Below are 46,024 nucleotides of genomic sequence, written 5' to 3'. Positions count from 1 at the left end.
ATTCGGATCACAAGCAACCAAAGAAACTGGGGATTTGGTCTGTGTTACCTGTATCTACGCAATGTGAAAGGGTTCACATGGAACCACAAAAGGATTTATCGTATCTACTGCGAATTATCACTTAACATGCGTATAAAGCCTAAAAAACGGTTAAAACGAGAAAAGCCGGAGCCACTCTCTGTCCCTGCAAGCAGCAACGTCAGCTGGTCTATGGATTTTATGCATGATCAACTGTCAGATGGACGTTCTGTCCGTTTGCTCAATGTGATCGATGATTTTAACCGTGAAGCACTGGCGATTGAGGTTGATTTTTCACTCCCGGCAATACGGGTTATCAGGACGCTGGAGCAAATTATTGAATGGAAGGGAAAACCGGTATCAATTCGTTGTGATAATGGTCCTGAATATACAGGCAATACACTGATAATATGGGCTAAGCAGCACAATATTCGACTCAATTTTATTCAGCCGGGAAAACCTCAGCAGAATGCTTATATTGAGCGTTATAACCGGACAGTGCGTTATGACTGGCTGGGTCAAAGTTTGTTTTCATCATTGAATGCGTTGCAGGAATATGCGACAAAATGGCAATGGATTTATAATCATGAACGACCGAATATGGCACTGAATGGTTTTACACCGATGCAGCATATTCAACGTGTTAACTGATTCTACTTATTACCTCCGTTAAAAATGGGGGGATTACCCTATTGCCAGTAATAAGTCTTCGCAAGGCAGAGCCATGAACAGACGCGTTGCTATAGTCATTGAGGCACCTTAGGCCAGAAGGGGAGGGGATATCACCGGTATAGGGTGTGGATCCCCTCTATAACCTCTTTATGCGATGACAGGCTCTCAGCGCAAAATTAGTCGGCCGGTACCCAGCGCAGAGCTGTTGAGGGAGTTTCAACGCCTGACGGCAGTGACATTAATTCGATGAGCAGGCCGAAGGGGAGCTGATCTTGCCCCGCCATCTCCGGACAGCTTTTGTATCTTACGATAACGATTCCCGCTACCGCCGGTATTCCCTCGGGGAGAGATATCCCAGCGCGCTATGTGGGGGGACATTGTAATGCGTGAACGCTGCAGCAAGGTTTAGTAATGAACTTCTCACATCCGGTTTTGGCATGACCTGTGCTATTCCCCGTCCTTTGGCCACAAGGGCGTTTGCGCTATCCATTTTCGCGACTGGCCGTACTCCACGGCTTCTTTCAGGATCTCAACCTCCATGATCTTCTTACCCAGAAGGCGCTGTAACTCCCGAATCTGCTTTAGTGCAGCGGCAAGCTCAGAGGCCAGAAACGACTTCCCCACCGGCCGCCACGGCGGTGAGACTGCCTTCCTGATTTTGTGATCCACTAAAGTGTATTTTCTGCGGTTTATCCGTATATTATTGGCATTATAGGGAAAGACGCCGTTCTAATGTCTTTTTGTTATATAGAAAGTTTATAGGTTTAATTAAGGAGTTTTTATGGTTTTTTTTAAACATAGTGTTTTGGCTACAGCTCTACTCGGTTTCGCTGGTTTCTGTGTTGCTGCTACTCCCAGTATGAACTGGAAGATAAAATCATCAGAACCAATAAATCAAATTACTTTTGGTATAACTATCAATGCAGCAGCTCCAGTCGATGAGTTTTATTATGCTAACCAGTTCGGTTTCACTGGGGGCGGTGGCATTGGCTATACAGGTATTCAGCCAACTAAAAACACCCAAGATGGCAAACGGCAGTTTATGGTGTTATTCAGTAGCTTCAGAAAAGATACCTCTACGAATCATAAAAATTGTAAGGGCGGGGCCGATGGTGCGAAAGCCGGTGCAACCTGTCGGCTTTATGTTCCTGGAAAATTGGGAGACACATTCTTATTTAAGGTTAAGAAAGAAGGGCGGTTCCTGACCGGAACAACATTGAATACGAATACCGGTCGTGAGGATGTCATCGGCCAATGGGAAGTGGGAGAATCAGCAGGCGATTTGGCTGGTTCACAGATATCATGGATTGAAAATTATAAAATGAATAATCCGAATTTTAAGCTTACCTGTGACAATAAAGTCTGGCCTTATTATGAAGTAAAATTCCTGCCACCAACCGGAAACGATGGAAAATTACAGGGAACTATTTCTACTTTATCGAGTGGTTCGTCTGCTTGTCCTGGTGCCATTACCTGGACGCATGATGAGACCGGAACACTGGTCAAAGGTGGTTTCAAATAACAGCGAGGTTTCATCACTAGTATATAATCTATACATTTTTTTATGGATATGAGGGGCTGAGTCGGCGTCCAGCAATTGAGGGTTTGCTGGACGTTTACTTTTAGGGCGATGTTTTAATCAAAACTGTGTTATTCAGTGTCTTTTAAATCTATCTATCTACATTTGCTTAGACTGATTTGTAACGTGATAACGGGACACTTATACCATGCTGATTGGTTACGCCCGGGTTTAAACAGATGATCAACATCTCGATCTTCAGCGTGACGCATTACGTCAGGCCGGATGCGAGCGTTTTTTTGAAGACACAGCCAGCGGCGTTAAGGCTGATCGAAGTGGGCTGGTTGCGTTAATCACTTTCTTGCGGGCTGGCGACACGATTATTGTCTGGCGCACTCGCCGAGTTCGAGCGTAATCATGATTCATGAGCGAATCCTGGCAGGTCTGGTCGCCGCGAAAGCCCGCGGACGTCAGGTAGGAAGAAAAAAAAATCTTGATCCGGAAAAATAAAAACTGGCACTGCAGCTGTACCATGAACCACGCCACACCGTAGCGCAGATAGGTCGGTTGATGTGTATCGGACAATCAACATTGTATAACTATCTGACGCAGCCCGAGCAACATGCCCTCCGGACAGCGTAGCCGCATTCCCGCCGACTCACTGCAGCAATTGCATCAGCGGCTTGCCGGGCTGCCGCGCAGGAGTCCGGAACGAGCCAGACAAATCATGGACTCTGCCGAATTGTACGGCGTTTCGCCCGCCACCCTCTATCGGGTCATCAGTCGCATTCATTACCCTCATGCCGTCCATCGCGTTGACAGGAAAAATCCGCGTCATGCCGGGAACTGAACTGGAAACATATTGCGAGCTCATCCCAGCCCTGAAGTTACGTACCACCAACAAAAAGGGACGACATTTATCCACCGCCCGGGCCATTGCGCTGATCGAAGACTATGGCGTCGAAACGCCCCGGGGGTTTATCCACGTACCACAAGGACCGCTTACCAGCTCAACGGTTGAGCGCCATCTGACGATGATGAAGTTGGATCACCTTCGTTTTTCAGAGAGCCAGCCGCCGTCAGGTTTCAGGCATCTCACCGCAATGATTGCTGGCAATTTGATTTGTCTCCCTCGGATTCAAACCACAGGAAGCCTTCGTATTCCAGGGGCGGCCGACAATGATTTATCTGGACAATGCCCGGTGGCTAAAAGCCAGTTGTTTCAGAACGAGATGCCGGCGCTGGGTATTGACTGGAAAACGCACTTGCTGGCAAGCAGTGACGGAACGCGCACGACGGCCCGTTCCAAAGGCAAGGTCGAACGCCCCTTTCGTACTGTAAAAGAGGCGCACGATACGCTGTACCATTTTACAAGCCGGAGACAGAATATTAGGCCAATCCCGATACAGAATGAAAGCGGGAGCGTGAATTACTGGCACTTTTCAAAAAGTGCAAACGTCCCGTGGTATTGTTTGTTGATGAAGCTCATGACCTGAACGGACACACCCTGACCGGACTCAAACGGTTGATGGAGTTGATCGAAGTAGGAGGTAGTAGGTTGTCTATCGTGATGGCATGGCATCCCAAGCTGCGAAATGATCTGCACCGGCCTACCATGGAAGAAATTAGTTACCGGACCGATGTTTTCTCTCTGGATGGCGTCACGGGGAGCCATCGTGAGTACATCCAGTGGCTGCTGGAAAGTTGCAGTGGAGGCACTGGGGCGGCAATTGGGATTTTCAGCGAGGAAGTGATGGATTTACTGGCCGAACAACTACGTATCCCACTGCAGATCCAACAACACCTGACGCTGGCGCTGGAAGCTGGATACGATACCGGTGAGTCGATCATTTCCGCTGAACTGGCCGGATCAGTCCTGTCACGCCATATGGATGATTTAGAGCCCACACTGGTGCGGCATGGTTATCGGGCGGGGGATTTGGCAGCACAATTTGACGCCCGTCCGGCAAAAATTAAAGCGCTGTTCAGCAATACACTGGAATCATCCCGTACCAACGAACTGAAGAAAAGGATTCTTGCTACCGGGTTGCCATTATGACACACCATCGAGGGGCGTTTTTGGTAGGGCTGAGGTTATAGCGAAACTCAGAGCAGAGTTTTCTCCAAAATGAACATAACACCGTAATTTTACGGTTAAATTAATTATTCTAATTTAATGTTAGCGCGGTTGTGCTGATTGTAGGTATAGTCGTTTATGAGTGCAAGCGCCTACATATACCAAACCAAATTTGATTACCTCTACCGGCTTCACTGCCAATACAGTCATTCGGACCTTAGACCAAGGTGCCACCTTTCTGCCGCATTCTCTCACTTGTTGCCGCGATATCTTCGGTATAGAACAAGGTACATCGGCTTAGGATTCTAGTACATAAAGGAGAGGTGTTGAGGGGGGACTTGGTGTGTGTTCGGGATAACTATCCGCTTATCACGGCAGATGATAGAGGGATTACTGCTGAATGAGGGGGCGTTATTCCCTTAAATATTGATGGGAATAACGATTCATTATGCGCTGATACGTGCGTTAAGGTCAACGGGCCAGTGAATCGCAGGAAGCCTACGAGGGACGGCGCCGGCAAATAAATCACCTTGGAAGGCTTTGACACCCGCTAAACGTAGCCATGACCACTCTTCCACCTGAGTGATACCTGAAGCAATTACTTGGATTTCCAATGACGAACAAATCTTAATGATAGATTGATTAATCGCCTGTTTAGGGCCATTTTTGTGCACATCGCGTAGCATATCGCTATCTACCATGACTAACTCTGGCTGTATCCGTGTAAGTAATAACAGCCCAGCCATCCCTGCACCAAAATTATCGATGGCAAGACGGATACCCGCACGTTTCAGTTTCATTACTTCGGCAGTGAAGGTTTCATCTTCGTTGACGACACTGTCTTCAGCGATAGAAATCACAATCTGTTGTGGTACAAAATCATTTTCTTGAATGGCGTTCAGTAAAAATTCTACCGCCTCTGGATTCTTGACTAACGTCATTGGCAAAAGTTTTAAAACTAAGGTGTAGTCATTTAACTGTAAACTTTTCGCCATCTGTAACGCCGTCTGTTTCGAAACCAGATCGACATGATAAATTTCATCGCGTTGCAGGCTTGCAAAAAACTTTAGAGGCGACTGGCCGTCAGCAGCACGCATCTTGGCTTCGTAGCTTAAGATTTTACGAGAAGAAGGATTGATAACCGGTTGAAAGCCGAAGGTATAAGGCAATTCTTCACTGTGGTCCGCGACCAGCTCCGGCTGTTCATTAAGTTCAAACTGCCATTTCTCACTTTCACCTAACTCAAGATAACTGTCTTTATTTTCACACTCTACGAATGTCTTAATAAATTGCAGAGTCCGGTCATCGTAGGTGAGTTTAAATTTCGATGTGGCACGGTCCAATACCGCGTCAAGTACAGCGGACTTGTCGTAATTACGCAGGTCGAACAGCTCCATACCCGCGTTACCGAAATGGCGCTCGATTGAGTAGTCACGTAAAAGTTCAGTAAGAGAAAAATGTCTATGATCACCACAGATCACACGATAAATAGTATCGACTTCTTCTTCCGGTCCTTCAAGTAATTGTAAAAAATGCTCACCATCAAACAGTAATATCCCTGTTACTCCTGCGTCGGAGTTGCGTTGGTTAGCCTTTTCAATAAACTTTTCTACTTCGAATTTGGAAGTATTTTTACCGATATGACTTCTATAGATGATGGTCGTAAGCATTTGTTATCATAATGAAGGATGTTAATTCTTTAGCACTCTAACAAATATTTAGCGAATAGGATAACGATTAGTGAAACTAAACAATAGTTTACGCAGTAAATTATCTATTCGTCCAGATGTTGAGGCGAAAATGTTATCGCTTGATTCCGTAATTGTAGTGCGAATAATTGGCTTGCGCAAAATGTATGGAGCGGGATTTCTCTATTGTATAAGATTGAGTAACAAATCTTTAAAAATGCTGCTTTTATCGCCAAAAACACGCTTTTTTTAAACCTTTATGTAACATTTGTCGTGAAACAAGATTCGGCAACTAGGCGGCGTATGGTATAGTTTCGCCTATTATAACTGTTAATCACTGATTTAATCATGTTGCAAGCCCTCAATGTCAGCTGTTACCGCGATGAACGTGTCTTATTTAAAGACTTAACGTTTACGCTCTCTGCTGGAGAAATCATGCAGATTGAAGGCGAGAATGGTGCGGGTAAGACCACATTATTACGTCTATTAACTGGCTTAAGTCGACCGGATGAAGGTGTTATCTCTTGGGGTGACCAATCCATCCTCCATCATTGCGAGGGCTGGCCCCAACAGATGCTTTATTTGGCCCATCTGCCAGGGATTAAGCAAGTATTAACTGCCTATGAAAATCTTCGCTTTTACCACCCAAAGGCTTCACGAGAAGCAATCTATCAGGCGCTAGAAGAGGTCGAGCTAACAGGGTATGAAGAGATTCCTGTGGCTCATTTTTCAGCGGGGCAGCAACGGCGAGTGGCTTTAGCCCGGTTATGGTTAACCGATGCCACCTTGTGGATCCTCGATGAACCTTTAACCGCCATTGATAAATGGGGCGTGAGCACACTCAATGCGAAATTTATGGCACACCTCGCACGACAGGGCATTATTGTATTGACTACTCATCAGGATCTCCCCGCCTCGGCGCAGCCGATTAGAAAACTACGTCTTAGTGGGGACGTTGAATAATGCAACAGCTGTTACGACGAGAATTAAAAATAGCCTTTCGCCATCGTGCCGATATCATTAACCCGCTTTGGTTTTTTTTGATTATCGTGACGCTTTTCCCGTTAGGAATCGGTCCCGAAAGTACCTTATTAGCCCGTATAGCCCCAGGGGTCGTTTGGGTAGCGGCACTATTGGCCTCGTTACTAGGACTGGAAAGAATGTTCCGCGATGATTTTCTTGACGGTTCTTTGGAACAGCTATTACTGATCCCAACCCCCTTACCAATGGTAGCGTTAATCAAAGTGTTAGCGCATTGGTTGACCAGTGGTTTACCACTGATCATTCTTTCACCCTTAGCGTCCCTATTTTTATCGCTAAATTTTACCGGTTGGTGGGGATTGGTATTAACTCTATTACTGGGAACGCTCATATTTAGCTTCCTTGGCGCTATCGGCGTAGCCTTAACCGTTGGTCTGCGGCGAGGAGGTGTATTACTCAGTCTTCTAGTACTGCCCTTAGCGATCCCTATTCTTATTTTTGCGAGCAGTGCGGTGGATGCGGCGAGTCAAGGACTGGCGATTTCCGGTTACCTTGCGATTTTGGCTGCCATGTTAGTGGTGAGTGTAGTGTTAGCGCCATTTGCTATCGCTGCCGCACTACGGGTAAGTTTGCAGTAAAAAAACAACATAATTATAAAGTGAGCATTGTTATGTGGAAGTGGTTACATCTCTTGGCGAAACCCGATCGCTTGTATCGGCTTTGTAGCCAGTGGCTGCCTTGGTTTGGCGGAGGAGCAATCAGTTGTCTTGCCTTAGGGTGGGGGTGGGGCTTTATCTTCGCGCCACCGGACTACCAACAGGGTGAGAGCTATCGCATCATGTACTTGCATGTTCCTGCGGCAATGTGGTCGATGGGGATTTATGCGGCAATGGCAGTTAGCGCACTGACTGGATTAGTTTGGCAGATGAAAATGTCAGATTTAGTGGCTAGAGCGATGGCGCCGATTGGTGCTGCATTCACCTTTATTGCCTTAGTCACCGGTTCCGCTTGGGGGAAACCCATGTGGGGGACGTGGTGGATTTGGGACGCTCGCTTAACCTCAGAACTTATTCTGCTCTTTCTCTACATGGGGATCATCGCCCTTTATCATGCGTTTGATGATCGTCGGGCTGCTGGGCGTGCTGCCAGTATCTTAATTTTAGTTGGGGTGGTGAATTTACCGATTATCCATTACTCCGTGCAGTGGTGGAATACGTTACATCAAGGCTCCTCTGGCCTGCTGCAACAAGCGATTGCCCCTGAAATGCGCACACCCTTACGCTGGTCAATTTTGGGATATTTGCTCTTCTTTATTACTCTAACGCTGAGTCGATTACGCAATCTGTTGCTATTAACCGAGCAACATCGACCATGGGCGAGAGAGATCGCACATTTGGAGAAAAAACAATGACCCCGGCTTTTCATTCGTGGGCACAATTCTTGGCGATGGGCGGATACGGTTTTTATGTGTGGCTATCCGTTTTTGTCGCGTTATTAGTGATGCTTATTTTGGTAGGACATAGTGCCTATCAACGTCGTCAATTGTTAGTGATGATCGCGACGAAGCAAGATCGTGAAAAGCGTATTATGACGGCTAAAAGGCGTAAACAGAGTACGGGAGAGAAACCATGAATCTTCGTCGTCGTAAGCGGTTAATCACTGTATTAGTCATCGTAACGGGGCTGGGCATTGCCACGGCGCTGGTTATGTATGCTTTACGCTCAAATATCGACCTGTTCTATACCCCAAGCGAAATTATCAATGGCAAAGGCGAAGATCATCAAATCCCTGAGCCGGGGCAACGTCTGCGAGTTGGTGGAATGGTCATGCCAGGCAGCGTGAAGCGCGACCCCAACACCTTAGCGGTAAGCTTTAAATTGTATGACGCAAACGGGGTCGTTTCTGTCAGTTATGTGGGAATTTTACCGGATCTATTCCGGGAAGGGCAGGGGGTCGTTGCGCAAGGCGTCTTAGCACCTAACCATCTTATCAACGCCCAACAAGTCTTAGCGAAACATGATGAGAAATATACGCCACCGGAAATTGAGGATGCAATGAAGAAAAATCACCAACAAGCAGGCGTAGCGGGGGCGGAGAAAAACTGATGATGCCGGAAATTGGTAGTTTTCTTTTATGCCTAGCCACGGGGCTAGCGTTCGTTCTGAGTATTTGGCCATTGTGGGGGGCAAGAACCCTAAACTTACGCTTAATGTCATTAGCGCGTCCCCTAAGTTACGCTCTTTTCCTGTGTATCGTGGCAGCGTTCTTGATTTTGGTAAATGCCTTTGTTGAGAATGATTTCACCGTTGCCTATGTGGTCGAGAACTCGAATACGCTCTTACCTGTCTGGTATCGGGTTGCCGCAACGTGGGGGGCCCACGAGGGTTCATTACTGTTGTGGTTATTGATGTTAAGTGGTTGGACGTTTGCAGTGGCCTGTTTAAGTCGGAAAATGCCGCTGGACTCTGTTGCCCGTGTACTCTCTGTGATGGGCATGATTAATCTTGGTTTCCTGCTTTTCCTAACCCTAACCTCTAATCCATTTATTCGAACGCTACCTAACTTCCCAGTGGACGGCAGCGATTTAAATCCGATGCTGCAAGATATTGGGCTAATTTTTCATCCCCCATTACTTTATATGGGCTATGTCGGGTTCTCGGTTGCCTTTGCATTCGCTATCGCGTCATTAATGACTGGGCGTCTCGATACGGCGTGGGCAAGATGGTCGCGCCCTTGGACGACGGCCGCGTGGGTTTTCTTAACCATCGGCATTGTATTAGGGTCGGCATGGGCTTACTACGAACTGGGTTGGGGCGGTTGGTGGTTCTGGGACCCGGTGGAAAATGCCTCGCTGATGCCTTGGCTTGCCGGCACCGCGTTGATTCACTCATTGGCGGTGACAGAAAAGCGCGGAACCTTTAAATCTTGGACGGTATTATTAGCGATTACCGCTTTCTCACTCAGTCTATTAGGGACATTCTTAGTCCGTTCCGGTGTGTTGGTTTCTGTTCACTCTTTCGCTTCTGATCCCACACGCGGCATGTTTATTCTTATTTTCTTAGTGATCGTCATTGGTAGCTCACTCCTGCTATATGCGCTGAAAGGCGGGAAAGTGCGTAGTCGTGTTGATAATCAACTTTGGTCACGCGAATCGTTCTTGCTAGGGAACAACGTGTTGCTGATTGCTGCGATGTTGGTTGTGTTGCTCGGTACACTATTACCGCTGGTACATAAGCAATTAGGGCTGGGCAGTATATCTATCGGCGAGCCATTCTTTAATACTATGTTCAGTTGGCTGATGGCCCCTTTTGCCCTATTTTTAGGTATTGGTCCGTTAGTACGCTGGCGGCGGGATGAACCGCAAAAGTTAGTCAAGCGATTAGTTATGGCAATGGTAGCGACTTTTATTGCGGCAATGGTTATTCCGTGGTGGTTGCAGGATCGTATCCAAGGTATGACCGTTGTTGGGCTATTAATGTCGCTGTGGGTCATCATTCTTACCATTATGGAATTACATGAGCGAGCGACTCACCGTCATCGTTTCTGGCAAGGGCTGACTAAGTTATCCCGCAGCCACTGGGGAATGGTCCTAGGGCATCTTGGCGTCGCGGTTACGGTAATTGGTATTGCGTTTAGTACGCAATACAGTGTCGAACGTGACGTAAGGATGAAAGCCGGGGAGAGTGTTTCGATTCATGATTACCAATTTACCTTCCGAGGCGTAAAACCTCTGCAAGGAGCAAACTATAGCGGTGGGTCGGGTGTGATTGATGTGACGCGTCAGGGTAAAAACGAAGCGGTGTTGTACGCTGAAAAACGTTTCTACACCGCAGCACGAACGATGATGACAGAAGCCGCTATCAGTGGTGGGGTCACGCGTGATCTCTACTCTGCATTGGGCGAAGAGCTAGATGATGGCTCCTGGGCAGTACGCATTTATTATAAACCTTTCGTAAGATGGATCTGGTTCGGCGGTGTTTTCATGGCAATAGGTGGAATTTTCTGTATTGCAGACCCTCGCTATCGCTCTGCGAAAAAAGCCCAGAAAAAAGGAGATAAAGCATGAATAAAAAAATTCTTTTTATTCCATTAGTCCTTTTCCTGTTACTTGCTGCCGCATTACTTTGGCAATTAACGCGTAACGCGCAGGGTGATGATCCCACTCGTTTGGAATCCGCCTTGATTGGAAAGCCTGTCCCAACCTTTCGACTGGAATCGCTGTTTGAGCCTGGGAAACGGTTTGATCAAAGTGTGTTGATCGACGGTAAACCACTCTTGCTTAATGTCTGGGCAACCTGGTGTCCGACTTGTCGTGCTGAACACCAATATGTAAACCACCTTGCTGAACAGGGTGTCAGGGTGGTGGGGCTCAATTATAAAGATGATCGTACTAAAGCCATCAATTGGCTGAATACCCTCGGCAATCCTTACTCATTAAGCTTATACGATGGTGATGGTATGTTGGGACTGGATCTTGGCGTATACGGTGCGCCGGAAACCTTCCTTATTGATGGGCAGGGGATTATACGTTATCGCCATGCTGGGGATATCAATCAACGAGTCTGGCAGCAAGAAGTGAAGCCGTTGTGGGATAAGTATTCACAGCAGGGGCAGCACTAATGTTCAGAAAATGTCTTATGTTGATCTGTGGCATGTTGCTAACGACCTCGGTCTGGGCTGCGATTGATACCTATCACTTTTCGTCGGTTGATCAAGAAGAGCAATACCGAGAACTTACCGAGTCGTTGCGCTGCCCGAAATGTCAAAATAATAGCATCGCTGATTCTTCGGCCATGATTGCCGCCGACATGAGAGGAAAAGTCTACCAATTGATGGAGCAGGGGCAGTCGCGTCAACAAATTATTGATTATATGGTGGCACGTTACGGTAACTTCGTTACCTACGAACCCCCCGTTACCCCTTCAACCCTTATCCTATGGTTGGGGCCATTACTGTTCGTGATTGGCGGTGGATTCGTCATCTATTTACGTGCGAAACGTCACCCCCAGGCTGCCAAGTTATCGGCCGAAGAGCAACAACGTTTAGCCAAAGTGATTGCCGATAAGGAGCAACAGTAATGGGAAATTTATGGTTAGTGCTGCTCGGTTTACTCGGTGTAGCCTGTGTTTGGATAGCGTTAGCCCTCGGCCATAAACCCCGAGATTATGCACAACTACGCGATGAACTGAATACGCTCTTTTACCAACAGCGCTTACAAGAGATTGAAGAGGATGATGCCCAAGGTATTGTCACCGAAAAAGCCGAGTTGGTGACAGAATTACAGCACTCGCTGCTGGCCGATCTGCCTGAGCAAGCGTCTCGTACCGTTACATTGGGAAAATCATGGGTGATGGTACCGATCATTGTCGTGGTGATAGGGGTATCACTGGCAATGTATCTCAAAACCGGCGGTATAATGCAACAAATGGAATTGAGTCAAGTTGAGCAGGATTATCCGCAGCTACGTGAACGGTTGATGAATTCTCAGGCTGAGCATCTGACCATGGGTGAGTTGCAGCAATTCTCTTTGGGATTACGTGCCTCACTGCAGAATGACCCTGATAATGTGCAAGATTGGGCAATGTTAGGCCGTTTGGGGATGGTTTTAAATAATAGTCAATTGGCGAGCCAGGCATTCGAAAGAGCACTGCGTCTAGCCCCGAACGATGCAGGGTTAAAAAGTGATTATGCAGAGGTTTTGGTTCGCTCGCCTGATCCGCAAGATAATCGTCAAGCGCAACTTCTGTTACAAGATATGCTGGTACATCAACCTCAGGATACGCGGTTATTGACCCTACTCGCGGCCGATTTCTTTGCGCAACAGAAATATTCTGAAGCCATTCGCTATTGGCAACAACTGTTGCCGAATTTAGCGCCGGGTTCTGCGCAAAGAGAGGCCGTAGAGAAAGGTATTGAGCAAGCGAAAACTAATGCTGGTCTCCAAACCAGTCAATTAACCGTCAATATCGATTTGAGTAGCTCTGCGAAAAGAATGTTACCGCAAAATGGTGTATTGTATATTTCTGTAACTGATGGTGTCTCACCTGTCCCCGTCGCGGTTAAACGGATTCCTTTAAGCCACTTTCCGTTGAGTCTGGTACTGGACGACAGTAATGCAATGGTGCCTGAGCGCCTGCTTTCGGCTCAACATCAGTTACAAGTACGTGCACGTATTTCTCGGGATGGTAGTGCTAAACCGCAAAAAGATGACTGGTTTGGCTTGAATTCAGTGGCTCGCTTCACCGGTAAGCAGTCGCTGTCTGTCATCATAGATCAGCAACAACCTTAAAATTATAACGGTGCAAAACATGGTAAATAACCTCTCTTACCGGCTAACAGCATTAAGTTTAGCTGTGCTTGTTTTAGCAGGATGCGCGAGTTCAAAACCTGATGAAACTCAGCAGACGTCACAGCGTAGTGACCCTCTGCAAGGTTTTAACCGTAAGATGTTTAATTTTAACTATGATGTGCTGGACCCTTACATTGTTCGTCCGGTTGCCGTTGCATGGCGTGATTATGTTCCTGTACCGGCGCGCACAGGAATTAGTAATGTGTTGGGCAATTTGGATGAGCCGTCTTCTATGGTCAACTACCTGTTGGAAGGCGATGTAGAACGGGCTGCTATCCACTTTACGCGTTTCTTTCTTAACTCGACACTGGGTTTAGGTGGATTGATCGATGTGGCAGGCAAAGCCAATCCACAGCTCGCGCGTGAGCATGCTCATGGTTTCGGAAGCACACTAGGGTATTATGGGGTGGGTTATGGACCCTATGTTGAGCTACCGGGATACGGCAGTTTCACTGTTCGTCAAGATGGTGGCGATTATGTTGATAACCTTTACGCACCGCTTAGCTGGTTAACTATTTGGTTATCTGCGGGCAAATGGGTACTCGAAGGCGTAGAAACCCGTGCGCAGTTACTCGATTCTGATGGCATTTTACATCAGCAAAGCGATCCTTATGCCTTTATCCGCAATGCATACTTCCAACGTTATGATTTCTTAGCCAATGGCGGTAAATTGAAGCCTGAAGATAATCCTAACGCTCAAGCTATCCAAGGCGATTTAAAAGATATCGATGCGGAATAATACCGTTCTCGCTGCATCGTATTACCCACGCTAAAACGCCCAAGCTGGGCGTTTTTTTATATTTTTTGGTGTTTTTTTATTCGCAATTACAGCGGTTTGCATCCTACTATCTTGCTATAGGGTTGACTGTCTCAGTGAGCTAAGGTAAAAAAGCAGATTCACGCGCAGGGAGTGATAGGCGCTGAATCAATTTTCCTTTCAGTAACGGTGCTTTATGCATGTTTATATAATGCGTCATGGCGACGCAGCTCTCGATGCGGCAAGTGACGCGCAACGCCCGTTGACACATTGTGGTGTTGTTGAGTCCCAACAAATGTCCCGTTGGCTAGCAGAGCAACAGTCTTCGTTTGATTTGACGTTGGTCAGTCCTTTCCTACGGGCTCAGCAGACGTTTAACGTTTTTTCTGAAAATGTCACGCTCGGCGGTAACGTTAAAACCTTAGATATGCTTACCCCTTCCGGTGATGCCAAAGCGGTGAGTGATTACCTGCAAGGCTTAGCCAGTGAAGGCGTCGAGACAGTAATGGTTATTTCTCATCTCCCTCTCGTCGGTTATCTGGTTTCAGCCCTATGCCCAGAACAGTGCCCACCGATGTTTGCCACAGCAGGTATCGCCCATATTGATTACGATGCCAATACCGCACGCGGTACTTTATGTTGGCAGGAAAGCCCTTCACGTCTTGCCACCGCAATGTAATCTCTATGCCTGATCGAAGTCGCGTTAAAGGAGAGGTGTTATCAGTTCGTCGACTTCGATCAGCATTAAGATTGCGGCATTTCCTCCAAACATTTTTGGTGCTTGATGGAACGCCATCACATAAGGATGTTGGGCTAACCAAAGTGGTATTTGTTGCTTAAGAATATGTTTGCCATGCCCATGCATGACAGATGCACAAAAAAGGCGTTCCCTTCTACACGCGGCAATCATGGCGCCCAGTTCTTTTTTCGCTTGTTGCTGAGTCAAACCGTGTAAATCTAAACAAATCTCAGGCGTATAATCTCCCCGGCGCAATTTTTTTACTTCGTAAGGATTCACATCGGCACGGGTATAGCGTACAGCCCCTTCTACAGCCAAAAGAGGTTGGTATTCATCTGAAAAGTAGTGGCTATTGTCGACCTGTTCGCTGATCAATCTTTTTTGGGGAAGGGCTCGCTCAATTTTTTTCACCAGCGGATGCAGCACGGTGTCTTGCTTAATACGACGAGTATCACCCATCAACGTTCTAAACAGGTCTAAGTCTTCTTTATCGAGGGGATTTTTACTGCTCATCGTCGTTCCAGCTACTGAATTATCATCTTGTCATTTTTAACGGCAATGCATTAAAAATCAAATTTCTCTTATAAATTACCCGGCATGAGTGAAAATAGCCGTCTATTGAAGCTGAATTTAGCATAAGTTCGTGGCAAACTAGGTAAAGTTTTGTTAGTTGCCCTGGAGGGCATGTGGATAAATTTTTTGCCGAAGAGGTGGTAAGCGACCTGCATACCATTCAGGATATGTTACGCTGGACAATTAGCCGTTTTTCCGCCGCCGATATTTGGTATGGCCATGGGACAGATAATCCTTGGGACGAAGCGGTTCAACTCGTTTTACCTACATTACATCTTCCTCTCGATCTCCCTGAAGAGATGCGTACGGCGAGATTAACGCGTTCAGAGCGTGAATTGATTGTCGAGCGTGTGACGCGTCGTGTATTCGAGCGCATTCCTGTGGCTTATTTGACCAACCAAGCTTGGTTCTGTGGTCATGAGTTCTATGTCGATGAGCGAGTCTTAGTTCCGCGCTCACCGATTGGAGAGTTAATCAATCATGGGTTCTCTGGATTAATCAATCGCTCGCCACGCCATATTCTAGATCTGTGTACGGGGAGTGGCTGTATCGCGATTGCTTGTGCTTATGCCTTTCCTGACGCTGAAGTCGATGCGGCCGATATTTCACCTGACGCGTTAGCGGTTACTGAGCAGAATATTGAAGCGCATGGCATGATGCATCAAGTCACGCCACTTTGCTCAGACCTCTTCGATAATTTACCGCCGATTAAATACGATTTGATTGTCACCAACCCTCCTTATGTCGATGCAGAGGATATGGATGACTTGCCAGATGAATATCGTCATGAACCGGAGCTCGGTTTAGCGGCGGGCCATGATGGCTTAATTTTAGTTAACCGTATGCTTGCACAAGCGACTGAATTCCTGAGTGAAGAGGGCGTGATTATTTGTGAAGTCGGTAACAGCATGGTGCATATGATTGAGCAGTATCCCGAGGTTCCCTTTACTTGGTTGGAGTTTGAACAAGGTGGTGACGGGGTCTTTATGTTGGACTATCAACAATTAGTCGAATGTAAGCCTTTTTTTGAAAATAGCTCGGCGAAATAAGTCGATTTTTTCAGCATAAATTAACGATAAGGATTAAACATGGCTGGAAATACAATTGGTCAACTTTTCCGTGTCACGACCTTTGGTGAATCTCACGGTGTGGCGCTAGGGTGCATTGTTGATGGTGTGCCGCCAGGCATCCCCTTAACTGAAGCCGATTTACAGCATGACTTAGATCGCCGTCGTCCAGGCACTTCACGTTATACCACGCAGCGTCGTGAACCTGATCAAGTTAAAATTTTATCAGGTGTCTTCGAAGGAAAAACTACTGGAACCTCGATCGGCTTATTGATTGAGAACACCGATCAACGTTCGCAAGATTATGGTGAAATTAAAGAGTTGTATCGTCCAGGCCATGCTGATTTTACCTACGATCAAAAATATGGTTTTCGTGATTATCGTGGCGGCGGTCGCTCTTCGGCGCGTGAAACCGCTATGCGTGTGGCAGCCGGCGCTATTGCAAAGAAATATCTGCAGCTAACGCATAATGTTGTGATTCGGGGCTATCTCGCGCAAATGGGCGATGTCTGCTGCGAACTGAAAGATTGGTCGCAGGTTGAACAGAACCCGTTTTTTTCACCGGACAGTGACCAACTTGAGGCGCTGGATGCGTTACTGCGCGGGTTAAAAAAAGAGGGGGATTCGATTGGCGCTAAGGTCAGCGTTGTGGCTGAAAATGTTCCCGTTGGATTAGGTGAGCCAGTGTTCGATCGCCTTGATGCTGATCTCGCCCATGCCTTAATGAGTATCAATGCTGTAAAAGGCGTCGAAATAGGGGATGGGTTTGATGTGGTGGCTCAACGCGGAAGTCAACATCGCGATGAGATTCGCAAAGAGGGCTTTCAGAGTAATCATGCTGGCGGTATTTTAGGTGGCATCAGTAGTGGCCAAACCCTTACCGCCTCTATTGCGCTAAAACCGACTTCCAGCATCACGGTACCGGGTAAAACCATTACTCGCCAGGGTGAAGAGGTCGAAATGATTACTCGCGGTCGTCATGATCCTTGTGTGGGTATTCGCGCCGTACCCATCGCTGAAGCAATGACAGCCATTGTATTGATGGATCATTTGCTAAGACATCGTGCGCAATGCGGTGATGTCACTCACTCTCAGAAATAAGGCGATTACTATGATGAAACATTGGATGGCTGGCAGTGCGCTTTTTATTGCTTCAGCCTGTGCGACCTTTGCGCAAACGCCGTGGCAGAAAATTCAGCAACCGATCGCGGGCCCTGTTCACCCCATTGGAAGCTACGCGAATGGCTGTATAGTGGGGGCGCAAGCGCTACCATTGGAGGCAGAGCATTATCAGGTTATGCGTCAAGATCAACACCGCTATTTCGGTCATCCATTGTTAATTCAATTTATCCAACGTTTTAGCCAAGATATTGCTCAACAGACTTCCGGCACTGTACTAATTGGTGATATGGGAATGCCTGCGGGGGGACGCTTTAGCAGCGGTCATGCAAGCCATCAAATTGGGTTAGATGTCGATATTTGGTTGCAACTTCCTCGTCAACGTTGGACGCCGCAACAGTTGTTGCATCCGCAGCCTCTCGATTTGGTCACAGCCGATGATAAGTCGGTGGTGAGCCGCCTTTGGAGCCGGGATATTGACACTATGGTGCGTCAAGCCGCTGAAGATCCCCATGTCGCACGTATTTTCGTCAATCCAGCCATCAAGCAGCAGTTATGCTTAGATGCAGGGACTGATCGCCAATGGTTACAGAAAGTCCGCCCTTGGTTCGCGCACCGCGCCCATATGCATGTTAGGTTACATTGCCCAGCTGACGATACTGAATGTATCGAACAACCAGCGCCCCCAGTAGGCGATGGATGTGGGGCTGAGTTAAAAAGTTGGTTTGAACCACCGAAACCTGGTGTGCATCCGATAAAACCTAACCCTCCTATTCTTCCGGCCAATTGCCAAGCGTTACTGGATAAACATTTACTCTGAGGAATAAGCATGGATTGGTTCGTTGTAACGCCTGGACTGGTGGCTGTACTGTTTGTTGTGGCAGTTCTCGCGGCTTTTATCGACTCGATTGCCGGGGGAGGGGGATTATTGACGGTACCTGCCTTATTGGCTGCGGGATTATCCCCAGCGCAAGTGTTAGCCACCAATAAATTACAGTCTGTAGGCGGTTCCTTTTCAGCCAGCCTCTATTTCGTCCGTCGCAAAGCCGTCGATCTGCGTTGTCAGTGGCTGAATATATTACTGACTTTTGTCGGGGCGGTGGCCGGTACCCTCACTATCCAACACCTTAAAGCAGATATTCTGCGTCAGGTACTGCCGTTACTCCTGATCGGAATTGGGTTATGGTTTCTGTTTATGCCTAAATTAGGTGAGTTCGATAAGGTCGCACGGCTCGAAGGGCTTGCTTACGCTTGTATCGGAGGGGGATGCGTCGGCTTTTACGACGGTTTTTTCGGCCCGGGGGCGGGATCGTTCTACGCATTAGGCTTTGTGACTTTGGCGGGCTTTAACTTAGCCAAAGCCACAGCACATGCGAAGGTACTTAATTTCACCTCGAACTTTGCCAGCTTACTTTTTTTTATGGTGGGTGGAAAAGTGGTCTGGGGGCTTGGGGCCGTAATGCTAATTGGCGCAGTCTGTGGGGCTAGATTAGGGGCTCGTTTGGTGTTAAGCCGGGGACAAAAGTTGATCAGGCCGATGGTGGTTATTGTGTCGATGGTGATGAGTGCAAAACTGTTGTGGGACAGTCATGGCGCTGCCCTGTTACAGAGTATCGGTTTATAATTACACGAAGAATAATTTATGACTCAGCAACACCATTATCAAGATATGATCACGCTGTTTGATCGCTGTTTCTATGATGATTTTAATACAAGATTAATTAAGGGTGAGGATGAGCCGATCTACTTACCCGCCGACGAAAAGTGTAACTATCATCGGATTGTTTTCGCTCATGGCTATTATGCAAGCACGCTGCACGAGATTTCACATTGGTGTATTGCGGGGGCTGAGCGCAGGCTGTTAGTGGATTTTGGCTACTGGTACTGTCCAGACGGGCGCGATGAAACGACACAGGCGCAATTTGAACAAGTCGAAATCAAACCCCAAGCATTGGAATGGATATTTTCTGTTGCCGCCGGGTTTGCGTTTAATATCAGCTGTGACAACCTTGAGGGTTCTTGTGAACCCGATCGGATTGCCTTTCAACGTAAAGTGCATGCACAAGTCATGCACTATCTTGAGCAGGGCTTGCCTGAACGTCCTGCTCGTCTTGTAGCGGCTTTGCAGGACTTTTACCATACGGAACCCCTACATTCTGCGCAGTTTTCATGGCCTGAAACGCTATAAGTAGCGCCAACACTTTTAGGAAAAGTAATGATTACAGATCTCGAAGAGCATATTCTCGATAGTATCGATAAGACGGTGGAACAGGGTTCTGACGACGAGCTTTTTGCCGGCGGATACTTGCGGGGGCATTTAACCTTGGCAGTGGCGGAGTTGGAAGCCCAACAGACCGCCGAACCTCAAGCATTAAAAGCACAAGTCGAACACAGTATCGCCCAAGCGATTAAAGCGGGCGAACTCTCCCCCCCTGACCAAAAATTAGTAACTCAATTGTGGGAAGGTCTCTATCACCGCGCGGTAGAAGAATTGTTATCCACTAAGTGATTGGTCTTCCTTTAACGCGTTTGCGAATCCAGAATCTACCGGGATGTAACGCGTTTAAGGTACTTTGATCAAGAGGTAACGGTTCTCCCCCAAGCTGAGAGGCGAGTAATTCAGCCGCCAGTGGCGCACTGCAAAGCCCTCTGGATCCAAAACCACCCAGTAGATAAACGCCTGGGTGGTAGCTCTCCACCATTTCTTCTTTAGGCTTGGCTGGTTCAGCAACGAATTGCCTATAATCGCTCAATGCACCCACCATGGGAAGATGATCGCGTGTCGCACAGCGAACGGCGATCCGTGCCTGATCGCTGATCGTGAATGTTGAAGCCCATGCGCTGTTGGGCAAGCATTGCGCTAATCGCTGTTTATTGGTGAGTTGCTCTGCTTGAGAATACTGGCAATCAGCAACGCCACGGCGATAGCTCGCCCCGATACAGTGGGTCCGGTGAGTGGTGCTTAAGGGAGTTAAATATCCTTCATAACAGAGCACAGTAGAGAGTTGACTCAGCGGCTGCTGTTCGTCAACGTGGCTCACTTGTCCGGCAACCGGATAGACTGGCAAGGACTCAGTCTGCGTAAAGTGGCTTAACTGATGGCCATTGGCTAATACCACTTGGTGATGCTGCGCGTGGCCGCCTCGGACAAAACCGAGTTGCCAGTCGCCATTGGGTTGTTGTTGAAGATTTTCTACACCGTATCCCCAGTGACACACCACACCCTGCGAGCTTACCCAGTCAAAAATTTTCGCGGTCACTTCGGCGGGCGATAACCATCCCCCTTCGGGATAGAATATGCCGCTATGTTCAATGTCTAATCCCGCAAGCTGACTCGCCTCATCAGCATTCACATATTTTGCCAATGATGGCGGCAACGAGAGTGCCACGAGTTGGTCGATTTTTTTTCGACTTTTATCATCCCAACCCAGCTGTAATACACCACACCACTGATATTCGAAGGTGAGGGGCAGACCTTGATAAAAACGTTTAGCAAAAGTGAAGGCCGCGCTAAAAAAAGTCGCGAGATGCGGATCTTGGGCATGTAGTAGCGGGTAGACAGCCCCTTGTCGATTCCCCGAAGCGTTCTCAGCAGGTTTCGCATCGGCGCAATAGTGCGTCACGTGCCATCCGCGACGTACTAACGCGACACACAGACAGGCGCTGGCAATCCCTCCACCAACAATAGCAATTTCTTTGCTCTTAGCCGGAGGGCGAGGGTACCAAGGCGTTGGATTGCTATAGTCTGGGAGGGAGGCTAGTTGCCCGACTAACATTTCGCGTTTATGCGCAAAACCTTTGCGACGAGTTACCGTAAAGCCTGCTTGTTCAAGCCCACGTCGTACAAATCCTGCTGCGGTAAAGGTCGCAAAGGTGCCATCTGCCTTAGCTGTGGTCGCTAACGTTGAGAAGAGTGACTCGCTCCACATATCGGGATTTTTGGACGGGGCAAAGCCATCTAAAAACCATGCGTCGACCTTTTGAACTAAATTCGCTTTTAGGTCCTCTAACATGTCGTTGATATCGCCAAACCAGAGGTCGACGGTAATCTGTCCCTGCTCAAAAATCAGTCGATGGCATCCTGGTAGTGCGTCGGGCCATTGTTGACGGAGCGCGCGCGAGAAGGTGGCAAGCTCAGGCCAATGATGGTGGGCTAGTTCGAGGTCTGCCAGCATTAACGGATATTTTTCACAACTGATAAAGTGCAATCGTGGTAATTTTTTGGCGCTATTCTGGCAACCTAGTTGCTGATAGCTTTGCCATAATGTCAAAAAATTCAAGCCTGTTCCAAATCCTGTCTCAGCGACAATGAAGGCGTCCTGATCAGTGTCGATTAGACGGGTGAAGAGTCGATTACCCTCTAAAAAGACGTAGCGCGTCTCTTCCAGACCGTTAGCATTTGAAAAATAGACATCATCGAAAAATTGCGAAACAGGTGTACCTTGTTCGTTCCAATGTAGGGCTGCATGGTTGATAGTGGGTGATTTCACGTCGAGGGCTCTTTGCGGAAGACTTCAGAATAGTCTAGCGATATCACAATTTATAGGCAAATTTACAAAGAGTTTATGTATTGGGGGTTGTTCGGCGTACAACTGTACGCTAAAGTGCTCACCCATAAGATGATAGTTGTTATGAGGAATGTGAATGAAACGTGCAGTGATCACTGGCTTGGGAATTGTTTCCAGCATTGGTAATAATCAGGAAGAAGTGCTGGCTTCTCTACGTGAGGGGCGTTCAGGAATCACTTTTTCTGATGAAATGAAAGATGCAGGCATGCGCAGCCACGTCTGGGGTAACGTTAAAATGGATACCACGGGCTTAATTGATCGCAAAGTTGTGCGTTTTATGAGCGATGCATCGATTTATGCTTATCTGTCTATGGCGGAAGCGGTAAAAGATTCTAAGCTGACCGAAGAGCAATATCAAAACAACCCACGTGTTGGATTGATTGCAGGCTCAGGTGGCGGCTCTCCACGTTTCCAAGTCTTCGGTGCGGACGCAATGCGTAGCCCACGTGGCTTGAAAGCGGTTGGCCCTTATGTGGTGACCAAAGCAATGGCTTCTGGTGTATCTGCTTGTTTAGCGACACCTTTTAAAATTCACGGTGTTAACTATTCAATCAGCTCAGCGTGTGCGACCTCTGCGCACTGTATCGGCAACGCGGTTGAGCAAATCCAGCTTGGAAAACAAGATATTGTTTTCGCAGGTGGCGGCGAAGAGCTGTGCTGGGAACTGGCTTGCGAGTTCGATGCAATGGGTGCGCTATCCACTAAATATAACGATACGCCAGAAAAAGCTTCTCGTACTTATGATTCCGAGCGTGACGGCTTTGTCATTGCAGGCGGCGGTGGTATGGTTGTTGTTGAAGAGCTAGAGCATGCGCTGGCACGTGGTGCACACATCTACGCAGAAATCGTCGGTTATGGCGCAACCTCTGATGGTGCGGATATGGTTGCACCTTCGGGTGAAGGCGCAGCGCGTTGCATGAAAATGGCAATGGAAGGTCTTGATACACCAATCGATTACCTTAATACTCATGGTACGTCTACCCCAGTGGGTGATGTGAAAGAGTTAGGCGCGATTCGTGAAGTCTTCGGCGACAATACTCCTGCCCTTTCTGCGACGAAAGCGATGACGGGTCACTCCCTGGGCGCCGCAGGCGTTCAAGAAGCCATTTATAGCCTACTGATGCTGGAGCATGGTTTTATTGCACCAAGCATCAACATCGAGCAAGCAGATGCGGCAGCAGAAGGGATGAATATCATCACTCAACCTACTGAGCGAGCATTGACTACAGTGATGTCAAACAGCTTTGGCTTCGGTGGGACTAACGCGACATTGACGATGCGTAAATTTACGTCATAATTAATTTATCTCAGAAAAAACGGCAGCTTAGGCTGCCGTTTTTATTGGCTTAAATAAAATCTTCCGCAGTAATAAGGGGCTATTTTGATGACACAGGATAAGTGTAATCCTGAAGAGCGCTCTGTGAAGCCCGTAGCCGTGACCTCTTTTTCTGTATTTTTGACTTATCTCACTGCAGGAATTGCGTTACCGGTCATCCCTTTATTCGTTCATGATGGCCTTGGTATGAATAATGTGATGGTCGGCATCGCTGTGGGTATTCAATTTTTCGCGACATTGGTTAATCGAGGATTTGCTGGAAAAAAAGCAGACCAACAGGGGGCAAAGCAGACAACCCGATTGGGAATGAGTGTCATTGCTTTAGTGGGAGTGGCTTATCTTCTTTCTGTTTTTGCCAGCCACTCTATTTGGCTACAATTTAGTTTATTAGTTCTAGGGCGCATTCTGCTTGGTTTGGGAGAAAGTTTTTTACTGACTGGGAATCTCACGTGGGGGCTTGGGCTGATTGGCCAGCCACGTTCGGGAATAGTGATGTCCTGGAACGGAATGGCGATCTACGGGTCATTAGCGGCGGGTGCCCCCATAGGCCTGTTTCTCTACCATCACTTCGACTTCCTCGGTGTGAGCCTTGCTTGTATCCTCTGTCCATTGGTTGCCCTGCTGTGTAATGCAAAAATACCCGCTGTACCGATTAGCGGGGGCGATCGTCCTGGTTTTACCACTGTTTTGAAACAGATTCTGACTCCCGGTGTGGTATTGGCGTTGCAGGGAGTGGGTTTTGCAGTGATCGGGGCTTTTGTTTCTCTCTATTTTGCTGCAGAGCATTGGGGGAATGCAGGCTATACCTTAACAATTTTTGGACTGGCTTATGTGTTGGTGCGAGTCTTCTTTGGCGGAATCCCCGATAAAATGGGTGGCGTAAAAGTCACCATCATATCGTTGTTCGTGGAAACAGCGGGCCTATTACTGCTCTGTCTCAGTCAACACGCGTGGCACGCATTAGTGGGGGCAGCCTTGACCGGAGCCGGTTGTTCACTAGTCTTCCCGGCCATGGGGGTCGAGATCATGAAGCGCGTGGATGCTCAGGTTCGCGGCACCGCCTTAGGGTGTTTCTCAGCCTTTCAGGATGTCGCCTACGGGGCGACTGGCCCACTTGCTGGATTTTTAGCAAATAGTGCGGGCTACGGGGCAGTGTACCTAGCGGGTGCTTGTAGCGCCCTCATCGGGGTTGTGGTCAGTTTAACGATGCTGCGTTCTGCAACACCGCGTTCAACCGCGTAACGGCATGGCGTATCGCTTGAGGCGTTAGCGCCGCGAAGCCTAATATCCAGCCGTTAATTGGCGGAGAGGTCAGGCACAGTGGCGCTAACTCAGCTAATACCAGCCCTTGTCGTCCAGCGGCAAGAGTCAGGGCAGAGGTATTTCCCTTGAGATACTCGATGGCAAGTTGTAGCCCCCCTTCCGATGGAAATAGACGTACAGTGTTGGCGGGGCATTGACTCAGTAATTCGATAAGTAAATGGCGTCGTGCTGCATAGAGTTTTTTCATTAAGCGTAAGTGACTTGCAAAATAACCTTCCGATATAAACCTTGCCACCACAGCTTGTGATAACACTGCGGTATGACTATCCATCAGTTGTCGAGCTTTGACTATTGCAGGGGCCAGTGAGGGGGGAACGACCATATAGGCAAGTCGGATCCCCGGAAACAACGTTTTGGAAAACGTTCCGAGGTAGATCACTTTCTGAGTGCGATCTAGACGCTGCAGAGAGGTGGGCGAATGATTTCCGTAATGAAATTCTCCATCATAGTCATCCTCAATGATCCAGCTATGTTGCTGAGTTGCCCAGTCTAACCATTGTTGACGCCTTGACTCACTCATGGTCATACCCAACGGATATTGATGTCCAGGAGTAAGATACGCTAATTTAGCGTTATAGGTCGGGGGTAAGGCACCTTCATTGTCTAAAGACTGAGGCACTAATACTGCACCAGCTTGGCGAAACGCATTGACCGCTCCCTGATAGCATAAGGCTTCTGTCAGTACGGTATCGCCTTCTTCCAACAACAGATGGGCAAGCAATTGTAGGGCCTGTTGTGAGCTGTTCATCACAATGATTTGTGAAGGTGTGCAATTTACTTGACGAGATAGCGTTAAATAATGACTGATAGCTCTTCGACAGTCTGCAACCCCCTGTGGATCACCGTAAAGTAAGTGCTCTGGCGGTAGGGTCTCCATGACTTGTCGAGTTATATCTGCCCACTGTTTTATTGGGAAGGCTTGCACATCAGGGACCCCTGCATTAAAGGGTTCTACATTCCGTGGATCGAGACATTGACGCTGGGCTAACAGTTGTTGTCCACGCTGCGACAAAGTGGGTGGCAGACCCTGGTATGTGGATGACGAAATCGTTAAGCGATGTTGAGCAACAAAACTGCCATGACCGGGGAGACGCGTGATATAGCCTTGGGTCGTTAATTGTTGATAAGCCGCTTCGACGGTTACGCGGGAGCAGCCGAGATCATTAGCTAACTGACGGCTTGAGGGTAAACGTTCTCCGGCGACCAATTGCCCCTTTTCAATCGCACCTCTAAGCACCCGACAAAGCTGCGTGACACGATTCCCTCGTTCAGCCAAGGTCAGGGATAACCAGATCGAAGAGCGTTGTGTCATAGTGGTCTTATTCTTTATAAAAAATTGGTCTGATCTGAACCGCTATAGTGCGATATTCTTCTCTGACTATTCAAGGAGATTTTACATGACAGACTTAACTTTATATTTCGCTGATCCCACCGATAGTGCGGCTTATCTTAACGCTAAACTGTCCTATTATATTGATGCGTGGGATCTGGCTGAATGCTGCCAACACGCCCACCCGCATTGTATCGTTCTTGATGTCCGTTCAGCTGAGCACTATAGTCTTGGCCATATTCCTGGTGCGGTTAACTTTCCTCATCGTGAGATGAATGAGCTAACGCTTCGTCAGTTATCTCAGCACGATAACTATGTGACCTATTGTGATGGAATTGGATGTAACGGATCGACTAAAGGCGCGTTAAAACTAGCCCAAGCAGGATTTAGGGTAAAAGAATTGATTGGTGGCTTAGACTTTTGGCGTCGTGATAACCATCCGATTATAGCAGGGAGTGAGCCTAAGACTTGGCCTACTGTTGTAGACCAAGTGGATTGTGGGTGCTAATTAAAGCCAGCAAAACAGCAGGAACAGTAGTGCTACTCCGATAATCATCAGCTTGAGATATGGTGAGAGTGGCCAAAAAGGAGTTTGCCCAGCTTGTGGGGCGGCAGGATGATAAATGGGTATCGGACCCGCGGTTAACGCGCCGTGTGGAGGACGCCAACCGACACCGGCACGACGGCTAAATAACACATTGAGAAGATTTTGTGCTTGCACTAAGGATAAAGGCGAGTCCACGGTCAATTGATAATGTTGTTGACAATAAGCCGCCGCTTGCTCAAGTTCTTGGGCGTTAGCGGGCTGTTTCAACCCTTGCAGGAGCTGAGCCAGATAGAGGGTGTGTTGTCCCACCAACAGTTGACGTGCCTGCAGATACTGGATCAGCAAAGGGTAGTGTTTGGCTGGGATTGGATCGCCATCTTTCAAGCCAACTAAGGCATGCAGGGTTTCCCATACACTGATCGGAGATTCGCCATTCGCGACAGACAATTTGACCACTTGTTGGCTCAGTGTCGAATGCTCGGCGGGGAGCAAACTACGCGCCGTGGGTGTGGTTTGCACTGGGTAGGGAATAGAAATCTCACCTTGCTGAAGACGGGCTAATACTTGCTGAAGTTGTGCTTGGGTGAGGGCACTCAACACAGTTTGTCCAAACTGATGACGAATATATTCGCTGACAGCTTGCCGATTATTCCCTTGTGGCAGTAAGTCGGTCAGTTGCTGCAGTTGGCGGCGTGCCAAATGGTTATTTTGTTCTTGTTTGAGGATGCCTTGTAGCCACTTTTCTGCTTCAGGAAAATGCGACGACAAGAGTTCTGCTTCACCGCCAACGTTGACATGGTGACGGATCCCTGCCCAGAGTGCAGGCGCTTTTAGGCTACTGATCGCTAAAATTTTAACGATGATGCGTTCTAATGCAGTGCGCTGCGCTGAGGTGAGCGCTTCACTGTGCAACGGCTTAGCTTTTGGGCTATTCGGGGAGGTTAAGTCGTAACGGTGTGGACCGTCGGTAAATCCGCGAGGGCCGCTGAGTGGCTGCATGGCAACATCCTTACAAAAGCTTAGAACCGGATGACCGGGGAATAGCCGGCTATCATAACAACCCCCTGATAAAATCCCAAGCGCGAATCAGTCTTTATCGCCATTATTTATCCTGTTGATGAGAATCAATCTCAGGTGTTTTCAACCCAAGAATATGACAAAATATCTCAACGCTTCCTTTTACCTTCTAGGCCAAACCATGAAAATCGTTGTCGATGAAAATATGCCTTATGCCCAAGAGTTGTTCAGTCGTAAGGGAGAGGTCGTGCGCGTACCAGGCCGCCCCTTACCGGTAGGCGAATTACAGGACGCTCAGGCGTTGATGGTGCGATCGGTGACTCCAGTCAATACGCAGCTGGTTGCCGATACACCCTTGGCATTTGTAGGATCGGCGACGGCTGGAACCGACCACGTTGAACTGTCGGATCTTGAGGCAGCAGCCATTACGTTTTCAGCGGCACCCGGTTGTAATGCTATCGCCGTCGTGGAATATGTGCTATCCGCTCTGCTACTTTTGGCCGAGCGAGATGGGTACCAATTATGTGATAAGACCATTGGTATTGTGGGTGTCGGAAATGTTGGCAGTCGTTTGCAAGCGCGCTGCGAAGCTCTGGGGATGAAGGTCTTATTATGCGATCCACCTCGTGCCGATCGGGGTGATAACGAAAACTTTCTTTCTCTCGACAGTTTAGTGACGCAAGCCGATATCCTGACTTTCCACACACCGCTGATTAAGCAGGGCGACTATCAGACATGGCACTGTGTTGATGGCACCCGGTTAGAAAAGTTACGTCCAGGCTGTGTGCTCATTAATGCTTGTCGAGGGGCCGTCGTGGATAACCAAGCCCTCAAGCAGGTCTTGACTCAACGCAATGATCTGAGTGTGGTGTTAGATGTTTGGGAGCCTGAACCTCATCTTGACCAGCAACTGCTCGCGGACGTCGATATCGGGACTGCACACATCGCAGGCTATACCCTAGAAGGCAAAGTTCGTGGAACTACCCAGCTTTACGAAGCTTGGACGGCATTTATCGGGCAGCCAGAAAGTATCACCCTCAGTGAGTTGTTGCCCCCGCCCGATATCTGTTCTGTTGAGGTGACAGGTGAGTTTTCGCAGTCACTTCTAAAACGTTTGGCCCATCTCGTGTATGATGTGCGCCGCGATGATGCATTGCTAAGGCTGCATATCGGTGATGAAGGGGGATTTGACCGACTTAGAAAGCAGTATCAAGAGCGCCGTGAATGGTCCTCATTAGCCGTAACCTGTTCGAATGCCTCAACGGCAGAACGACTTCGTCAACTCGGATTCAATACCTTGTACTGCGCTTAGGCTCAGTTGTTGTTGGGATGAGCTGTCCTCATCCTGTTAATTTAGTGTGGAGTACCCCCCATGTCCCAGGGTTGGAATATTGCTATTTTAGGCGCCACCGGTGCCGTTGGCCGTGCGTTAATTGAATGTTTGGAACAGCGTCAGTTTGCTGTAGGTGAATTGACCCTACTGGCCACCGAAGAGAGTGCAGGTGAATCCATTCGTTTTGCCGGGAAAAATTATCGCGTTAACGATGCGCGTAATCATGACTGGAGCGAAAGCCAATTAGCCTTTTTTGTGGCGGGGCAACAAGCGAGTGCACACTATGCGGATATCGCCGCTGACGCAGGGTGTATTGTGATCGATAGCAGTGGCTTATTTGCTTTGGATCACGATGTCCCTCTCGCGGTGGTTGGGGTCAATGACAATACGCTGGCCGACTACCGAAATCGTAATATCATTGCGGTCGCTGACAGCCAAGTGAGTCAATTGATGAATGCCATCTCCCCGCTTAATGAGGCGGCGAGTGTTCAATCTATTCAGCTTACCGAGTTATTATCCGTCTCTGCCCAAGGTAAAGCGGCTGTCGATGCGTTAGCAGGTGAAAGCGCGCGCTTACTCAATGGCATCCCGCCTGAGCAGTATCATTTTGGCCGCCAGTTAGCCTTCAATATGATGCCTTTGTCCATCGATGAGCAGGGGAGTGTGGCCGCTGAACGTCGCGTGGTAGATCAAGTCCGTAAAATATTACAAGACGAAAGTTTCTCGCTAAGTGTTACTTCTCTACAAGCACCAGTATTTTATGGTAATGCGCAAAGTGTACGTGTCATAACTGCGCGCCCATTGGAGGTGGATGAGGCACAGCAGTTATTGAATGGACACGCTGACCTTGCGGTAAGTGAGGAACATGATTTCCCAACGCCCGTGAGCGAAGGGACTGGGCAAGACCAGCTCTACATTGGCGCTATTCGTCAAGATTATGGTCAACCTGAAGGGCTACAGTTCTGGTCCGTGGCCGATAATGTGCGTTACGGGGGAGCCTTGATGGCGGTGAAAACTGCTGAGCGCCTCATTGAGGATTATTTGTAATGTCGTTAATCGAAGCCCCGTACAAAATTGCCCTTGGCATTGAGTACGATGGTAGCCGATATTACGGTTGGCAACGTCAACGTGAAGTACGCAGCGTCCAACAGGTACTTGAAAAAGCCTTGACGCAGGTTGCCAATCATCCGATTGATGTGTTTTGCGCTGGCCGAACAGATGCTGGTGTTCACGGCACTGGGCAAGTTGTCCATTTTGAGACTCAAGCCAAACGGGCGGACGCCGCCTGGACATTAGGGGTTAACGCTAACTTACCCGATGATGTTGCCGTACGTTGGGTCAAAGCGGTTCCGGATGAGTTCCACGCACGGTTTAGCGCGACCGCGCGTCGTTACCGTTATGTGATTTATAATGAGCGCCTACGCCCGGCGATTTTAGGGAAAGGGTTAACGCATTATTATCATCCATTAGACACTGAAAAAATGCATCGTGCAGCACAAAGTCTGCTCGGTGAGAATGATTTCACCTCGTTCCGTGCGGTGCAGTGCCAATCTCGGACCCCGTGGCGTAATATTTCACACATTAATGTCGTGCGCCAAGGGAGTTTCGTGATTGTCGATATCAAAGCGAACGCCTTTGTGCATCATATGGTGCGCAATATTGTCGGCAGTTTACTGGAAGTTGGCGTGGGTAATCAGCCTGAACAGTGGATAGCTGATCTGCTGGCGTTACGCGATCGAACGCAAGCTGCGGCAACGGCTAGAGCTGAGGGGCTTTATTTGGTCGCAGTCGATTACCCAGAACATTTTGCATTACCTAAACCTGCGCTAGGACCGCTGTTCCTCGCAGATGAAAATCACCTTTTTAATAAGGAGCCATGCAATGCTATCAATGATTATTGATTTTATATTGCATATTGATGTTCATTTAACGGCACTTATCGCACATTACGGATTATGGGTTTACGCCATCCTATTTTTAATAATCTTCTGTGAGACGGGGTTAGTGGTTACGCCGTTTTTACCAGGAGATTCCTTACTGTTTATTGCCGGAGCATTAGCCGTTTTACCCAGTAATGAGCTCAATGTGCATATGATGGTGGGGACGTTAGTGATTGCTGCGGTACTCGGTGATGCGCTGAACTACACTATCGGACGTTTATTTGGTGAAAAACTCTTTAGCCGGCCTAATTCACGGATTTTTCGTCAAAGTTATCTCGCTAAAACGCACCAGTTTTATGATAAACATGGTGGAAAAACCATTATATTAGCCCGTTTTGTACCGATTATCAGAACCTTTGCTCCGTTTGTGGCGGGTATGGGACGGATGAGCTACCGCCAATTTGGTTTTTATAATGTGATAGGTGGCGTTTGCTGGGTAGCGTTGTTCAGTTATGCCGGTGCAATTTTTGGGGATTTACCGATAGTAAAGAGCAACATCAACCTCCTGATCGTCGCGATTATCGTGGTCTCGGTACTGCCTGGCATTATTGAAGTGATCCGCCATCGTGTAAAGAAGAATACAGGCCCTCTAGCCTAATGCTGATATCTGTATAATTGCTCCGTATCTTTGTCCACAGAACGCCGCGCTCGTGATTTAATGAGCGCTATTTATTGACACCGCCATTTACTGTGTGGCGGTGTAATTCAGCAACGGCTTACAGTTTGTAAATTGAAGCTTGCCATGGTTGGAGAACTAACTGGGTTGCACCTTCTTTAACCCTGTGATCAGAACCGCTGTCTAGCACCAGACTGTTAATTTTTATTCCCTTTGGAAGAGAATAGTTAAGTTGCTTCTCGCTGAAATTAATTACAATCAGATAGCGCTGATCGTCCTGTGTGCGTGTGTACGCGAACACCTTATTGTTTGCTGGGTCAATATCCTTATATTTTCCATAAATCAGCGCAGGAGTTTTGCTTCTCAGGGTAATTAAGCTTCGATAGTAGTTATAGACAGAGTCCCGATTATGTTCTTGAGCTGCAGCATTAATGTGTACATAGTTAGGATTGACTGATAGCCAAGGGTTTCCTGCTGTAAATCCGGCGTTGGCTTTGCTTGTCCATTGCATTGGTGTGCGTGCGTTGTCACGGCTGGTTTGCTTGATATTTTTCAGGAACTCCTGCGCAGGTACTTTTCCGCTGACGACCAGTTCTTGCCACTGACCCCGAATTTCAACGTCTTCATAGTCTTCAATGTGTTTGAACGGGTAATTAGTCATTCCCAGCTCATCCCCCTGATAAATGAACGGGGTGGCGCGCTGCGTCATCATCATGGTCGCTAACGCTTTAGCAGAGGCTTCACGCCAACGCGGGCTGTCGTCACCGAAGTGCGATACGGCACGCGGATTATCGTGGTTGCTTAGGAAGCTGGTATTCCAGCCATATTCACCTGACCCATTGTCAATTTTAGTATAAGTCGCTTTAAGCTGTGGTAGGGTCCAGTCGGTCTTTCTCCAGTCATCACGATCCAGTCTCACCAAATCAAAATTAAACAACATGTTTAGTTCATGGCGCCGCGGGTCGGTGAATTTTTTCGCCTGTTCGGGAGTCACACCAAACGCCTCACCTACAGTCATTGTGTCATAGTGTGAAAGCACTTTGCTGTTCATTTCCTGCAGATACTGATGAACGTAAGGTCCGTTAGCAAAAACGTATTCTGGATGCGCTAGTGTGGCAGGAGGCAGTTTAGGAAGTTCTGGCTGCTTAGAAATAAATGGAATTACGTCCATGCGAAAGCCAGATACGCCTTTATCCAGCCAGAAGCGCATAATGTCATAGACATCCTTCCGGACGTTTGAGTTATCCCAGTTAAGATCCGGCTGTTTGCTAGAGAAATAATGCAAATAGTATTGACCTGTTTTCGAATCCAGCGTCCAAGCTGAACCACCAAAAAAAGATGGATAATTATTAGGTGTTTTACCATTGTGGCCATCACGCCAAATGTAAAAATCACGGTATGGGTTGTTTTTGGATTTGCGACTCTCCACAAACCACTGATGTTCATCACTGGTATGATTGACTACCAAGTCTATAATCAGCCGCATATTGCGTTTTTTGACTTCTGCCATCAGGTGATCAAAATCTGCCATTGTCCCAAATTCTTTCATAATCTTTCGGTAGTCGCGAATGTCATAGCCGTTATCAGCATTGGGAGAATCAAAATGTGGACTAAGCCAGATGACGTTAACACCTAAAGTTTTCAGGTAGTCAAGTTTTTCGGTAATACCATTAAGATCGCCTATGCCGTCGTCATTGGTATCTTTGAATGAACGAGGATAAATCTGGTAGACCACTGCTTCTTTCCACCATGTCCCTTCACCAGGCATCGATTGGCCTGCAGTCTTTTTTTGTATTGTATTTTTAGTGTCAGGCGGCATTGCTTGCAGGTACGGTATTGGTGTTATTAGTACCGCAGATAACAGCCCCGTGAGTATTAGTGAATTTCTCTTAATCAAAATATTCATTTTACAATCACCTTTATAGACCCCAAAAATTGTATTCCGGCGCAAGCAGTCGACTGAGCTTAAATTTGTATTCGTCACCTTCTTCAGTCGATTAGGATGGCCGATGAATTAATCATTCAACTAGATAATAATCTTAGAATTTTTTAAGTGGCGTGCTATGCATGGAATTTGGGACCAAAGTCTTAAAAATTTATTGATAATGTTTATGGTTCAGGTAATTTCCAATGACTTTGCCATGGAGTTCTACTGACTTTGAGAATAATAACGTTTACGATCCAAGCCTATTAACGGAGTTCAGTATTCTCTAACTCTACCGTCACAGTAAATAATGACTGACGATGGCATTGTCGAGGGTGACGCTCTTGATGATGCCAGAGTGTTAGGTGTGGTGACTCATCTGGTGAATAGCGTTCTACATGGTAGTCCAACCCATTGATCTATATGTGGCATAATGGAGTGTTTTATGGTGTAATATCGTATATTCATTAAACAGAAAACAGCGTTAAGTGGTTGTTTTCAGAAGAAAAATCCAATATAGAGTGACCAATGAGCTGGATTGAACGCATTCTTAACAAAACAAATGTTGCACCTGCCCGCAAAGCGAGTATTCCTGAAGGGATTTGGACGAAATGTACGAGCTGTGGTCAGGTATTATACCGTGCCGAGCTAGAACGTAACTTAGAAGTATGTCCTAAGTGTGATCACCATATGCGTATGCATGGACGCGATCGTCTGAATACTTTCCTTGATCAGGGCACAACCCTTGAGCTGGGAAGCGAGTTAGAACCGCGTGATTTACTGAAATTCCGTGATTCTAAAAAGTATAAAGACCGTATTGTCGCAGCGCAAAAAGAGACCGGTGAAAAAGACGCTCTGATTGCAATGAAAGGCCAACTTCATGGCATGCCTGTAGTGGCCGTTGCGTTCGAGTTCTCCTTTATGGGGGGATCGATGGGTGCAGTAGTCGGTGCCCGTTTTGTCAGAGCGGCAGAACAAGCGTTGGAAGACGGTTGCCCGCTAATCTGTTTCTCCGCCAGTGGTGGAGCTCGTATGCAAGAAGCGCTAACGTCGTTAATGCAAATGGCAAAAACCAGTGCAGCGTTAGCTAAAATGCGTGAACGTGGTCTACCTTATATCTCAGTATTGACCGACCCAACGATGGGCGGTGTCTCGGCAAGCTTTGCAATGCTCGGCGACCTTAATATCGGTGAGCCGAAAGCCCTGATTGGCTTTGCGGGCCCACGTGTTATTGAGCAAACAGTTCGTGAGAAATTACCGCCTGGTTTCCAGCGCAGTGAATTTCTCATCGAAAAAGGGGCGATTGATATGATTATTCGTCGTCCAGAGCTACGCTTCAAACTCGCTAGCTTGTTAGCCAAGATGATGAATCTTCCGGCACCGCTTCCTGAAGAGCTGCCGCCAGAGCCTGAGAAGATTGAGCAAACGCCTAGCGACGCTTAATTCTATATTGCACATTGAAAGACGCTCTGGTAGCGTCTTTTTTATCATTGTATTAGCGAAAAATTCATACCATGTCTAAGCCTCATTCCCCACACTCGTCTTCCTCGCTTGAGGAATGGCTGGTTTACCTTGAACAGTTACATGGTCAAGCCATTGAACTTGGCTTAGATCGTATTCGCCACGTCGCGACCGAACTGAATCTTCTCAAGCCGGCCCCATTTGTGTTCACGGTAGGGGGGACTAATGGTAAAGGAACAACTTGCCGCACATTAGAAGTCTTATTAATGGCAGCAGGCTATCGCGTAGGCGTTTACAGTTCCCCCCATTTTATTCGCTATTCCGAGCGGGTGCGAATAAATGGTCAAGAACTCACTGATCAAGAACATATTTCCAGTTTTCATAGCCTTAACCAAGGTCGTGGTGATACCTCTTTGACCTTCTTTGAATTCAGCACATTGTCAGCGTTACAGCTGTTTAAACAATCCGATCTGGATGTGGTAATTTTAGAAGTCGGCCTGGGCGGCAGGCTGGATGCCACGAATATTATTGATGCGGATATTGCCGTGATCACCTCAATCGCCCTTGACCATACCGATTGGCTAGGCCCGGATCGTGAGAGCATAGGTCGGGAAAAGGCGGGTATATTCCGTCAGGGTAAACCGGCCGTTGTCGGCGAGCCGGATATGCCTGCAACGATCAGTAAAGTGGTGCAGGACAAAGGGGCAATTTTATTAGCTCGCGGTAAACAGTGGTCTTACCACGCCTCACCACATAGTTGGCAGTTCGAAGATATTCAAGGGAAATTGACGGATTTACCACTCCCACATATCCCGCTAGCTAATGCGGCGACAGCGCTGGCTGCACTGCGTGTGTCAGGATTAACCATTAGTGAATCAACCTTGAAAGAGTCCATTGCTACGGCGACGTTACCGGGACGTTTTCAAATCCTGCAACAATCACCGTTGGTCATTTTGGATGTCGCGCACAATCCCCATGCGGCACGCTACCTTGTTGAAAAAATTGAACAGATTACGCCTAAAGGGAAAGTGCATGGCGTTATTGGTATGCTCCATGACAAAGATATTGATGGCACATTAACCGTGTTATCTGAGGTGGTAAATCAGTGGTACTGCGCAACCTTAGAGGGGCCTCGAGGGGCTACGGCACAGAGGTTACAGCAATCTCTGCCTAAGGCAGCGTGTTATGGGGCAGTAGAACAGGCTTGGCATGCGGCACTGGCGCAAGCCGATGCCGAAGATATTGTGTTAGTGTGTGGATCTTTCCATACCGTTGCGGCGGTTATGGCGTTGAGTGATAAGGAGCAGTAACGTGGCCAGTAAATTTCAAAATCGTATGGCGGGGACCATTATTCTGGTGGCACTCGGCGTTATTATTTTACCCGGCTTACTTGATGGCAAAAAAAAGCATTATCATGAAGAGTTTGCAGCCATTCCCTTAGTCCCAAAACCCGGTGACCAACTGAACGATGAGATGGTTCCACCTGTTACCCAGCCAATCCCCTCTAAAACGATTCGTCAGCAGGCGGCCCAGCATATTCCTGATGAGGGCAGCTCGCAAGAAGCATCGCGCGGCAGTGTGGCGACACAACCTCATGACGCAGGGGTAAACCCAACACAGCTACAGATGCAACGTACACAAGAGCAGCTGGCACAGCGTGAAGCGCAACGGTTAAAGGACCAAGCGCATCAACAACAAGTCGCTCAACGTCAGGCTCAGGAGAAGCAACAGCAGCTTGCCGCACAGCAACAGGCCGAGGTACAACAACGACAACAATCTGCTGCACAGAGCACGACGCCTTCAACTCCTACGGGTCAAGCATATGTTATCCAACTTGGTGCTTTACGTAATGCGTCAAGGGTCTCTGAAGTGGTTGGACAGTTAAGAAGCGCAGGTTTTAAAGCCTACTCGATTCCTGCAACGCCGGTTCAAGGGCAGATCAACCGCATACTGGTCGGTCCAGATACCTCCAAGAGCCATTTACAGTCTCAGGTTGCTGAATTGAAGGCGAAAACCGGATTGTTTGGCGTGGTCATGCCTTACCGGGTGCATTGATCTGTCACCGACAATTCTCCTAGCAATGAGGAGAGAAAGGGTAGGGCAATTCCTTATTTTTTAGGAATTGCCCTTTTTTAGCTTGGCGCAGGAAAACCATACGCAAACGTTTTCTTTTTCTGTTAGAATGCGCCGCGATAGAGGAAGCAATGTCATGAAGTGGTATAGGTTACGCGGATGAATTGGATTGATTACGCCATATTAGGCATCATTGGACTCTCTTCATTAGTCAGTCTTATCCGTGGATTTGTGAGAGAAGCCCTCTCATTAATTACTTGGGGTTGTGCTTTTTTCGTCGCGAGCCACTACTACCCTTTATTGGCGGATTGGTTTTCAGGTTTTGAACAACCAATGATCCGTAATGGAATAGCCATTGCGGTGCTCTTTATCACGACGCTAATTGTGGGCGCTCTGGTCAATTATGTGATTGGAAGTTTAGTGGATAAGACTGGCCTGTCAGGAACTGATCGTGTATTAGGGGTCTGTTTCGGCGCGCTACGCGGCGGACTCATCGTCGCTGCGATACTCTTTTTTCTTGACACTTTTACGGGTTTTTCAAAAAGTGTCGATTGGACCCAGTCACAGTTGATCCCACAGTTTAGTATTGTCATTAGATGGTTTTTTGACTATCTGCAGAGCACATCGAGTTTTCTACCCCGATAGTGAGTCGGGACAAGCGGCTATGAGGAAATGACACCATGTGTGGGATTGTCGGTATCAGCGGTTTTTTACCTGTAAACCAAGCAATTTATGATGCGTTATCGGTGCTACAGCATCGTGGTCAAGATGCCGCAGGCATCTGTACGATTGATCAGCTCAATTGCTTTCGCTTACGTAAAGCGAATGGACTCGTCAGTGACGTGTTTGAAGCGCGTCATATGCAACGTCTTCAAGGGACAATGGGTATTGGCCACGTTCGTTACCCTACTGCAGGTAGCTCAAGTGCCTCGGAAGCGCAGCCTTTCTATGTGAACTCTCCGTACGGTATTACGCTGGCACACAATGGTAATTTGACCAATGCGCATGAGTTAAGAACGCGTCTGTTCGAACAAGGTCGGCGTCATATCAATACGACTTCTGACTCTGAAGTGTTACTCAATGTCTTCGCGCAAGAGCTCGACCGCTTTCAAGATTATCCGCTGACAGCTGATAACATCTTTACCGCTATTCAGTGTATGCACCGTCAGATCCGCGGTGCTTATGCCGTGGTGGCGATGTTGATCGGCCATGGGATGATTGCATTTCGCGATCCGAATGGGATCCGTCCATTAGTGTTAGGTAAACGTCAACTACCGGATGGCCGCACTGAGTATATGGTGGCATCGGAAAGTGTAGCGTTGGATACGCTCGGCTTTGAATTTATTCGCGATGTGGTCGCGGGTGAAGCGGTCTATATCACCGAACAAGGTGAACTTTTTACTCGTCAATGTGCCGATGCGCCAAAGAATAATCCGTGTTTATTCGAGTACGTTTACTTCGCTCGTCCAGACTCTTTCATCGATAAAATTTCCGTTTACAATGCGAGAATTCGCATGGGCACAAAATTAGGCGAGAAAATTGCACGTGAGTGGAGTGATCTCGACATTGATGTGGTGATCCCTATCCCTGAAACCTCTACCGATGTAGCACTCGAAATTGCCCGCATCTTAGACAAGCCTTATCGCCAAGGGTTTGTAAAAAACCGCTATGTGGGACGTACGTTTATTATGCCTGGTCAGCAGTTACGTCGCAGCGCGGTACGCCGCAAACTGAATGCTAACCGTGCAGAATTTAGGGATAAAAACGTACTATTGGTCGATGATTCTATCGTTCGGGGTACCACTTCAGAGCAAATTATTGAAATGGCACGTGAAGCGGGGGCAAAACGTGTCTACTTGGCTTCTGCGGCGCCAGAAATTCGCTTCCCAAATGTCTACGGTATCGATATGCCGAGCGTTAATGAATTGATCGCCCATGGTCGCGAAGTTGATGAAATCTGCCAACTGATCAAAGCGGATGCTTTAATCTTCCAAGACCTGAATGATTTGATTGAGGCGGTGAAAGAAGAGAATCCAGATATTGCACAATTTGAGTGCTCGGTATTTAACGGCGTTTATGTCACCCAAGACGTCAATCAAGAATACTTAGATTATCTACAATCACTGCGCAAAGACGATGTACAAGCTGTCGCACGGCAAAGTGAGGTTGAAGGACTCGAGCTTCATAACGAAGGTTAAGGTCTGATCATCTCGACAACAGGGCGAATTTCGCCCTGTTCTGCTTTCTGCTATACTCAGCCTTCGCAAATCAGCGCTCAGTGTTTGGGAAAATAGTCATTATGACCAAAAGATTGATTGTCGGCCTCTCTGGGGCAAGTGGTGCACTGTATGGTGTGCGACTGCTTGAGGTATTAAAAACGGTACCTGAGGTTGAAACGCACCTGGTAGCGAGTATGGCAGCGCGTCAAACACTCTCTTTAGAGACAGATTATAGCTGGCGAGAGGTGCAAGCGTTGGCAGATGAAGTCTATGATGTGCGTGATATTGGTGCATCAATCTCTTCCGGCTCCTTCAAAACGCTAGGTATGGTCATTCTTCCTTGTTCGATTAAAACCCTATCCGCTATTGTTCATAGTTACAGTGATACGTTACTCACTCGTGCGGCAGACGTTGTGTTGAAAGAGGGACGCAAGCTGGTTTTAGGCGTACGCGAAACCCCCTTACACCTCGGTCACCTACGGATGATGACCACTGCTGCTGAGCTGGGTGCCATTATTATGCCGCCCGTTCCGGCTTTTTATCACCGTCCGACTTCTATTACCGATATCGTCGATCAGACCGTCAACCGTATTATCGATCAGTTCGATATCCAGTTAGATGAAGACTTGTTTACCCGCTGGAAAGGTCATTAATAGTGCGCATGGGTTTAGCTGCACCGAATCAGTGCTGATTTACGCGCGAACCCCTAGAAAACACTGCTACGCCTTGGCATGTTTTGTGCATTTCCAGTGGGAATCTTCTCTCACTGGTGGTAGACATGAAAAAGTTGACGGTATTTGCCTCGTTGTTCCTAGGATTGACACTTTCTAGCCATGCCTTCTCTGCGCTGCCGACGCATCTTCGTTTCGGCACAGATCCCAGCTATCCCCCTTTCGAATCGAAAACTCCTGATGGTAAACTCGTCGGTTTCGACATTGATTTAGTAAACGAAATCTGTAAAAGAATTGCGACGCAATGTGAATTTGTACCGGGTGATTTTGATGGATTAATCCCTTCTCTAAAAGCTGAAAAAATTGATGCGATCATCTCAGCGCTATCGATTACGGAAAAGCGCCTTCAACAAATTGATTTTTCGGATAAATTGTACGCCGCCAATGCACGTTTAGTGGTTGTGAAAGGTTCTCCTTTACAACCGACCGCAGCGTCGTTGAAAGGTAAAACAATCGGTGTTGAGCAGGGGACGACTCAAGAAACCTATGCTAATAAATACTGGCGTGTGGCAGGTGTTACCATCGTGCCTTATCAAGCTCAGGATCAGGTCTACCAAGATTTAGCCTCAGGACGTTTAGATGCGGCTTTCCAAGATGAAGTCCAAGCTAGCGAAGGCTTCTTGAAATCGGCGGGTGGAAAAGGCTACAGCTTTGCGGGTCCAGCGGTAAAAGATAAGGCAATTTTCGGAGTCGGGACGGGAATTGGGCTGCGCAAAGGTGATACAGAACTAACCCAAGCGATTAATAAAGCTATCGCGGCGATGCATAAAGACGGGACCTACGACAAACTGGCGAAAAAGTACTTCGATTTTAATATTTACGACGAATAAGACGCAACAGTCTCAGAGCGTAGCTTAGGCTGACGCTCTGTATTAGCGAGTTAAGAGAGGTCGTAAATGCTAGAAGGTTATGGGCAAGTTATTCTGCAAGGCACGTGGATGACGTTACAACTTGCGCTGAGTGCACTGGTCTTGGCGATTATTATTGGCTTGGGCGGAGCTGCCGCAAGGTTGTCCCGTTATGTTTGGTTACGTGCCATCGGAACCGCTTATACCACAGTTATACGTGGGATCCCTGATTTAGTTTTAATGTTATTAATATTTTATGGTTTACAGATAGCGCTTAATCAACTGACTCATGGTCTGAATATCGCCCATATTGATATCGCTCCGCTTCCTGCCGGTATCATCACATTAGGGTTTATTTATGGTGCTTATTTCACGGAAACTTTTCGGGGCGCCGCTTTAGCGGTGCCTATTGGTCAACGTGAGGCGGCTATCGCTTATGGTATGACAGCTTGGCAATGTTTTGTACGCATCAATTTCCCACTGATGATGCGCTTTGCTTTACCTGCCATCGGTAATAACTGGCAAGTGATCTTAAAAGCCACGGCACTTGTATCGATACTGGGATTGGAGGAGTTGGTTAAAGCCACGCAATTAGCCGGTAAAAGTACTTGGCAACCGCTTTTCTTCGCGCTGGTAGCGGGGGCGGTTTATCTCCTGTTCACTTTAGTTTCGCAACTTATCTTATCTGGGCTGACGCGGACCTACACTGTTGGTGTGAAGAAGGTCACGTTATGAATGAGATACTGCAACAATATTGGCAATCTCTACTCTGGAGCAATGGCTATCAACTCAGTGGCTTAGCCATGACCTTATGGTTGTTAGTATTTTCTATGGTGGTGGGCGGTATCCTTGCATTATTTTTATCTATTGGGCGTGTTTCACCCCGTAGGTGGTTCTCGTCACCGATTGCCCTCTTTACTTTTGTATTACGAGGTACGCCTCTCTATGTTCAACTTTTGATTATTTATACCGGGCTGTACACCTTACAGGTGGTCAAAGACCATCAGTTGCTGCAGGAGTTTTTTCGCAGCGGATTACATTGCACACTTTTAGCCTTGACCCTTAATACGGCAGCCTATACCACGGAAATCTTCGCGGGTGCGATACGCGCAGTGCCAGCTGGGGAGATCGAAGCGGCACAGGCTTTTGGTTTTCGTGGGCTAACACTATGGCGTTCAATTATTCTACCCTCAGCGCTACGTACCGCACTGCCGGCATACAGTAACGAAGTGATTTTATTATTACACTCTACCTCCTTGGCGTTTACTGCGACAGTTCCCGATATTTTGAAAGTGGCCCGAGATATAAACGCTGATACCTACCAGCCTTTCACTGCATTTGGAATAGCCGGCTTACTTTATCTTTTTATCTCCTGCATTTTGATTATGGCGTTTCGTCAGATTGAAAAGCGTTGGTTACCTCATATCAGTTCACGCTAAGGGTTTGCGTATGTCGTCTACAGAAAAATTCAGAATTGAGCAGCTCCACAAATCATATGGCCAGCATGAGGTCTTAGCGGGTATCAGTCTCACCGCGCATGAAGGCGATGTGATTGCCATTATCGGCGCATCGGGTTCCGGGAAAAGTACATTGTTGCGTTGTTTAAACTTCCTTGAACACCCTAATGCGGGGGAAATATGGTTGAATCAACAACAGATCCCTGTCACCCGGGATCGAACACAGCAGTTACAGGTAACAGATAAGCAACAACTGAAATTACTTCGCAGCAAACTGTGTATGGTGTTTCAACATTTTAATCTGTGGAGCCATATGACGGTATTACAGAATGTGATGGAGGCACCTTGTAGAGTATTAGGGATGACGAAAGCGCAAGCTAAAGAGAAGGCGGAATATCACTTACGTAAAGTGGGTATTGGTCCAGTAAATTGGAAAAAGTACCCAGTTCACCTTTCCGGCGGTCAGCAACAGCGGGTAGCAATCGCGCGGGCATTAGCGATGGAACCAGAGATTATTTTATTCGATGAACCGACGTCTGCCCTGGATCCTGAGCTAGTGGGCGAAGTATTACGGATTATGCAGCAGCTGGCCAAAGAGGGGAAAACCATGATAATTGTGACGCATGAAATGGCATTTGCAAAAGAAGTCTCTTCACAGGTTATTTTTCTCCATCAAGGGAAGATTGAAGAACAGGGCCCACCAGAGGAAATTTTCATCCGTCCTAATTCGTTACGTCTGCAACAATTTCTCCGCAGTAACCTAAAATGAAATGAAAAGCATTTCTTCACAATCCTAGAGATTGCGAAATTAAATTTTACTCATTACTCTTAGGGTAAATAATAGCATGTAACGCCGAGTGACTACTCGCGTTGAAAAGGGTTAACCATGGTTGAACAAATGCCTGTAGGTCAGATTGAATGGGTTGATATTGTTGATGAGAATGACGAAGTGATTGCGACCGCTGCTCGCCAACAAATGCGAGCTGAATCACTGCGTCATCGCGCAACCTATATCGTTGTGACAGAGGGTACTGGACGTATTTTGGTCCAACGTCGTGCAGAGGACAAAGACTTTGCGCCCGGGAAACTCGATGCGACAGCCGGAGGTGTCGTACAATCAGGTGAAGAGCTATTAGCCTCCGCGCGCCGTGAAGCTGAAGAAGAGCTAGGTATAGCCGATGTTCCCTTGGCCGAACATGGCAAGTTTTATTTTGAAGACGAAGGGTGTCGCGTCTGGGGCAGCCTCTTTAGTTGTGTCTGCCATGGCCCGTTTGCCTTACAAGATGGCGAAGTGACTGAGGTTTTCTGGATGACGGCAGAAGAGATCACGGCACGTTGCGATGAATTTACAGACGACTCGCTGAAAGCTTTAGCGTTATGGTTGACCCGTAATAACGAAGGCCGTTAATTCGCTGAAAATTAACAGCCACCTGTCGCCAAAGGTGACAGGTGGCTGATGAGTAAGATTCAGCTCTCCGCTTGCTGTGACTGGATAGCCGTTAGTGCAATGGTGTACACAATATCGTCTACTAATGCGCCGCGTGATAAATCATTCACGGGTTTACGCATACCCTGTAGCATCGGTCCGATTGAAATTAATTCCGCAGAACGTTGCACCGCTTTGTAGGTAGTGTTTCCCGTGTTGAGGTCAGGGAAGATAAACACTGTCGCACGACCTGCCACTCGAGAATTCGGTGCTTTTGATTTCGCAACATCTTCCATAATAGCGGCATCATATTGCAAAGGCCCATCAATAATCAGGTCAGGACGTTTCTCTTGAGCAAGACGTGTGGCTTCGCGTACTTTATCGACGTCACTGCCGCTGCCTGAATTACCGGTGGAATAGGAGATCATTGCAACCCGAGGTTCAATGCCAAAGGCCGCAGCGGAATCTGCTGATTGGATAGCAATTTCAGCCAGCTGTTCAGCATTAGGATCTGGATTGATCGCACAGTCGCCATACACCAGCACTTGTTCAGGCAATAGCATGAAGAAGACGGATGAGACAATGCTACTGTTAGGCGCGGTCTTAATCAGTTGTAAGGGGGGACGAATAGTATTCGCAGTGGTATGTACCGCACCGGATACCAATCCATCGACTTCACCTTTTTCCAGCATTAAGGTTCCGAGTACGACATTATCTTCCAGTTGCTCACGAGCAACGACTTCCGTCATACCTTTGTTTTTTCGTAACTCGACCAGTCGTGAGACGTAGTGTTCTCTGACAGCATGTGGATCGATAATGCTAACACCTTCACCTAACACAATACCTTGTACCGAGGCAATACGTTGGATTTCTGCCGGATCACCGAGTAAGACGCATTGTGCAATTTTACGTTCCGCACATATTGCAGCAGCGCGTAATGTTCTTGGCTCATCACCTTCAGGTAACACGATACGTTTGCCTGCTTGGCGTGCTAATTCGGTCAATTGATAGCGGAACGCCGGTGGGGAGAGTAGACGGCTACGTTCCGCGATGGACCCCAACGAGTCAATCCACGGCTTATCGATATAACTTGCTATAAACTCCTGTACTTTTTCAATACGCTGGGTGTCATCGACCGGAATTTCTAAGTTAAAACTTTGTAGGTTTAGTGACGTTTGCCAGGTGTTAGTCTCCACTAAGAAAACGGGTAATCCGGTTTGAAATGCTCGAGAACAGAGATCCTGAACCGCAGGATCAATTTGATAACCGCCAGTCAGTAAGATCGCGCCAAGTTCCACACCGTTCATCGCGGCTAAACAGGCAGCAACCAACACATCAGGTCGGTCAGCCGAAGTCACAAGTAACGAGCCTGGACGGAATAATTTGAGCATATTCGGTAAGCTGCGTGCGCAGAAGGTGACCGATTGAATCCGGCGCGAAGCAATATCGCCTTCATTGATAATATCAGCCTTGAGATGTCGGCACATATCAATTGCACGGGTAGCAATGAGATCGAAATTCCAAGGAACACAGCCAAGAATCGGTAGAGGGGATGCTTGACTGAGCTGTTCGAGTGTAATGTTTGCGACCGTTGCTTCATTGGTATCGTCGAACATTTCTGACAAGTCCGGCCGCGTACGTCCTTCTTCATCGGTAGGCGCATTAATTTTGTTGATGATCACACCAGCAATATTTTTGTTTTTACGACCACCGAAGCTATTGAGCTGAAGCTCAATTCTTTCTTTCAGCTGGGTTGGTGTGTCCGTGCCGGGAGAAACGACAAAAATAATTTCAGCATTAAGCGTTTTGGCGATTTCATAATTTAGGGTTTGCGCAAATTGATTTTTACGCGTCGGCACCAATCCTTCCACTAACACAACTTCAGCATTTGTCGTGTTGTCATGGAAATGCGCAATAATCTCTTCCATTAAGATATCTTGCTGATTATTGCTGAGTAAGTTCTCAACATAGCTCAGTGCTAAGGGAGCCACGGCAGGAATAGAGGATGTGGCTTTGATGATTTCCGTTGTATGGTCTTGTGGTTGTTCGGCATCACGCGCTTGGGCGATCGGCTTAAACATGCTAATACGCATGCCTTTACGTTCCATCGCACGAATAACCCCTAAGCTAACGCTGGTGAGACCCACACTTGTGCTCAGTGGCACCAGCATAATAGTACGAGACAAATTAACCCCCTCTACAATTTTTGAAACAGATAGTAAATCTCTTAAGCAGTCAGTGTTGCAGCGTCTTGCGCAATGACCCACTCTTCATTCGTTGGAATAACAAAGATTGGGCAGCTTCCATCACGATGAA

45 protein-coding genes and 5 pseudogenes (1 of these 50 running past the window's edge) are annotated in these 46,024 nt (G+C 47.6%); 40 read left to right on the top strand and 10 right to left on the bottom strand.

Annotation, left to right across the window (positions count from 1 at the left end; translation table 11 throughout):
* A partial coding sequence (locus HH682_RS06605; protein ID WP_214236796.1) for an IS3 family transposase occupies positions 1-669 on the top strand: 669 nt, incomplete at its 5' end.
* Between the two features lie 460 nt (positions 670-1,129).
* Here the strand turns inward: HH682_RS06605 and HH682_RS06600 are convergent.
* Positions 1,130-1,351 (bottom strand): annotated as a pseudogene (locus HH682_RS06600) (IS3 family transposase); the annotation flags it as partial.
* A gap of 120 nt (positions 1,352-1,471) precedes the next feature.
* Between HH682_RS06600 and HH682_RS06595 the strand changes: the two are divergent.
* From HH682_RS06595 to HH682_RS15790, 4 genes and pseudogenes are all read left to right on the top strand, one after another.
* Entirely contained in the window at positions 1,472-2,212 is a 741-nt protein-coding gene (locus HH682_RS06595; RefSeq protein WP_214236795.1) for a hypothetical protein, read from the top strand.
* Between the two features lie 205 nt (positions 2,213-2,417).
* A pseudogene (locus HH682_RS16105) lies at positions 2,418-2,615 on the top strand (recombinase family protein); the annotation flags it as partial.
* A 216-nt stretch (positions 2,616-2,831) separates the two neighbouring features.
* Positions 2,832-3,596: pseudogene (locus tag HH682_RS06585) on the top strand (IS481 family transposase); the annotation flags it as partial.
* Positions 3,597-3,623: 27 nt separating this feature from the next.
* Positions 3,624-4,268, top strand: a pseudogene (locus HH682_RS15790) (ExeA family protein); the annotation flags it as partial.
* A gap of 464 nt (positions 4,269-4,732) precedes the next feature.
* Here the strand turns inward: HH682_RS15790 and HH682_RS06575 are convergent.
* The gene (locus tag HH682_RS06575; protein ID WP_214236793.1) at positions 4,733-5,956 is read right to left on the bottom strand and encodes a diguanylate phosphodiesterase; all 1,224 of its coding nucleotides are present in this window, start codon (positions 5,954-5,956) and stop codon (positions 4,733-4,735) included.
* Between the two features lie 366 nt (positions 5,957-6,322).
* Between HH682_RS06575 and ccmA the strand changes: the two genes are divergently transcribed.
* The 11 genes from ccmA to sixA all read left to right on the top strand — a co-directional run bounded on the left by ccmA (position 6,323) and on the right by sixA (position 14,740).
* Positions 6,323-6,937 carry a cytochrome c biogenesis heme-transporting ATPase CcmA gene (ccmA, locus tag HH682_RS06570; RefSeq protein WP_214236792.1) on the top strand — a complete coding sequence of 205 codons (615 nt, stop codon included), beginning with the start codon at positions 6,323-6,325 and terminating at the stop codon, positions 6,935-6,937.
* Positions 6,937-7,593, top strand: a complete 657-nt coding sequence (gene ccmB / locus HH682_RS06565; RefSeq protein WP_250318587.1) for a heme exporter protein CcmB — start codon at positions 6,937-6,939, stop codon at positions 7,591-7,593. The genes ccmA and ccmB overlap by 1 nt, the downstream gene beginning before the upstream one ends.
* Positions 7,594-7,625: 32 nt before the next feature.
* Complete coding sequence (locus HH682_RS06560; RefSeq protein WP_214236791.1) at positions 7,626-8,366, top strand: heme ABC transporter permease; 741 nt, start codon at positions 7,626-7,628, stop codon at positions 8,364-8,366.
* Positions 8,363-8,587, top strand: a complete 225-nt coding sequence (gene ccmD, locus HH682_RS06555) for a heme exporter protein CcmD (protein ID WP_214236790.1) — start codon at positions 8,363-8,365, stop codon at positions 8,585-8,587. The genes HH682_RS06560 and ccmD overlap by 4 nt, the downstream gene beginning before the upstream one ends.
* Positions 8,584-9,060 (top strand): cytochrome c maturation protein CcmE, encoded by a 477-nt coding sequence (ccmE, locus tag HH682_RS06550; protein WP_214236789.1) that lies wholly within the window; start codon positions 8,584-8,586, stop codon positions 9,058-9,060. The genes ccmD and ccmE overlap by 4 nt, the downstream gene beginning before the upstream one ends.
* Positions 9,060-11,021 carry a heme lyase CcmF/NrfE family subunit gene (locus HH682_RS06545; RefSeq protein WP_214236788.1) on the top strand — a complete coding sequence of 654 codons (1,962 nt, stop codon included), beginning with the start codon at positions 9,060-9,062 and terminating at the stop codon, positions 11,019-11,021. Before ccmE ends, HH682_RS06545 begins: the two co-directional genes overlap by 1 nt.
* Positions 11,018-11,575, top strand: a complete 558-nt coding sequence (locus tag HH682_RS06540) for a DsbE family thiol:disulfide interchange protein (protein ID WP_214236787.1) — start codon at positions 11,018-11,020, stop codon at positions 11,573-11,575. The genes HH682_RS06545 and HH682_RS06540 overlap by 4 nt, the downstream gene beginning before the upstream one ends.
* Positions 11,575-12,033, top strand: coding sequence for a cytochrome c-type biogenesis protein (locus HH682_RS06535; protein ID WP_250318586.1), 459 nt, complete (start codon positions 11,575-11,577; stop codon positions 12,031-12,033). The genes HH682_RS06540 and HH682_RS06535 overlap by 1 nt, the downstream gene beginning before the upstream one ends.
* A complete protein-coding gene (ccmI, locus tag HH682_RS06530) occupies positions 12,033-13,244 on the top strand; it encodes a c-type cytochrome biogenesis protein CcmI (RefSeq protein WP_214236786.1) in 1,212 nt (403 codons plus the stop codon). Before HH682_RS06535 ends, ccmI begins: the two co-directional genes overlap by 1 nt.
* A 19-nt stretch (positions 13,245-13,263) precedes the next feature.
* Positions 13,264-14,043, top strand: a complete 780-nt coding sequence (gene mlaA, locus HH682_RS06525; protein ID WP_214236785.1) for a phospholipid-binding lipoprotein MlaA — start codon at positions 13,264-13,266, stop codon at positions 14,041-14,043.
* A 214-nt stretch (positions 14,044-14,257) separates the two neighbouring features.
* Complete coding sequence (gene sixA / locus HH682_RS06520) at positions 14,258-14,740, top strand: phosphohistidine phosphatase SixA (protein ID WP_214236784.1); 483 nt, start codon at positions 14,258-14,260, stop codon at positions 14,738-14,740.
* 24 nt (positions 14,741-14,764) lie between these two features.
* On the opposite strand, the gene smrB is transcribed toward sixA, so the two are convergent.
* A complete protein-coding gene (gene smrB / locus HH682_RS06515) occupies positions 14,765-15,313 on the bottom strand; it encodes an endonuclease SmrB (RefSeq protein WP_214236783.1) in 549 nt (182 codons plus the stop codon).
* A gap of 173 nt (positions 15,314-15,486) precedes the next feature.
* Between smrB and prmB the strand changes: the two genes are divergently transcribed.
* From prmB to HH682_RS06485, 6 genes are read left to right on the top strand one after another with little or no spacing between them, the layout of a single operon-like run.
* Positions 15,487-16,422, top strand: coding sequence for a 50S ribosomal protein L3 N(5)-glutamine methyltransferase (gene prmB / locus HH682_RS06510; protein ID WP_214236782.1), 936 nt, complete (start codon positions 15,487-15,489; stop codon positions 16,420-16,422).
* Between the two features lie 39 nt (positions 16,423-16,461).
* On the top strand, positions 16,462-17,541 hold the full coding sequence (aroC, locus tag HH682_RS06505; RefSeq protein ID WP_214236781.1) for a chorismate synthase: 1,080 nt from the start codon (positions 16,462-16,464) through the stop codon (positions 17,539-17,541).
* Between the two features lie 10 nt (positions 17,542-17,551).
* The gene (mepA, locus tag HH682_RS06500) at positions 17,552-18,379 is read left to right on the top strand and encodes a penicillin-insensitive murein endopeptidase (RefSeq protein WP_214236780.1); all 828 of its coding nucleotides are present in this window, start codon (positions 17,552-17,554) and stop codon (positions 18,377-18,379) included.
* A gap of 9 nt (positions 18,380-18,388) precedes the next feature.
* A complete protein-coding gene (locus HH682_RS06495; protein ID WP_214236779.1) occupies positions 18,389-19,183 on the top strand; it encodes a TSUP family transporter in 795 nt (264 codons plus the stop codon).
* An 18-nt stretch (positions 19,184-19,201) separates the two neighbouring features.
* Positions 19,202-19,747 carry an elongation factor P hydroxylase gene (locus HH682_RS06490; protein ID WP_214236778.1) on the top strand — a complete coding sequence of 182 codons (546 nt, stop codon included), beginning with the start codon at positions 19,202-19,204 and terminating at the stop codon, positions 19,745-19,747.
* Positions 19,748-19,774: 27 nt separating this feature from the next.
* Positions 19,775-20,068 carry a YfcL family protein gene (locus HH682_RS06485; RefSeq protein WP_214236777.1) on the top strand — a complete coding sequence of 98 codons (294 nt, stop codon included), beginning with the start codon at positions 19,775-19,777 and terminating at the stop codon, positions 20,066-20,068.
* On the opposite strand, the gene mnmC is transcribed toward HH682_RS06485, so the two are convergent.
* A complete protein-coding gene (mnmC, locus tag HH682_RS06480; RefSeq protein ID WP_214236776.1) occupies positions 20,061-22,049 on the bottom strand; it encodes a bifunctional tRNA (5-methylaminomethyl-2-thiouridine)(34)-methyltransferase MnmC2/FAD-dependent 5-carboxymethylaminomethyl-2-thiouridine(34) oxidoreductase MnmC1 in 1,989 nt (662 codons plus the stop codon). The two genes, HH682_RS06485 and mnmC, sit on opposite strands and share 8 nt — an antisense overlap.
* A gap of 154 nt (positions 22,050-22,203) precedes the next feature.
* On the opposite strand from mnmC, the gene fabB reads away from it, so the two are divergent.
* Positions 22,204-23,424: a beta-ketoacyl-ACP synthase I gene (fabB, locus tag HH682_RS06475; RefSeq protein ID WP_214236775.1), complete on the top strand. Its 1,221-nt coding sequence runs from the start codon at positions 22,204-22,206 to the stop codon at positions 23,422-23,424.
* Positions 23,425-23,511: 87 nt separating this feature from the next.
* Positions 23,512-24,705, top strand: a complete 1,194-nt coding sequence (locus tag HH682_RS06470) for an MFS transporter (protein WP_214236774.1) — start codon at positions 23,512-23,514, stop codon at positions 24,703-24,705.
* Here HH682_RS06470 and pdxR read toward each other — a convergent pair.
* The gene (gene pdxR, locus HH682_RS06465; RefSeq protein WP_214236773.1) at positions 24,659-26,098 is read right to left on the bottom strand and encodes a MocR-like pyridoxine biosynthesis transcription factor PdxR; all 1,440 of its coding nucleotides are present in this window, start codon (positions 26,096-26,098) and stop codon (positions 24,659-24,661) included. The genes HH682_RS06470 and pdxR overlap by 47 nt on opposite strands.
* Before the next feature lie 85 nt (positions 26,099-26,183).
* On the opposite strand from pdxR, the gene HH682_RS06460 reads away from it, so the two are divergent.
* Complete coding sequence (locus HH682_RS06460) at positions 26,184-26,624, top strand: rhodanese-like domain-containing protein (protein WP_214236772.1); 441 nt, start codon at positions 26,184-26,186, stop codon at positions 26,622-26,624.
* Here the strand turns inward: HH682_RS06460 and HH682_RS06455 are convergent, their stop codons facing one another.
* Positions 26,625-27,662 (bottom strand): flagella biosynthesis regulator Flk, encoded by a 1,038-nt coding sequence (locus tag HH682_RS06455; protein WP_214236771.1) that lies wholly within the window; start codon positions 27,660-27,662, stop codon positions 26,625-26,627. It lies immediately after the preceding gene.
* Between the two features lie 199 nt (positions 27,663-27,861).
* Between HH682_RS06455 and pdxB the strand changes: the two genes are divergently transcribed.
* From pdxB to HH682_RS06435, 4 genes are read left to right on the top strand one after another with little or no spacing between them, the layout of a single operon-like run.
* Positions 27,862-28,992, top strand: coding sequence for a 4-phosphoerythronate dehydrogenase PdxB (pdxB, locus tag HH682_RS06450; RefSeq protein ID WP_214236770.1), 1,131 nt, complete (start codon positions 27,862-27,864; stop codon positions 28,990-28,992).
* Positions 28,993-29,052: 60 nt separating this feature from the next.
* A complete protein-coding gene (locus tag HH682_RS06445; protein WP_214236769.1) occupies positions 29,053-30,060 on the top strand; it encodes an aspartate-semialdehyde dehydrogenase in 1,008 nt (335 codons plus the stop codon).
* Positions 30,060-30,914, top strand: coding sequence for a tRNA pseudouridine(38-40) synthase TruA (truA, locus tag HH682_RS06440; protein WP_214236768.1), 855 nt, complete (start codon positions 30,060-30,062; stop codon positions 30,912-30,914). The genes HH682_RS06445 and truA overlap by 1 nt, the downstream gene beginning before the upstream one ends.
* Positions 30,895-31,551 (top strand): DedA family protein, encoded by a 657-nt coding sequence (locus tag HH682_RS06435; protein ID WP_214236767.1) that lies wholly within the window; start codon positions 30,895-30,897, stop codon positions 31,549-31,551. The genes truA and HH682_RS06435 overlap by 20 nt, the downstream gene beginning before the upstream one ends.
* A 118-nt stretch (positions 31,552-31,669) precedes the next feature.
* Here the strand turns inward: HH682_RS06435 and HH682_RS06430 are convergent, their stop codons facing one another.
* Together HH682_RS06430 and HH682_RS06425 are read right to left on the bottom strand one after the other, a co-directional pair.
* Positions 31,670-33,337 (bottom strand): glycoside hydrolase family 13 protein, encoded by a 1,668-nt coding sequence (locus tag HH682_RS06430; protein WP_214236805.1) that lies wholly within the window; start codon positions 33,335-33,337, stop codon positions 31,670-31,672.
* 328 nt (positions 33,338-33,665) lie between these two features.
* Positions 33,666-33,743, bottom strand: a pseudogene (locus tag HH682_RS06425) (IS1 family transposase); the annotation flags it as partial.
* A gap of 278 nt (positions 33,744-34,021) precedes the next feature.
* Here HH682_RS06425 and accD point away from each other — a divergent pair.
* From accD to yfcD, 11 genes are all read left to right on the top strand, one after another.
* Positions 34,022-34,936 (top strand): acetyl-CoA carboxylase, carboxyltransferase subunit beta, encoded by a 915-nt coding sequence (accD, locus tag HH682_RS06420; protein ID WP_214236766.1) that lies wholly within the window; start codon positions 34,022-34,024, stop codon positions 34,934-34,936.
* Positions 34,937-35,007: 71 nt separating this feature from the next.
* Positions 35,008-36,264 (top strand): bifunctional tetrahydrofolate synthase/dihydrofolate synthase, encoded by a 1,257-nt coding sequence (gene folC, locus HH682_RS06415; RefSeq protein WP_214236765.1) that lies wholly within the window; start codon positions 35,008-35,010, stop codon positions 36,262-36,264.
* A gap of 1 nt (position 36,265) precedes the next feature.
* Entirely contained in the window at positions 36,266-37,009 is a 744-nt protein-coding gene (gene dedD / locus HH682_RS06410; protein WP_214236764.1) for a cell division protein DedD, read from the top strand.
* A gap of 177 nt (positions 37,010-37,186) precedes the next feature.
* Entirely contained in the window at positions 37,187-37,672 is a 486-nt protein-coding gene (gene cvpA / locus HH682_RS06405) for a colicin V production protein (protein ID WP_214236763.1), read from the top strand.
* A 35-nt stretch (positions 37,673-37,707) separates the two neighbouring features.
* Entirely contained in the window at positions 37,708-39,225 is a 1,518-nt protein-coding gene (gene purF, locus HH682_RS06400; protein ID WP_214236762.1) for an amidophosphoribosyltransferase, read from the top strand.
* Positions 39,226-39,326: 101 nt separating this feature from the next.
* A complete protein-coding gene (locus tag HH682_RS06395) occupies positions 39,327-39,899 on the top strand; it encodes a UbiX family flavin prenyltransferase (RefSeq protein WP_214236761.1) in 573 nt (190 codons plus the stop codon).
* A 125-nt stretch (positions 39,900-40,024) separates the two neighbouring features.
* Positions 40,025-40,807, top strand: a complete 783-nt coding sequence (locus tag HH682_RS06390; RefSeq protein ID WP_214236760.1) for a lysine/arginine/ornithine ABC transporter substrate-binding protein — start codon at positions 40,025-40,027, stop codon at positions 40,805-40,807.
* A gap of 66 nt (positions 40,808-40,873) precedes the next feature.
* On the top strand, positions 40,874-41,560 hold the full coding sequence (locus HH682_RS06385) for an ABC transporter permease (RefSeq protein WP_214236759.1): 687 nt from the start codon (positions 40,874-40,876) through the stop codon (positions 41,558-41,560).
* Positions 41,557-42,264, top strand: a complete 708-nt coding sequence (locus HH682_RS06380) for an ABC transporter permease (RefSeq protein WP_214236758.1) — start codon at positions 41,557-41,559, stop codon at positions 42,262-42,264. Before HH682_RS06385 ends, HH682_RS06380 begins: the two co-directional genes overlap by 4 nt.
* 10 nt (positions 42,265-42,274) lie before the next feature.
* Positions 42,275-43,051 carry an ABC transporter ATP-binding protein gene (locus HH682_RS06375; RefSeq protein WP_214236757.1) on the top strand — a complete coding sequence of 259 codons (777 nt, stop codon included), beginning with the start codon at positions 42,275-42,277 and terminating at the stop codon, positions 43,049-43,051.
* Between the two features lie 117 nt (positions 43,052-43,168).
* On the top strand, positions 43,169-43,690 hold the full coding sequence (gene yfcD / locus HH682_RS06370) for an NUDIX hydrolase YfcD (protein WP_214236756.1): 522 nt from the start codon (positions 43,169-43,171) through the stop codon (positions 43,688-43,690).
* A 59-nt stretch (positions 43,691-43,749) separates the two neighbouring features.
* Here the strand turns inward: yfcD and pta are convergent, their stop codons facing one another.
* The gene (gene pta, locus HH682_RS06365; RefSeq protein ID WP_214236755.1) at positions 43,750-45,894 is read right to left on the bottom strand and encodes a phosphate acetyltransferase; all 2,145 of its coding nucleotides are present in this window, start codon (positions 45,892-45,894) and stop codon (positions 43,750-43,752) included.
* A 41-nt stretch (positions 45,895-45,935) separates the two neighbouring features.
* Positions 45,936-46,024 carry the end of an acetate kinase gene (locus HH682_RS06360; RefSeq protein WP_214236754.1) on the bottom strand. It continues 1,114 nt past the right edge of the window, so 89 of the gene's 1,203 nt are visible here — the last part of the coding sequence; its start codon lies off the right edge, out of view; its stop codon occupies positions 45,936-45,938.

Source organism: Rosenbergiella gaditana, from assembly GCF_018494065.1.
GTDB classification, from domain to species: Bacteria; Pseudomonadota; Gammaproteobacteria; order Enterobacterales; family Enterobacteriaceae; genus Rosenbergiella; species Rosenbergiella gaditana.
The sequence above is the reverse complement of the archived record's forward strand: the minus strand, read 5'-3'. Positions and strand labels throughout refer to the sequence as shown.

What these genes read in the sequence shown, in the direction of transcription:
- HH682_RS06595 (WP_214236795.1), top strand. Translation starts at nt 1,472, where the DNA reads ATGGTTTTTTTTAAACATAGTGTTTTGGCTACAGCTCTACTCGGTTTC.
- HH682_RS06575 (WP_214236793.1), bottom strand. Translation starts at nt 5,956, where the DNA reads ATGCTTACGACCATCATCTATAGAAGTCATATCGGTAAAAATACTTCC.
- ccmA (WP_214236792.1), top strand. Translation starts at nt 6,323, where the DNA reads ATGTTGCAAGCCCTCAATGTCAGCTGTTACCGCGATGAACGTGTCTTA.
- ccmB (WP_250318587.1), top strand. Translation starts at nt 6,937, where the DNA reads ATGCAACAGCTGTTACGACGAGAATTAAAAATAGCCTTTCGCCATCGT.
- HH682_RS06560 (WP_214236791.1), top strand. Translation starts at nt 7,626, where the DNA reads ATGTGGAAGTGGTTACATCTCTTGGCGAAACCCGATCGCTTGTATCGG.
- ccmD (WP_214236790.1), top strand. Translation starts at nt 8,363, where the DNA reads ATGACCCCGGCTTTTCATTCGTGGGCACAATTCTTGGCGATGGGCGGA.
- ccmE (WP_214236789.1), top strand. Translation starts at nt 8,584, where the DNA reads ATGAATCTTCGTCGTCGTAAGCGGTTAATCACTGTATTAGTCATCGTA.
- HH682_RS06545 (WP_214236788.1), top strand. Translation starts at nt 9,060, where the DNA reads ATGATGCCGGAAATTGGTAGTTTTCTTTTATGCCTAGCCACGGGGCTA.
- HH682_RS06540 (WP_214236787.1), top strand. Translation starts at nt 11,018, where the DNA reads ATGAATAAAAAAATTCTTTTTATTCCATTAGTCCTTTTCCTGTTACTT.
- HH682_RS06535 (WP_250318586.1), top strand. Translation starts at nt 11,575, where the DNA reads ATGTTCAGAAAATGTCTTATGTTGATCTGTGGCATGTTGCTAACGACC.
- ccmI (WP_214236786.1), top strand. Translation starts at nt 12,033, where the DNA reads ATGGGAAATTTATGGTTAGTGCTGCTCGGTTTACTCGGTGTAGCCTGT.
- mlaA (WP_214236785.1), top strand. Translation starts at nt 13,264, where the DNA reads ATGGTAAATAACCTCTCTTACCGGCTAACAGCATTAAGTTTAGCTGTG.
- sixA (WP_214236784.1), top strand. Translation starts at nt 14,258, where the DNA reads ATGCATGTTTATATAATGCGTCATGGCGACGCAGCTCTCGATGCGGCA.
- smrB (WP_214236783.1), bottom strand. Translation starts at nt 15,313, where the DNA reads ATGAGCAGTAAAAATCCCCTCGATAAAGAAGACTTAGACCTGTTTAGA.
- aroC (WP_214236781.1), top strand. Translation starts at nt 16,462, where the DNA reads ATGGCTGGAAATACAATTGGTCAACTTTTCCGTGTCACGACCTTTGGT.
- mepA (WP_214236780.1), top strand. Translation starts at nt 17,552, where the DNA reads ATGATGAAACATTGGATGGCTGGCAGTGCGCTTTTTATTGCTTCAGCC.
- HH682_RS06495 (WP_214236779.1), top strand. Translation starts at nt 18,389, where the DNA reads ATGGATTGGTTCGTTGTAACGCCTGGACTGGTGGCTGTACTGTTTGTT.
- HH682_RS06490 (WP_214236778.1), top strand. Translation starts at nt 19,202, where the DNA reads ATGACTCAGCAACACCATTATCAAGATATGATCACGCTGTTTGATCGC.
- HH682_RS06485 (WP_214236777.1), top strand. Translation starts at nt 19,775, where the DNA reads ATGATTACAGATCTCGAAGAGCATATTCTCGATAGTATCGATAAGACG.
- fabB (WP_214236775.1), top strand. Translation starts at nt 22,204, where the DNA reads ATGAAACGTGCAGTGATCACTGGCTTGGGAATTGTTTCCAGCATTGGT.
- HH682_RS06470 (WP_214236774.1), top strand. Translation starts at nt 23,512, where the DNA reads ATGACACAGGATAAGTGTAATCCTGAAGAGCGCTCTGTGAAGCCCGTA.
- pdxR (WP_214236773.1), bottom strand. Translation starts at nt 26,098, where the DNA reads ATGACACAACGCTCTTCGATCTGGTTATCCCTGACCTTGGCTGAACGA.
- HH682_RS06460 (WP_214236772.1), top strand. Translation starts at nt 26,184, where the DNA reads ATGACAGACTTAACTTTATATTTCGCTGATCCCACCGATAGTGCGGCT.
- HH682_RS06455 (WP_214236771.1), bottom strand. Translation starts at nt 27,662, where the DNA reads ATGCAGCCACTCAGCGGCCCTCGCGGATTTACCGACGGTCCACACCGT.
- pdxB (WP_214236770.1), top strand. Translation starts at nt 27,862, where the DNA reads ATGAAAATCGTTGTCGATGAAAATATGCCTTATGCCCAAGAGTTGTTC.
- HH682_RS06445 (WP_214236769.1), top strand. Translation starts at nt 29,053, where the DNA reads ATGTCCCAGGGTTGGAATATTGCTATTTTAGGCGCCACCGGTGCCGTT.
- truA (WP_214236768.1), top strand. Translation starts at nt 30,060, where the DNA reads ATGTCGTTAATCGAAGCCCCGTACAAAATTGCCCTTGGCATTGAGTAC.
- HH682_RS06435 (WP_214236767.1), top strand. Translation starts at nt 30,895, where the DNA reads ATGCTATCAATGATTATTGATTTTATATTGCATATTGATGTTCATTTA.
- HH682_RS06430 (WP_214236805.1), bottom strand. Translation starts at nt 33,337, where the DNA reads ATGCCTGGTGAAGGGACATGGTGGAAAGAAGCAGTGGTCTACCAGATT.
- accD (WP_214236766.1), top strand. Translation starts at nt 34,022, where the DNA reads ATGAGCTGGATTGAACGCATTCTTAACAAAACAAATGTTGCACCTGCC.
- folC (WP_214236765.1), top strand. Translation starts at nt 35,008, where the DNA reads ATGTCTAAGCCTCATTCCCCACACTCGTCTTCCTCGCTTGAGGAATGG.
- cvpA (WP_214236763.1), top strand. Translation starts at nt 37,187, where the DNA reads ATGAATTGGATTGATTACGCCATATTAGGCATCATTGGACTCTCTTCA.
- purF (WP_214236762.1), top strand. Translation starts at nt 37,708, where the DNA reads ATGTGTGGGATTGTCGGTATCAGCGGTTTTTTACCTGTAAACCAAGCA.
- HH682_RS06395 (WP_214236761.1), top strand. Translation starts at nt 39,327, where the DNA reads ATGACCAAAAGATTGATTGTCGGCCTCTCTGGGGCAAGTGGTGCACTG.
- HH682_RS06390 (WP_214236760.1), top strand. Translation starts at nt 40,025, where the DNA reads ATGAAAAAGTTGACGGTATTTGCCTCGTTGTTCCTAGGATTGACACTT.
- HH682_RS06385 (WP_214236759.1), top strand. Translation starts at nt 40,874, where the DNA reads ATGCTAGAAGGTTATGGGCAAGTTATTCTGCAAGGCACGTGGATGACG.
- HH682_RS06380 (WP_214236758.1), top strand. Translation starts at nt 41,557, where the DNA reads ATGAATGAGATACTGCAACAATATTGGCAATCTCTACTCTGGAGCAAT.
- HH682_RS06375 (WP_214236757.1), top strand. Translation starts at nt 42,275, where the DNA reads ATGTCGTCTACAGAAAAATTCAGAATTGAGCAGCTCCACAAATCATAT.
- yfcD (WP_214236756.1), top strand. Translation starts at nt 43,169, where the DNA reads ATGGTTGAACAAATGCCTGTAGGTCAGATTGAATGGGTTGATATTGTT.